The 41,782-nt window shown below is 72.1% G+C and carries 39 protein-coding genes; 31 read left to right on the top strand and 8 right to left on the bottom strand.

All coding sequences use genetic code 11. The annotated features are described in order from the left end of the window. Positions 1 to 32: 32 nt before the first annotated feature. Positions 33 to 944 carry a PAC2 family protein gene (locus AMK19_RS05660; protein WP_073808649.1) on the bottom strand — a complete coding sequence of 304 codons (912 nt, stop codon included), beginning with the start codon at positions 942 to 944 and terminating at the stop codon, positions 33 to 35. 112 nt (positions 945 to 1,056) lie between these two features. Continuing rightward, positions 1,057 to 1,797 carry a hypothetical protein gene (locus AMK19_RS05655; protein WP_073808648.1) on the bottom strand — a complete coding sequence of 247 codons (741 nt, stop codon included), beginning with the start codon at positions 1,795 to 1,797 and terminating at the stop codon, positions 1,057 to 1,059. A 236-nt stretch (positions 1,798 to 2,033) separates the two neighbouring features. Between AMK19_RS05655 and adhP the strand changes: the two genes are divergently transcribed. Next, entirely contained in the window at positions 2,034 to 3,047 is a 1,014-nt protein-coding gene (gene adhP, locus AMK19_RS05650) for an alcohol dehydrogenase AdhP (RefSeq protein ID WP_073808646.1), read from the top strand. Positions 3,048 to 3,095: 48 nt separating this feature from the next. Here the strand turns inward: adhP and AMK19_RS05645 are convergent, their stop codons facing one another. Together AMK19_RS05645 and AMK19_RS05640 are read right to left on the bottom strand one after the other, a co-directional pair. Continuing rightward, the gene (locus AMK19_RS05645; protein WP_073808645.1) at positions 3,096 to 4,622 is read right to left on the bottom strand and encodes an FMN-binding glutamate synthase family protein; all 1,527 of its coding nucleotides are present in this window, start codon (positions 4,620 to 4,622) and stop codon (positions 3,096 to 3,098) included. 112 nt (positions 4,623 to 4,734) lie between these two features. Further along, entirely contained in the window at positions 4,735 to 5,793 is a 1,059-nt protein-coding gene (locus tag AMK19_RS05640; protein WP_241844260.1) for a hypothetical protein, read from the bottom strand. 202 nt (positions 5,794 to 5,995) lie between these two features. Between AMK19_RS05640 and metH the strand changes: the two genes are divergently transcribed. The 3 genes from metH to AMK19_RS05625 all read left to right on the top strand — a co-directional run bounded on the left by metH (position 5,996) and on the right by AMK19_RS05625 (position 12,358). Further along, positions 5,996 to 9,499: a methionine synthase gene (gene metH / locus AMK19_RS05635; RefSeq protein WP_073808643.1), complete on the top strand. Its 3,504-nt coding sequence runs from the start codon at positions 5,996 to 5,998 to the stop codon at positions 9,497 to 9,499. A 205-nt stretch (positions 9,500 to 9,704) separates the two neighbouring features. Next, the gene (locus AMK19_RS05630; protein WP_073808642.1) at positions 9,705 to 10,409 is read left to right on the top strand and encodes an HAD family hydrolase; all 705 of its coding nucleotides are present in this window, start codon (positions 9,705 to 9,707) and stop codon (positions 10,407 to 10,409) included. Positions 10,410 to 10,759: 350 nt separating this feature from the next. Beyond that, positions 10,760 to 12,358, top strand: a complete 1,599-nt coding sequence (locus AMK19_RS05625) for an ABC transporter substrate-binding protein (protein ID WP_073808640.1) — start codon at positions 10,760 to 10,762, stop codon at positions 12,356 to 12,358. Between the two features lie 69 nt (positions 12,359 to 12,427). Here AMK19_RS05625 and AMK19_RS05620 read toward each other — a convergent pair whose 3' ends face one another. Together AMK19_RS05620 and AMK19_RS05615 are read right to left on the bottom strand one after the other, a co-directional pair. Next, positions 12,428 to 13,099 carry a response regulator gene (locus AMK19_RS05620; RefSeq protein ID WP_073808639.1) on the bottom strand — a complete coding sequence of 224 codons (672 nt, stop codon included), beginning with the start codon at positions 13,097 to 13,099 and terminating at the stop codon, positions 12,428 to 12,430. Then, positions 13,100 to 13,966 carry a RecB family exonuclease gene (locus tag AMK19_RS05615; RefSeq protein WP_073808637.1) on the bottom strand — a complete coding sequence of 289 codons (867 nt, stop codon included), beginning with the start codon at positions 13,964 to 13,966 and terminating at the stop codon, positions 13,100 to 13,102. It abuts the gene before it with no gap. A gap of 135 nt (positions 13,967 to 14,101) precedes the next feature. On the opposite strand from AMK19_RS05615, the gene AMK19_RS05610 reads away from it, so the two are divergent. From AMK19_RS05610 to AMK19_RS37940, 3 genes are all read left to right on the top strand, one after another. Then, positions 14,102 to 15,313 (top strand): site-2 protease family protein, encoded by a 1,212-nt coding sequence (locus AMK19_RS05610; RefSeq protein ID WP_073808636.1) that lies wholly within the window; start codon positions 14,102 to 14,104, stop codon positions 15,311 to 15,313. A 49-nt stretch (positions 15,314 to 15,362) separates the two neighbouring features. Continuing rightward, a complete protein-coding gene (locus tag AMK19_RS05605) occupies positions 15,363 to 16,325 on the top strand; it encodes a tRNA (adenine-N1)-methyltransferase (RefSeq protein WP_073808634.1) in 963 nt (320 codons plus the stop codon). Positions 16,326 to 16,535: 210 nt separating this feature from the next. Further along, positions 16,536 to 17,063: a hypothetical protein gene (locus tag AMK19_RS37940; protein ID WP_143200065.1), complete on the top strand. Its 528-nt coding sequence runs from the start codon at positions 16,536 to 16,538 to the stop codon at positions 17,061 to 17,063. A gap of 7 nt (positions 17,064 to 17,070) precedes the next feature. Here the strand turns inward: AMK19_RS37940 and AMK19_RS05595 are convergent, their stop codons facing one another. Beyond that, the gene (locus AMK19_RS05595) at positions 17,071 to 17,358 is read right to left on the bottom strand and encodes a ferredoxin (protein ID WP_073808631.1); all 288 of its coding nucleotides are present in this window, start codon (positions 17,356 to 17,358) and stop codon (positions 17,071 to 17,073) included. Positions 17,359 to 17,584: 226 nt separating this feature from the next. Here AMK19_RS05595 and arc point away from each other — a divergent pair, with 226 nt between their 5' ends. From arc to AMK19_RS05480, 24 genes are all read left to right on the top strand, one after another. Continuing rightward, positions 17,585 to 19,351, top strand: coding sequence for a proteasome ATPase (gene arc / locus AMK19_RS05590; protein WP_073808629.1), 1,767 nt, complete (start codon positions 17,585 to 17,587; stop codon positions 19,349 to 19,351). A 96-nt stretch (positions 19,352 to 19,447) separates the two neighbouring features. Then, positions 19,448 to 20,959: a depupylase/deamidase Dop gene (gene dop / locus AMK19_RS05585; RefSeq protein ID WP_073808628.1), complete on the top strand. Its 1,512-nt coding sequence runs from the start codon at positions 19,448 to 19,450 to the stop codon at positions 20,957 to 20,959. A 96-nt stretch (positions 20,960 to 21,055) separates the two neighbouring features. Then, positions 21,056 to 21,274 carry a ubiquitin-like protein Pup gene (locus AMK19_RS05580; protein WP_035868822.1) on the top strand — a complete coding sequence of 73 codons (219 nt, stop codon included), beginning with the start codon at positions 21,056 to 21,058 and terminating at the stop codon, positions 21,272 to 21,274. 179 nt (positions 21,275 to 21,453) lie between these two features. After that, positions 21,454 to 22,299, top strand: coding sequence for a proteasome subunit beta (gene prcB, locus AMK19_RS05575; protein ID WP_073808626.1), 846 nt, complete (start codon positions 21,454 to 21,456; stop codon positions 22,297 to 22,299). A 32-nt stretch (positions 22,300 to 22,331) separates the two neighbouring features. Then, positions 22,332 to 23,078 (top strand): proteasome subunit alpha, encoded by a 747-nt coding sequence (gene prcA, locus AMK19_RS05570; protein ID WP_073808625.1) that lies wholly within the window; start codon positions 22,332 to 22,334, stop codon positions 23,076 to 23,078. Positions 23,079 to 23,175: 97 nt separating this feature from the next. Further along, on the top strand, positions 23,176 to 24,537 hold the full coding sequence (gene pafA / locus AMK19_RS05565) for a Pup--protein ligase (RefSeq protein ID WP_043911520.1): 1,362 nt from the start codon (positions 23,176 to 23,178) through the stop codon (positions 24,535 to 24,537). A 78-nt stretch (positions 24,538 to 24,615) separates the two neighbouring features. Then, complete coding sequence (locus AMK19_RS05560) at positions 24,616 to 25,602, top strand: FKBP-type peptidyl-prolyl cis-trans isomerase (protein ID WP_073808623.1); 987 nt, start codon at positions 24,616 to 24,618, stop codon at positions 25,600 to 25,602. Positions 25,603 to 25,716: 114 nt separating this feature from the next. Next, the gene (locus tag AMK19_RS05555) at positions 25,717 to 26,994 is read left to right on the top strand and encodes an FKBP-type peptidyl-prolyl cis-trans isomerase (RefSeq protein ID WP_083646517.1); all 1,278 of its coding nucleotides are present in this window, start codon (positions 25,717 to 25,719) and stop codon (positions 26,992 to 26,994) included. Positions 26,995 to 27,054: 60 nt separating this feature from the next. After that, positions 27,055 to 27,426 (top strand): FKBP-type peptidyl-prolyl cis-trans isomerase, encoded by a 372-nt coding sequence (locus AMK19_RS05550; protein ID WP_030913967.1) that lies wholly within the window; start codon positions 27,055 to 27,057, stop codon positions 27,424 to 27,426. A 118-nt stretch (positions 27,427 to 27,544) separates the two neighbouring features. Beyond that, positions 27,545 to 28,519 (top strand): helix-turn-helix transcriptional regulator, encoded by a 975-nt coding sequence (locus AMK19_RS05545; RefSeq protein ID WP_073808622.1) that lies wholly within the window; start codon positions 27,545 to 27,547, stop codon positions 28,517 to 28,519. A 26-nt stretch (positions 28,520 to 28,545) separates the two neighbouring features. Further along, a complete protein-coding gene (locus tag AMK19_RS05540) occupies positions 28,546 to 29,481 on the top strand; it encodes a helix-turn-helix transcriptional regulator (RefSeq protein ID WP_073809511.1) in 936 nt (311 codons plus the stop codon). After that, the gene (locus AMK19_RS05535; protein WP_073808620.1) at positions 29,478 to 29,708 is read left to right on the top strand and encodes a hypothetical protein; all 231 of its coding nucleotides are present in this window, start codon (positions 29,478 to 29,480) and stop codon (positions 29,706 to 29,708) included. The genes AMK19_RS05540 and AMK19_RS05535 overlap by 4 nt, the downstream gene beginning before the upstream one ends. Positions 29,709 to 29,722: 14 nt before the next feature. Beyond that, positions 29,723 to 29,878: a hypothetical protein gene (locus tag AMK19_RS35855; protein WP_158071869.1), complete on the top strand. Its 156-nt coding sequence runs from the start codon at positions 29,723 to 29,725 to the stop codon at positions 29,876 to 29,878. 146 nt (positions 29,879 to 30,024) lie between these two features. Beyond that, a complete protein-coding gene (locus AMK19_RS05530) occupies positions 30,025 to 30,285 on the top strand; it encodes a twin-arginine translocase TatA/TatE family subunit (RefSeq protein WP_073808619.1) in 261 nt (86 codons plus the stop codon). Positions 30,286 to 30,386: 101 nt separating this feature from the next. Further along, complete coding sequence (tatC, locus tag AMK19_RS05525; RefSeq protein WP_073808617.1) at positions 30,387 to 31,253, top strand: twin-arginine translocase subunit TatC; 867 nt, start codon at positions 30,387 to 30,389, stop codon at positions 31,251 to 31,253. A 140-nt stretch (positions 31,254 to 31,393) separates the two neighbouring features. Beyond that, on the top strand, positions 31,394 to 32,575 hold the full coding sequence (locus AMK19_RS05520) for an NAD(P)/FAD-dependent oxidoreductase (RefSeq protein ID WP_073808616.1): 1,182 nt from the start codon (positions 31,394 to 31,396) through the stop codon (positions 32,573 to 32,575). Between the two features lie 145 nt (positions 32,576 to 32,720). Beyond that, positions 32,721 to 33,029 (top strand): (2Fe-2S)-binding protein, encoded by a 309-nt coding sequence (locus tag AMK19_RS05515; protein ID WP_380475377.1) that lies wholly within the window; start codon positions 32,721 to 32,723, stop codon positions 33,027 to 33,029. Continuing rightward, the gene (locus tag AMK19_RS05510) at positions 33,010 to 34,416 is read left to right on the top strand and encodes an FAD/NAD(P)-dependent oxidoreductase (protein ID WP_073808613.1); all 1,407 of its coding nucleotides are present in this window, start codon (positions 33,010 to 33,012) and stop codon (positions 34,414 to 34,416) included. Before AMK19_RS05515 ends, AMK19_RS05510 begins: the two co-directional genes overlap by 20 nt. A gap of 42 nt (positions 34,417 to 34,458) precedes the next feature. Beyond that, a complete protein-coding gene (locus AMK19_RS05505) occupies positions 34,459 to 35,397 on the top strand; it encodes a dihydrodipicolinate synthase family protein (protein WP_073808611.1) in 939 nt (312 codons plus the stop codon). 253 nt (positions 35,398 to 35,650) lie between these two features. Continuing rightward, a complete protein-coding gene (locus AMK19_RS05500; protein ID WP_073808610.1) occupies positions 35,651 to 36,658 on the top strand; it encodes a proline racemase family protein in 1,008 nt (335 codons plus the stop codon). A 188-nt stretch (positions 36,659 to 36,846) separates the two neighbouring features. Continuing rightward, complete coding sequence (locus AMK19_RS05495) at positions 36,847 to 38,229, top strand: aldehyde dehydrogenase family protein (protein ID WP_073808608.1); 1,383 nt, start codon at positions 36,847 to 36,849, stop codon at positions 38,227 to 38,229. 140 nt (positions 38,230 to 38,369) lie between these two features. Then, entirely contained in the window at positions 38,370 to 39,377 is a 1,008-nt protein-coding gene (locus AMK19_RS05490) for a proline racemase family protein (RefSeq protein ID WP_073808607.1), read from the top strand. Further along, entirely contained in the window at positions 39,374 to 40,276 is a 903-nt protein-coding gene (locus tag AMK19_RS05485; RefSeq protein ID WP_073808605.1) for an ornithine cyclodeaminase family protein, read from the top strand. The genes AMK19_RS05490 and AMK19_RS05485 overlap by 4 nt, the downstream gene beginning before the upstream one ends. Positions 40,277 to 40,389: 113 nt before the next feature. Then, positions 40,390 to 41,073 carry a GntR family transcriptional regulator gene (locus AMK19_RS05480; protein WP_073808604.1) on the top strand — a complete coding sequence of 228 codons (684 nt, stop codon included), beginning with the start codon at positions 40,390 to 40,392 and terminating at the stop codon, positions 41,071 to 41,073. A gap of 65 nt (positions 41,074 to 41,138) precedes the next feature. Here AMK19_RS05480 and AMK19_RS05475 read toward each other — a convergent pair whose 3' ends face one another. Then, on the bottom strand, positions 41,139 to 41,717 hold the full coding sequence (locus AMK19_RS05475) for a flavin reductase family protein (RefSeq protein ID WP_073809508.1): 579 nt from the start codon (positions 41,715 to 41,717) through the stop codon (positions 41,139 to 41,141). Positions 41,718 to 41,782: the final 65 nt, after the last annotated feature.

The following is a 41,782-nucleotide window of genomic DNA, read 5'->3' as shown; positions in this document are numbered from 1 at the left end:
GTCCTCGGGCCGATCCGGCTGTCGTGCCGGCTCTACTCGTCGTCCTCGTCCTTGGGACGTTCCGTCGCGTGCCCCGTGATGGGCTTCTCGCCCTTCGGGCCCTGGTTCTCGCGGCGCCGCAGGTAGCGCTCGAATTCGCGGGCGATCGCGTCCCCGGAGGCCTCCGGCAGTTCCGCGGTGTCCTGCGCTTCCTCCAACTGCTGGACGTACTCGGCGACTTCGGAGTCCTCCGCGGCGAGCTGGTCGACGCCGAGCTGCCAGGCGCGGGCGTCGTCGGCGAGTTCGCCCGGCGGGATGCGCAGGTCGAGGAGGTCTTCCAGCTTGTTGATCAGGGCCAGGGTGGCCTTGGGGTTGGGCGGCTGGGAGACGTAGTGCGGGACGGCGGCCCAGAAGGTGACGGCGGGGACGCCGGCGTGGGCGCAGGCCTCCTGGAGGACGCCGACGATGCCGGTGGGGCCCTCGTAGCGGCTCTCCTCCAGGTCGAGGCTGCGCGCCACCGTCGCGTCCGAGGTGACGCCGGAGACCGGGACCGGCCGGGTGTGCGGGGTGTCGCCCAGCAGTGCGCCCAGGACGACGACCAGTTCGACGCCCAACTCGTGGGCGAAGCCGAGCAGTTCGTTGCAGTAGGAGCGCCAGCGCATGCTGGGTTCGATGCCGCGGACGAGGACCAGGTCGCGCGGCTTGGGCTCGGTGACGCGGACCACCGAGAGCCGGGTGGTGGGCCAGGTGATCCGGCGGACGCCGCCGTCGAGCCAGATGGTGGGCCGGTTGACCTGGAAGTCGTAGTAGTCCTCGGCGTCGAGTGCGGCGAACACCTTGCCGCCCCAGGTCTCGTCGAGGTGTCCGAGTGCGGCCGAGGCCGCGTCGCCGGCGTCGTTCCAGCCCTCGAAGGCGCAGATCATCACCGGGTCGATCAACTCGGGCACGTCTTCCAGCTCGATCACCCGGCATCTCCCTCCGTCCATGGCGGGGGCGCTGCCGCCCCCAGGTCCCTACCTGCCCAGCCTACGGGCTTTGAATGCCACCCGTGGCCGGGCAAGGGATCCAGCCTATCCGTCAGTCGACGGGCTCTGCGCAGGCGACGGTCGGGTTCATCGCGAGGGTGCCGGGCGGCGCGGGGACGGTGAAGCTGACGGTGGCTTCGTCGGGGCAGGTCGCCTCGGTGCCGCCCTTGAGGTGCACGGTCTGCTTCACGTACTCCTTGTCGACCTTGTACTCGGGCTTGTGGTCGCCCTTCCCGTCACAGCGGGTCTCGGCGACGGTGTCGGAGCCGCTCGCGCTCTTGGTGGCGTAGACGCAGTCGCCGACGACGATGCCGACGCCGCCGCCACCGCCCGGGTCGCCGGGGTGCGGGTCGCGGAGGTTGCGCAGGCAGGCCCAGGCGGAGCGGTTGCCGGCGACGTCGGTCAGCGCGTTCTGGGTGAGGTCGAGGGCGACGTCGGTGCCGTCGGGGCAGTCCGCGCCGTGCGGGAGGGCGGCGGCGACGCCGGTCAGGGTGCCGCTGCGCTTGGTGACCTTGGCCTCGGCGCCCGGGCTGTCGCAGGGCACCATCTCGTAGTGGGCACCGGTCCCGCTGCCGCCCGGGTCGAGCGCGCGGGCGCAGCTGCCCTCGGCGAAGTAGGAGTCGTCGAGCCGGGCGGTCGTGGGGGAGGCCGCCGGGGAGGTGGTGGCGGTGGGGGAGGGGCTGGGCGGCGGCGCGGGCTTGGCGTGCTTGGCGGGCCGGCAGCCGACCAGGAGCAGGCAGGCGGTGAACAGGGCCAGTCCGGTCCCGGCGCCGCGCAGGAGTGTGCGGGTCATGTCGGTCCTCCGTACCCGTGGTGCGTGGGGATGGGCACAGGAAATGCCCAACTCGCCTGGAAATAGCGGTCTTTGGTCCACGTTACCGTGACGCGCCGCCGGCCCCGTCCGACGGCCGGGACGTGATCTTCGTCGCGGTCGGCGCGCCCGTTCGCGGTTCCCGGGCGGCCCCGGCAGGCTGTGCGCAGAGACACCCCTTTTGTCAGATTTACTCTGCGCTGCGAGGAGAGAAGGCCATGAAGGCAGCTGTGGTCCGGGAGTTCACCGAGCCGCTGGAGATCGAGGAACGCGAGGTGCCGACCCCGGCGCCGCACCAGGTGCTGGTGCGGATCGAGTGCTCCGGCCTGTGCCACACCGACATCCACGCCGCCCACGGCGACTGGCCGGTCAAGCCGTCCCCGCCGTTCGTCCCCGGCCACGAGGGCGTCGGCATCGTCGAGGCGGCCGGTTCGAACGTCCGGCACGTCGAGGTCGGACAGCGGGTCGCCATCCCGTGGCTGGCCGACGCCTGCGGCCGCTGCGACTACTGCGTCACCGGCTGGGAGACGCTCTGCCCGGCCCAGCACAACTCGGGCTACTCGGTGGACGGCGCGTACGCCGAGTACGCCCTCGCGCACGGCGACTACGTGGTGCCCGTCCCGGACGGCGTGGACCCGATGGACGCCGCCCCGCTGTCCTGTGCGGGCGTCACCACGTACAAGGCCGTCAAGCTGTCCGGCGCCCGGCCCGGCACCCGGGTGCTGATCTCCGGCATCGGCGGCCTCGGCCACCTCGCGCTGCAGTACGCGAAGATCTTCGGCGCCGAGACCGTCGCGGTCGACATCACCGACGACAAGCTGAAGCTCGCCAAGGAACTCGGCGCCGACCACGTGATCGACGCCCGGATCCAGGACGTCGCCCACGAGGTGCAGAAGCTCGGCGGCGCCGACGCCGCCGTCTCGCTGGCCGTCTCCAACGCGTCCTTCCGCGCCGCCTACGACTCGCTGCGCCGCGGCGGCACCCTCGTCCTGGTCGCGCTGCCCGCCGAGGGCGAGCTGACCCTGCCGGTGTTCGACACGGTGCTGAACGGCACCAAGGTGATCGGCTCCATCGTCGGCACCCGGCAGGACCTCGCCGAGGTGTTCCGCCTGCACCAGCTCGGCCGGACCCGCGTCATCCGGGAGACCCGCAGGCTGGAGGACGTCAACGCCTGCATCGAGGACGTGCTGGCCGGCAAGGTCTCCGCCCGCCTGGTGTTCGACCTGCGCTGACCCGCGACGGAGGGGGCCCGGAACGCGCGTCCGGGCCCCCTCGGCAGGTCAGCGCGACGAGGAGCCGGTCATCAGCGCGGTGATCTCCGCGGCCGGCTCCGGGCCGAGCCGGCCCCAGTCCTCCTTGTAGCCGTACACGCCGGCCAGCGTGCGGGCCTCGTAGTCGCCGTTCAGCACCTCGATGTCGTCGGGCGTGATCAGCGACGGGTGGGCGACGCCGAGCGCCGACGACACCTTCGCCAACTCCCGGCGCAGGGTGCGCAGATAGACCGCCGCCCGGGTCGACTTCGACGCCGGGTCCACGCCGCGGGCCAGCCACGGGTTCTGGGTGGCGATGCCGGTCGGGCACTTGTCGGTGTGGCACTTCTGGGCCTGGATGCAGCCGATCGACAGCATCGCCTCGCGCGCCACGTTGATCATGTCGGCGCCCAGCGCGAACGCCACCGCCGCGTTCTCCGGCAGGCCGAGCTTGCCGGAGCCGATGAACGTCAGCTCGTCGGTCAGCCCCAGCTCGGCGAAGGTGCCGTAGACCCGGGAGAAGCCCATCCGGAACGGCAGCGACACAGAGTCCGCGAAGATCCGCGGCGCCGCGCCGGTGCCGCCCTCGCCGCCGTCCACCGTCACGAAGTCGACGCCCCGGTCGCCGCGCGCCATCAGCGCCGCCAGCTCCTGCCAGAAGTCCTGCTCGCCGACCGCGCTCTTGATGCCGACCGGCACACCGGTCTCGGCCGCCAGCAGCTCGACGAAGTCCAGCATCGAGTCCACGTCGCCGAACGCCGAGTGCCGCGACGGCGAGGCGCAGTCCTTGCCGACCGGGATGCCGCGGATCGCCGCGATCTCCGGCGTCACCTTCGCCCCCGGCAGCATGCCGCCCAGGCCCGGCTTGGCGCCCTGCGACAGCTTGATCTCGATCGCCCGGACCGGCGCGCCCGCGACCACGTCCTTGAGCCTGCCGAGGTCGAAGCTGCCGTCCTCGTTGCGGCAGCCGAAGTACGAGGTGCCGAGCTGCAGCACCAGGTCCGCGCCGCTGCGGTGGTACGGCGACAGGCCGCCCTCGCCGGTGTTGTGCATCGCGCCGGCCTGCGCCGCGCCCTTGTTGAGCGCGGTGATGGCCGCCCCCGAGAGCGAGCCGAAGCTCATCGCGGAGATGTTGACGACGCTGCCCGGCCGGAACGCCTTCGCCCGGCCGCGCGGCCCGCCCAGCACCTTCGCCGACGGCAGCGGGGCCTGCGGGTCGTGCCCGTCCGGCAGCGGCCCGGCGAAGGTGCGCTGCTTCAGGTAGGCACGGCCCTGCGCCCCCGCGACGTCGACCTCGGTGCCGAAGCCGAAGTAGTTGTTCTCCTCCTTGGCGGAGGCGTAGATCCAGCTCCGCTGGTCGCGGCTGAACGGCCGCTCCTCCTCGTTGGAGGTCACGATGTACTGCCGCAGCTCCGGCCCGACCGTCTCCAACAGGTACCGGGCGTGCCCGAGCACCGGGAAGTTCCTCAGCAGGGCGTGCTTCTTCTGGACCAGGTCGCGGGCGGCGAGGACCGCCACCGCGGCGGCCGCGGCCGCGCCGATCTTGCGGGCTTGCATGGATGTTCCCCCTCGGGTGCCGGCCCCATCCCCACACGGCGGAGCCGAACCGATGCTAAGAGGCCCCCCGAACCGGCTCGCGACCAGGGGGCCCCGAAGACGACACGCGAGGTCAGATGCACCAGCCGTCGCGGTACGCCGCCCAGTGGTCGGGCGTGGCGGCGAAGTCCACGTACAGCGCCAGGCCGAAGTTCTCCCGGGCGCCCGCGCCGAGCCCGAGACGGGCCCCGCGGACGGCGGCCCGGACCGTCTCGGCGTCCCCCCGGTGCGACGGCGTGTCGGCCCAGTACGCGGGCAGGCCCATCAGCAGGTCGACGCCCGGCGGGGTGTTCGCCAGCGCCAGCGAGGTCTGCCGGGCGACGTAGCCGCCGTACAGCGACTCCACCGGCATCGAGGTGTCGTACGACATCACCGCGACCTGGTCGACCCGCTGCGCGGCCTGCGCGAAGTACCCGGCGCTCCACCACTTGCCGTGGTCGGTCAGCGCGAAGCTCACCGTCCCGACCAGCGGAACCGGCTCGATCTGCGGCGCCGCGATCGACAGCGGCGCGGCGCGGGCGGCGGTCAGCGCGTGCACCTGGTCGAGCAGCGCGAGGAACCCGGGCGAGCCGTCGTGCACCGGCTCCAGGTCGAAGTGGACGCCGTCGAAGCCCAGGTCGAGGACCTGCTTCGCGGACGCGGTGATCCGCTCCCGCACGTCCGGGCGGTCCAGGTGCAGGCCCTCCTTCTCGGGCGCGACCACATCGCCCAGCCAGGACTGGATCCGCACCCCCGGCATCGCCGCCCGGGCCCGGCCGAGGAAGTCCGCCACCCCCGGCGCCAGCTTCGGGTCGAGCGAACCGTCGTGCTCCAGCGGGCCGGTGTGCACGTACAGGTCGTGGATGCCGGTGCCGCGCACCCGCGCCGCCAGCACCGACAGGTCGGCGTCGGTGCGCCGCCCGTCCACCCAGGCGTGGCCCAGCCAGATGGCGTCCCGCCCGCGGGTACGGGCGTCGGCCGCCGGATCGCCCGTGTACGACCAGCGCAGCGCGAGCGCCGCGCCCAGCACCGGCAGCACCAGCAGCGCGGCCAGCGCCGCGCAGGCGGTCAGCGCACGGCGGCGCCGGGTCCAGCGGGTGCGCAGGCTCCAACGGCGACGCGCCCGGACCGGGCCTGTCCGCCATGCGGACACGGCCAGGGCACGGAGACGGTGACGCGACCTGCTCGGACGCGGTGAAGCGGGCATGCTCGGGCTCCCTTCCGGTGGACAGGGACGCCCAGATGGCGAAATGGGTTCCATCGCACCGCCGTCGGGCGGATACCCTGGCGGGGTGCGTCCCCGGGACAGGTGGGTTCGCATAGCCGACAGCCGTCGCACTCAGGGAGCAAGCCACATGGCCACCGTTGTACCCACGTCCGCCCAGCAGGACCGCGCCGACGCCTTGCGCGAGGCCCTCGCCACCCGGGTGGTGGTCGCCGACGGAGCCATGGGCACGATGCTCCAGGCCCAGGAACCGACGCTGGAGGACTTCCAGCAGCTGGAGGGCTGCAACGAGGTCCTCAACGTGACCCGCCCGGACATCGTCCGCTCGGTGCACGACGCGTACTTCGCGGTCGGCGTGGACTGCGTGGAGACCAACACCTTCGGCGCCAACCACTCGGCGCTCGGCGAGTACGACATCTCCGACCGGATCTTCGAACTGTCCGAGGCCGGCGCCCGGATCGCCCGCGAGACCGCCGACGAGTACACCGCCGAGGACGGCCGCACCCGCTGGGTGCTCGGCTCGATCGGCCCCGGCACCAAGCTGCCGACGCTCGGTCACACCACCTTCGAGACCGTCCGCGAGGGCTTCCGGCTGAACGCGGCCGGCCTGATCGCGGGCGGCGCCGACGCCCTGCTGGTGGAGACCAGCCAGGACCTGCTGCAGACCAAGGCCTCCGTGCTCGGCTGCAAGGACGCCCTCGCCGAGGCCGGCCTGAACCTGCCGGTGCTGGCGCAGGTCACCGTCGAGACCACCGGCACCATGCTGCTGGGCTCCGAGATCGGCGCGGCGCTGACGGCGCTGGAGCCGCTCGGCATCGACTTCATCGGCATGAACTGCGCCACCGGCCCCGCCGAGATGAGCGAGCACCTGCGCTACCTGGCGAAGAACGCCAAGATCGGCCTGTCCTGCATGCCGAACGCGGGCCTGCCGGTGCTCACCAAGGACGGCGCGCACTACCCGCTCAGCCCCGAGGAACTCGCCGACGCCCACGAGGGGTTCGTCCGGGACTACGGCCTCTCGCTGGTCGGCGGCTGCTGCGGCACCACCCCCGAGCACCTGCGCCAGGTCGTCGAGCGGGTGCAGGGCCGCCCGCTGGCCGCGCGTGAGCCGAAGCCCGAGCCGGCCGCCGCCTCGCTGTACCAGGCGGTCCCGTTCCGGCAGGACACGTCCTACCTGGCGATCGGCGAGCGCACCAACGCCAACGGCTCGAAGAAGTTCCGCGAGGCGATGCTCGCCGCGGACTGGCAGACCTGCGTGGAGATCGCCCGCGACCAGATCCGCGAGGGCGCCCACCTGCTCGACCTGTGCGTCGACTACGTGGGCCGCGACGGCGTCGCCGACATGAAGGAGGTCGCCGGCCGCCTCGCCACCGCCTCCACCCTGCCCATCGTGCTGGACTCCACCGAGCCGCCCGTGCTGCGGGCCGGCCTGGAGATGCTCGGCGGCCGCGCGGTCCTCAACTCCGTCAACTACGAGGACGGCGACGGCCCCGACACCCGGTTCGGGCGGATCGCCGGCCTGGCCCGCGAGCACGGCGCCGGCCTGATCGCCCTCACCATCGACGAGGAGGGCCAGGCCCGCACCGCCGACAAGAAGGTCGCCATCGCCGAGCGGCTGATCGAGCAGCTGGGCCGCGAGTACGGCATCCACGAGAGCTCGGTCCTGGTCGACTGCCTGGCCTTCACCCTGGCCACCGGCCAGGAGGAGTCCCGCCGCGACGGCATCGAGACCATCGAGGCGATCCGCGAGCTCAAGCGCCGCCACCCGGACGTGCAGACCACCCTCGGCCTGTCCAACATCTCCTTCGGCCTCAACCCGGCCGCCCGACAGGTCGTCAACTCGGTCTTCCTGCACGAGTGCGTCGAGGCCGGCCTCGACTCGGCGATCGTGCACGCCGCCAAGATCCTCCCGATGAACCGGATCCCCGACGACCGCCGGCAGGCCGCCCTCGACCTGGTCTACGACCGCCGCAGCGAGGGCTACGACCCGCTGCAGAAGCTGCTCCAGCTGTTCGAGGGCGTCTCCGCCGCGTCCAGCGCAGCCTCCAAGGCCGAGGAGCTCGCCGCCCTCCCGCTGGAGGAGCGCCTGCAGCGCCGCATCATCGACGGCGAGCGCAACGGCCTGGAGGCCGACCTCGACGCCGCGCTGACCGAGCGCCCCGCGCTGGAGATCATCAACGACACCCTGCTGTCCGGCATGAAGGTGGTCGGCGAGCTGTTCGGCTCCGGCGAGATGCAGCTGCCGTTCGTGCTGCAGTCCGCCGAGGTGATGAAGGCCGCCGTCGCGCACCTCGAACCGCACATGGAGAAGGCCGACAGCGAGGGCAAGGGCACCATCGTGCTCGCCACCGTCAAGGGCGACGTCCACGACATCGGCAAGAACCTGGTCGACATCATCCTGTCGAACAACGGCTACAACGTGGTCAACCTGGGCATCAAGCAGCCCGTCTCGGCGATCGTCGAGGCCGCCCAGGAGCACAAGGCCGACGTGATCGGCATGTCCGGCCTGCTGGTCAAGTCCACGGTGATCATGAAGGAGAACCTGCAGGAGCTCAACCAGCGCGGCCTGGCCGCCGACTACCCGGTGATCCTCGGCGGCGCCGCCCTCACCCGCGCCTACGTCGAGCAGGACCTGCACGAGATCTACGACGGCGAGGTCCGCTACGCCCGCGACGCCTTCGAGGGCCTGCGCCTGATGGACGCCCTGATCGGCGTCAAGCGCGGCGTCCCCGGCGTGGTGCTGCCCGAGCTGCGCCAGCGCCGGCACGCCCGGGTCGAGATCGACGAGCCGGAGGAGGTCAACCTCGGCCAGATCCGCTCCGACGTCGCGATCGACAACAAGGTGCCCACCCCGCCGTTCTGGGGCGACCGCATCATCAAGGGCATCCCGTTCCAGGACTACGCCTCCTGGCTCGACGAGGACGCCCTCTTCAAGGGCCAGTGGGGCCTCAAGGGCGGCCGCTCCGGCGGCCCGTCCTACGAGGAGCTGGTGGAGACCGAGGGCCGGCCCCGGCTGCGCGGCTGGCTCGACCGCCTGCAGACCGAGGGCTGGCTGGAGCCCGCCGTCGTCCACGGCTACTACCGGGCCAACTCCAAGGGCGACGACCTGATCGTCTACGGCGAGGACGACGCCGAGCTCACCCGCTTCACCTTCCCCCGCCAGCGCCGCGGCCGCCGCCTGTGCCTCGCCGACTTCTTCCGCCCCGAGGAGAGCGGCGAGCGCGACGTGGTCGGCCTGCAGGTCGTCACCATGGGCAACCGGATCTCCGAGGCCGCCAACGAGCTGTTCGCCGGCAACTCCTACCGCGACTACCTCGAACTGCACGGCCTGTCCGTGCAACTCGCCGAGGCGCTCGCCGAGTTCTGGCACGCCCGGGTCCGCTACGAACTCGGCTTCGGCGACGAGGACCCGCAGGACGTCAAGGACATGTTCGCCCTCAAGTACCGCGGCGCCCGCTTCTCGCTCGGCTACGGCGCCTGCCCCAACCTGGAGGACCGCGCCAAGATCGCCGAACTGCTCAAGCCCGAGCGGGTCGGCGTGATCCTCTCCGAGGAGTACCAGCTGCACCCCGAGCAGTCCACGGACGCCATCGTGCTGCACCACCCGGAGGCCAAGTACTTCAACGCACGCTAGGGCCTGTCCGGACAGGCCCTGGGCCCCGGGCGCGGGGAGAACTTCAACCGGGGATCATCCGTTCGCCTCGCCGCCGCCCGGTGCAATCCGCTCCGGCGGGCGTATTCTTGATGATCCTGAACGGGCCGGTCCGCTCACCAGCGGGCCGGCCTGTGCCATCCCCGGACGCAGTGCGCTCCGGACGACCCCCGGAAGGACGGCGCGCATGACGACGGTCTCGACCCCGGTCCGAGTCGGCGGAGACGGCGAGGGCAGCGGCCTGCAGGCCGTGCTGCTCGACATGGACGGCACTCTGGTCGACACCGAGGACTTCTGGTGGCAGGCCGAGGTCGACCTGTTCGCCGAACTCGGCCACCGCCTCACCGCCGAAGACCGCACCCACGTGGTCGGCGGCCCGATGACCCGCGTCATCGACTACCTCCTCACCCGCACCGGCGCGGCGATCCGCCCCGCCGACCTCGGCGCCCAGATCAACCGGCGCTTCGTCGACCTGCTGGCCGGCGGCGTCCCGCTGATGCCCGGCGCCGAACGGCTGCTCAACACCCTCGCCGCGCACAGCATCCCCGCCGCCCTGGTGTCCGCCTCGCACCGGCACATCATCGACATCGTGCTGCGCAGCCTGGGCGCGCAGAACTTCGCCTTCACGGTGGCCGGCGACGAGGTGCCGCGCACCAAGCCGTTCCCCGACCCCTACCTGACCGCCGCCGCCCGCCTGGGCGCCGACCCGGCGCGCTGCGTGGTCGTCGAGGACACCCCCACCGGCGTGGCCGCCGCCGAAGCGGCCGGCTGCCCCGTCATCGCCGTCCCCTCCATCGCCGCCATCGAACCCGGCCCCGGCCGGCTGGTGCTGCCCTCCCTCGAACACGTCGACCTCGACCTGCTGCGCACCCTGGCCGGCACCCGAGTGTGACCTTCGTCTCGTTCCCGCGGATTTCCGGTTCCCCTCCGCGTCCGTGGGTACGCGGACCGTATCCGGCAGCAGGTGTGAAAACGGGCAATGGCAGACAACTCGTCGGCCCGGGCACCACGCTCCGTCGCCTGCCGTCCACCCCAGGTTCGAACAGACGGTGACCAGCCGGATCCGATGTGGCACGCTACAACGGATCAGACGCCCTCCCGTGCCGCCGCCCACCGCCGTCAGACATCGGCAGGCGGGCACCCGCGCGGTCGTACCGGCCTGCGCCCTGCCGCCCCACCCCGGCGGCCGGACGCGGGCCTCCGGGGCGAGCCGGCCGCACGCAGTAAGGAAGACCACCCCGCATGACTACGCCCAACCGCCTGGCCGTGCTCAGCTGCGCCGCGCTCGTCGCCACCACGGCGGCCGGCTGCGCGTCCGTGGAGAAGGTCGCCAACGGCGGCGACAACGGCGCCGCCATCACGCTGGGCACCACCAACGGGACCACCGTCCTGGACCCGGCCGGCGCGTACGAGATCGGCTCCTGGCTGGTCCTCAACAACTCCTTCCAGTCGCTGCTGTCCTTCCCGCCCGGCGCGACCGTGCCGCAGCCGGACGCCGCCGAGTCCTGCCAGTTCACCGGCAGCGACACGATGACGTACAAGTGCACGCTGAAGTCCGGGCTGAAGTTCACCAACGGGCACCCGGTGACCGCCGAGGACGTCAAGTTCTCGATCGACCGCACCAAGAAGATCAACGACCCGACCGGTCCGACCCCGCTGCTGTCCACCATCAAGTCGGTGGAGACCAACGGCGACTCCGAGGTGATCTTCCACCTGGAGACCCCCGACGCGGTGCTCCCGGCCAAGCTCGCCTCGCCGGCCGGCGCGATCGTCGACCACCAGGTCTTCCCGGCCGACAAGCTGCTCGCCAACGACAAGCTGGTCGGCTCCGGGCCGTACCGGATCGACGCGATCGAGAACAAGGGCCCGAGCCCCGCCAAGATCACGCTCTCGCCGAACGCGACCTACCAGGGCGCCGCCGGCAAGCCGGAGAACAGCAAGTTCACCGTCCGCTTCTACGAGAAGGCGGAAGACCTCAAGGCAGGCCTCGACAAGGGCGAGATCGACATCGCGGCCAACGGTCTGGACCCGGCGACCGCCGCCCAGATCAAGACCGACGACCAGTCCGGCAAGGGCAACCTGCGGGTCGCCGAGGGCGACAGCGCCGAGACCTTCTACCTGGTCTTCAACACCAAGGACGAGGTCGGCGGCAAGCAGGCGGTCCGCCAGGCCATGGCCCAGCTGCTCGACCGCAAGGCGCTGGCCCACGACGTGTACGCGGGCACCGTGCTGCCGCTGTACTCGGTCGTCCCGGCCGGCGTGGTCGGCCACAACACCGCCTTCTTCGACAAGTACGGCGAGCCGGACGTCGCCAAGGCCAAGAAGCTCCTGACCGACGCGCACATCACCACCCCGGTCAAGATCAACCTGACCTGGTCCCGCTCCCGGGCCGGCGCCGCCGAGCTGGAGAACGTCAAGAAGCAGCTGGACGCCAGCGGCCTGTTCCAGGTGACGGTCCAGCAGGAGGCGGACTGGAACACCTTCCTGGCGAACTGGTCGAACAACAGCTACCAGGCCTACCTGATCGGCTGGACCCCCGACTACGTCGACGCGGACGACTACATCTCCCCGCTGGTGGTCGAGGGCGGCGCGTTCCACAACAACTGGGACAACCCGCAGATCAGCAACAAGCTGGTACCGGACTCGATCAAGCTCACCGACCGCACCGGCGCCGGCGCGTACGCCCAGATCCAGAACATCCTGGCCGACTCCGTGCCGATGCTCCCGCTCTACCAGAACAAGTCGTTCTACGTGTACAAGAACGGCGTCACCGGCGTCGACACCACCGTCGACAACACCAGCCGCTTCCGGTTCTGGCTGATCGGCCGCAACAAGAAGTAACGATTCGCCAAGCAGCACAACGGCCCGCCACCCCCTCGGGGGTGACGGGCCGTCGGCCGTTCCGGCGGACTACAGGGCGCCCGGGCGCACCAGGCCGCTCTCGTACGCGTACACCGCCGCCTGCACCCGGTCGCGCAGCTGGAGCTTGGTCAGCACATGGCCGACGTGGGTCTTCACCGTCGTCTCGGAGACGAACAGCTCGGCCGCGATCTCCGCGTTCGACAGACCCCGCGCCACCAGCCGCAGCACCTCCACCTCGCGCTCCGTCAGCACCGTCAGCGCCTGCGGCGGCGCCTCGTCGCCCGACGGCAGCTTGGTGGCGTACATGTCCAGCAGACGGCGGGTCACCGACGGGGCGAGCATCGCCGCGCCGTCCGCCACCACCCGGATCGCCTGCACCAGCTCCTCGGCCGGCACGTCCTTCAGCAGGAAGCCGCTGGCGCCCGCGCGCAGCGCCTCCACCACGTACTCGTCCAGATCGAAGGTGGTCAGCACCAGCACCTTCGCCGGGCCGCTGCGGTCCGGGCCGGCGATCCGGCGGGTCGCCTCCACGCCGTCCATCCGCGGCATCCGGATGTCCATCAGCACCACGTCCGGCTGCAGCGCGCGGACCTGGTCCAGCGCCTGCTGCCCGTCGCCCGCCTCGCCGACCACCACCAGATCGGACTCCGCCTCCAGGATCATGCGGAAACCGGTACGGAGCAGCGGCTGGTCGTCCACCAGCAGCACACGGATCGTCACCTACGACTCCTTGCGGGGATTGGTCAGAGTGGCCAGCGGCAGCGGGTACGGCGGGGGAGTGCCGCCGAACTCCGGACAGCTGGCCTTGTGGTCGCACCAGTCGCACAGCCGGTTGCGGGTCGCCGGGAACTCACCGGAGGCCACCGCCGCCGAGATCGCCTCCCACAGCGCCTCCAGCTTCCGTTCCACCGCCAGCAGGTCGGCCTCGTCCGGGTCGTACGTCACCACGTCGCCGCCGCCGCCGAGATACACCAGCTGCAGCCGCTTGGGGAGCACGCCCTTCCACCGCCAGACCACCAGCGCGTAGAACTTCATCTGGAACATCGCCTTGCCCTCGAAGTCCCGCGAGGGCGCCCGGCCGGTCTTGTAGTCCACCAGCCGCACCTCGCCGCTGGGCGCGACGTCGACCCGGTCGATGTAGCCGCGCAGCAGCAGGCCTGAGGCCAGCGCGGTCTGCACGTACAGCTCGCGCTCCACCGGGTGCAGCCGGGTCGGGTCCTCCAGCCGGAACCACTTCTCCACCAGCTGCTCGGCGTCGCCCAGCCAGCCGGCCAGTTTCGCCGGCTCGTCCGGGAACAGTTCGGCCAGCTCCGGCCGTTCCCCGAGCAGCCGCTCCCACTGCGGGGCCAGCAGGCCCCGGGCCCGCTCGGGGGTGCGGTCGGCCGGCGGATGGTCGAACAGCCGCTCCAGCACCGCGTGCACCAGCGTCCCCCGGGTCGCCGCCGCACTCGGCGGCTCCGGCAGCCGGTCGATCACCCGCAGCCGGTACAGCAGCGGGCAGGTCATGAAGTCACCCGCCCGGGACGGCGACAGCCCGGTCGGCGCGGCCGCCGGGCGGGCAGTGGGCGTGGGGTCGGTCTGCTGCATGCCCCGACCCTATTGCACCGGACCGACAGCTCGGTCGAAGAGGTGGGTATGCCAAAGGAGAGCGGGGTGCGCCGCCGCTGCCGCCCGGAGATCACGTAGCGTACGAGGAACCACAGGGTTCGCGGAGGGAGCACGGTGAACGACACCAAGGGGCGGGCACCCGGGACACCGGAACCGCCGGACGGGGGCGAACCGCCCCGCGGCGGCATCCTGATGGGCCGCCCGTTCGGCGTGCCCGTCTACGTCACCCCGTCCTGGTTCCTGGTCGCCGCACTGATCACCTGGCTCTTCGGCAGCCGGCTCGCCGACGTCCTGCCCGAACTCGGCGCCGCCCGCTACCTGCTCGCCTTCTCCTTCGCCGTCGCCTTCTACGGCTCGGTCCTGGTCCACGAACTCGCGCACACCCTCGTCGGCCTGCGCTACAAGCTCGGCGTGCGCCGCATCCAGCTCCAGTTCCTCGGCGGCGTCTCCGAGATCGAGAAGGAGGCCGACCGGCCCTGGCGCGAGTTCTGGCTCGCCCTGGTCGGCCCGCTGCTCTCCCTGGTGCTGGCCGGCGCCTTCTGGGCCGGCTTCAAGGCCGTCGAACCCGCCACCGTCCCCGGCGTGCTGCTGGCCGGCCTGATGATCTCCAACCTGGTGGTCGCCGCCTTCAACCTGCTGCCCGGCCTCCCGCTGGACGGCGGACGGATGCTGCGCGCCGTCGTCTGGGCCGCCACCGGCGACCCCATGAAGGGCACCGTCGCCGCCGTCTGGACCGGCCGCGCCCTCGCCGTCGCCGTCGTCCTCGGCCTGCCGATCATCGGCGCCGCCCAGAACGCCGAACGCTCCACCGGCGAAGCCATGCTCGACGGCGTACTCGCCGCCATCCTCGGCTTCATCATCTGGCAGGGCGCCGGCAACTCGCTGCGCAACGCCCGCCTCAAGCAGATCCTCCCCGGCCTCAAGGTCCGCGACCTGGCCCGCCGCAGCGTCGAGGTCACCGCCGACACCCCCCTCGGCGAAGCCCTCCGCCGCGCCCACGAGGCCCAGGCCGGCGCCGTCGTCGTGGTCGACGGCCGCGGCGAACCCACCGCGCTCGTCAAGGAGTCCGCGGTCGCCAACGTCCCCGAGCACCGCCGCCCCTGGGTCGCCGTCTCCGCCGTCGCCCGCGACCTCGAACCCGGCCACACCATCCCCGTCGACCTGGCCGGCGAACAGATCCTGGACACCCTGCGCCGCGCCCCCGCCTCCGAGTACCTGGTCGTCCGCGGCGACGGCAGTGTCTACGGCGTGCTCTCCCTCGCCGACCTCGAACGCCGCCTCACCGCCGCCCTCCTCGGGCGCGCGCCCGGCCGACCGACCGGCTGAACCGATCATGTGGTCGGGGGAGCCCTCCGGAGCCCGTAGGATGGCCCCCATGTCCGAACCGACCGGTGCCGCCCGCCGACGCGGGCCCTTCCAGGTCGGGGACCAGGTCCAGCTGACCGACCCCAAGGGCCGCCACTACACGTTCACGCTCCAGGCCGGGAACCAATTCCACACCCACAAGGGTGCGTTCCCGCACGACGAGCTGATCGGCGCTCCCGAGGGCACGGTCGTCCGCACGACGGGCAACGTCCCGTACCTCGCGCTGCGCCCCCTGCTCCCCGACTACGTCCTCTCCATGCCGCGCGGCGCGGCCGTGATCTACCCCAAGGACGCGGGGCAGATCCTGGCCATGGCCGACATCTTCGCCGGCGCGAGGGTGGTGGAAGCGGGCGTCGGCTCCGGCGCCCTCTCCACCTACCTGCTGCGCGCCGTCGGCGACACCGGCATGCTCGCCTCCTACGAGCGGCGTGAGGACTTCGCGGACATCGCCCGCAGCAACGTCGAGCGCTACTTCGGCGGCCCGCACCCCGCGTGGAAGCTGACCGTCGGCGACCTCCAGGACAACCTGGTCGAGACCGACGTCGACCGCGTCATCCTCGACATGCTCGCCCCCTGGGAGTGCCTGGACGTCGCCTCCGAGGCGCTCGTCCCCGGCGGCCTCATCTGCTGCTACGTGGCCACCACCACGCAGATGTCCCGGACCGTCGAGGCGCTGCGCGAGCACGGCACCTTCACCGAGCCGCAGGCCTGGGAGACCATGGTCCGCACCTGGCACCTCGAAGGCCTCGCCGTCCGCCCCGACCACCGCATGATCGGCCACACCGGCTTCCTCCTCACCGCCCGCCGTCTCGCCGACGGCGTCGAGCCCCCGCTGCGCCGCCGCCGCCCGGCGAAGGGCGCCTACGGCGAGGACTACGACGCCACGGAGCCGGAGCTCACGCTCGCGGAGCGGGCCGCGGTCCGCAAGGCGCAGCGGGAAGCCGCGGCGCACGACGGTCGGGACCTGAGCTAGCGGGTTCACCAGCAGGGGCGCGGGGAACTGCGCGAGCGAGAAGCGCACGTCAGCGAGGTCGCGATCAACGGCAAGTCATTGCCCGCGACGCGACCTTGCGGATGGATGCCTTCCGATTCGCGCAGTTCCCCGCGCCCCTGTCCGTGTCCCACCTGCCTTTCGGGGCCCGTTCCCCGGTGTGCGAAAATGCGGGCACCGGAAGGGGAGTTCGTGGTGCATGCGCAGTCGGGGTTGAAGCACTGGGCGCTGGTCGCGGCGGGGTGTCTCGCCGTGGTGGGCGGGGCGTTGGGGGCGACCTCGGCGACCGGGGCGGTGGTGACGGCGCATCAGGCGGAGGCCGCGGTGGTGCCGGAGGTGGACCTGTCGAAGGTCCAACTGCCCATGGAGTGCGGGCCGTTCCCCGTCGCGGTGAGCCTGAAGGCGTCGGCGGTGGTGGACGGGAAGGCGCTGGGGGTGCTCGCGGCGCACTGTCAGGCGGACATGGGGACGCCGCCGGACCAGGTGTTCGTGGTGGAAGGGACGGGCCGGCCGGTCGAGTTGCTCTCGGACCGGGACGGCTACACGCTGACCGAGCTGGCGATCCGCAGCGACGGTTCGATCCGGGGTGCGGCCCGCGGCTACTCCTCGGACGACGTGCCGCGCTTCTCGCCGGACATGAAGGTCGAGTTGGCGTGGAAGCGCAGTGCTTCCGGCGGGTGGGCGAAGACCGAGAACCGGAGCCCCGCCCACGCCGCGTGACGGACCGTCAGTCCGCGTCCGGGCCGTACACTTCGACGCCGTCGGCGGCCCGGCGGACGTGGATGCAGTCGCCGGGGCAGTCCTTCACGGAGTCGACGACGTCCTGAAGGAGCGTCAGCGGGACGGGCGCGCTCTCGCCGGGCTGCTGGCGCAACTCGTCGTCCTCGCCCTTCACATAGGCGAGTCCGTCGATGTCGAGTTCGAAGACCTCGGGCGCGTACTGCGCGCAGATCCCGTCCCCGGTGCACAGATCCTGGTCGATCCAGACTTCGAGTGCCTCGCCCGTCCCCGCCATTGCCCCTGCCGTTTCTGCTCTGGTCGCCCCGCATTCGGGGACATTCCTGTCACGATACATCCGCGCTGCTTTGAACCGTTGAGGGGTGGGCATCTCCTTGTCAGAGGGGAAGCGCGCAGGGCGAACATCGGACACGCCCGATCCATCTTTCTGATCTAGGGGTTTACATGACCCTGGTCCCAGGTAGGTTTGGGTCGTCCAGCTCCCCCAGGAGGAGGTGAGGACCGTGGCAGCCAACGATGACGACTACGACCGCAGCGCCGGCAGGCCCGCACGGGGGTCCGACGAGGCCGCGCAGGTCTCCTACCTCGAGCAGGAGATCGCCGTCCTTCGGCGCCGGCTCGCCGATTCTCCGCGCAGCTCAAGGGTGCTTGAGGAGCGGATCGTCGAGCTGCAGACCAACCTGGCCGGTGTGACCGCCCAGAACGAGAGGCTCGTCGCCACCCTGCGCGAGGCCCGCGACCAGATCGTGGCCCTCAAGGAGGAAGTGGACCGGCTCGCCCAGCCGCCCGCCGGGTTCGGCGTCTTCCTCGAGAAGAACGAGGACGGCACGGCCGACATCTTCACCGGCGGCCGCAAGCTCCGGGTCAACGTCAGCCCCGGCGTGGAGCTGGACGAGCTGCGCCGCGGCCAGGAGGTGATGCTCAACGAGGCGCTGAACGTCGTCGAGGCGATGGAGTTCGAGCGGATCGGCGAGATCGTCACCCTCAAGGAGGTGCTGGAGGGCGGCGACCGGGCGCTGGTGGTCGGGCACACCGACGAGGAGCGGGTGGTGCGGCTCGCCGAGCCGCTGCGCGCGCTGACCCTGCGGGCGGGCGACGCACTGCTGCTGGAGCCGCGCTCCGGGTACGTGTACGAGGTGGTGCCGAAGTCCGAGGTCGAGGAACTGGTCCTCGAGGAGGTCCCGGACATCGACTACCGGCAGATCGGCGGCCTGGCGAACCAGATCGAGCAGATCCGGGACGCGGTGGAACTGCCGTACCTGCACGCCGACCTGTTCAAGGAGTTCGAACTGCGGCCGCCCAAGGGCGTGCTGCTGTACGGCCCGCCCGGTTGCGGCAAGACGCTGATCGCCAAGGCGGTCGCCAACTCGCTGGCCAAGAAGGTCGCCGAGGTGACGGGCCGGCCGCAGGGCAAGAGCTACTTCCTCAACATCAAGGGCCCCGAGCTGCTCAACAAGTACGTGGGCGAGACCGAGCGGCAGATCCGCCTGGTCTTCCAGCGGGCCCGGGAGAAGGCCGGCGAGGGCACGCCGGTCATCGTGTTCTTCGACGAGATGGAGTCGCTGTTCCGCACCCGCGGCTCCGGCGTCAGCTCGGACGTGGAGAACACCATCGTCCCGCAGCTGCTGGCGGAGATCGACGGCGTGGAGGGCCTGGAGAACGTCATCGTCATCGGCGCCTCCAACCGCGAGGACATGATCGACCCGGCGATCCTGCGGCCCGGCCGCCTGGACGTCAAGATCAAGATCGAGCGGCCGGACGCCGAGGCGGCCAAGGACATCTTCTCCAAGTACCTGAAGGACTCGCTGCCGTTCCACCCCGACGACGTCAAGGAGCACGACGGCTCGGTGCCCGCCACCGTCGCCGCCATGATCCAGTCGGTGGTCGAGCGGATGTACTCGGAGACCGAGGAGAACCGCTTCCTGGAGGTCACCTACGCCAACGGCGACAAGGAAGTGCTGTTCTTCAAGGACTTCAACTCCGGCGCGATGATCCAGAACATCGTCGACCGGGCGAAGAAGATGGCCATCAAGGACTTCCTCGACCACGGGCAGCGCGGTCTGCGGGTCTCCCACCTGCTCGCCGCGTGCGTGGACGAGTTCAAGGAGAACGAGGACCTGCCCAACACCACCAACCCGGACGACTGGGCCCGCATCTCCGGCAAGAAGGGCGAGCGGATCGTGTTCATCCGCACCCTGGTCACCGGCAAGCAGGGCGCCGAGTCCGGTCGCTCCATCGACACCGTCTCCAACACGGGGCAGTACCTGTAGGACGCGCATCACACCGTCCGGTTGCGGCGCCAGGCAAGGCTCCGCAACCGGACGGCGCGTCTGCACCGGCAGTACCCACAGGGTCAGGAGGGCCGCATGACCGTACGGCGCGTGATGGGGATCGAGACCGAGTACGGCATCTCCGTGCCCGGGCACCCCAACGCCAACGCCATGCTCACCTCGTCCCAGATCGTCAACGCGTACGCGGCGGCGATGCACCGGGCGCGGCGCGCCCGCTGGGACTTCGAGGAGGAGAATCCGCTGCGCGACGCCCGGGGCTTCGACCTGGCCCGGGACGTGGCGGACGCCAGTCAGCTCACCGACGAGGACATCGGCCTGGCCAACGTCATCCTCACCAACGGCGCCCGGTTCTACGTCGACCACGCGCACCCCGAGTACTCGTCGCCGGAGGTCACCAACCCGCGCGACGCGGTGCTCTGGGACAAGGCCGGCGAGCGGATCATGGCCGCGGCCGCCGCCCGCGCGCTGGAACTGCCCAACGGGCAGCGGATCCTGCTCTACAAGAACAACACCGACAACAAGGGCGCCTCCTACGGCACCCACGAGAACTACCTGATGCAGCGGGCCACCCCGTTCGCCGACATCGTCCGCCACCTCACGCCGTTCTTCGTCTCCCGCCAGGTGGTGTGCGGGGCCGGCCGGGTCGGGCTGGGGCAGGAGGGCGGCGGGCACGGCTTCCAGATCAGCCAGCGCGCCGACTACTTCGAGGTCGAGGTCGGCCTGGAGACCACCCTCAAGCGCCCGATCATCAACACCCGGGACGAGCCGCACGCGGACGCCGAGAAGTACCGCCGCCTGCACGTGATCATCGGCGACGCCAACCTCTCCGAGATCTCCACCTACCTCAAGCTCGGCACCACCGCGCTGGTCCTGTCGATGATCGAGGACGGCTTCATCGCCGTCGACCTCGCCGTCGACCAGCCCGTGCGCACCCTGCACCGGATCTCCCGCGACCCCGACCTCAAGCACCTGGTGTCGCTGCGCTCCGGGCGCAAGCTCACCGCCGTGCAGTTGCAGATGGAGTACTGCGAACTGGCCCGCAAGTACGTCGAGGACCGCTTCGGGCAGGACGCCGACGACCAGACCATGGACGTGCTGGCCCGCTGGGAGGACGTGCTGGGCCGGCTGGAACGCGACCCGATGAGCCTGTCCCGGCAGCTCGACTGGGTCGCCAAGAAGGAGATCCTGGAGGGCTACCGCCAGCGCGACGCCCTGACCTGGGAGAGCCCGCGCCTCCAGCTGGTCGACCTCCAGTACAGCGACGTACGCCCCGACAAGGGCCTGTACAACCGCCTGGAGGCCCGCGGCCGGATGGAGCGCCTGCTCACCGAGGACGAGGTGCTCCGCGCCGTCTCCCAGCCGCCCGACGACACCCGCGCCTACTTCCGCGGCCGCTGCCTGGAGCAGTACGCCGACGATGTGGCCGCCGCGTCCTGGGACTCCGTGATCTTCGACCTGCCCGGGCACGACAGCCTGCAGCGGGTGCCCACCATGGAGCCGCTGCGCGGCACCAAGGCGCACGTCAAGGAACTGCTCGACCGGTGCCGCACCGCCGAAGACCTGGTGCGGGTCCTCTCCGGTGGGTAACTTTTCGATCACCACGGGTGAACATTCCCGGACGGGGAATCATTCAGGTGAGCAACGAGCGTTGAACGAGAACACCGAGCGAGCGGGGTGAGGAAAATGGCGGAGAAGGACACCGGCGGCGGCCAGCAGCGGGCCAGCCGCTCCTCCGAGGAGGTCGAGGAGCAGGCCGCGGAAACCCAGGCCTCGGACGACCTCAAGGAGCGTCAGGAAAAGCTCAGCGACGACGTCGACGCCGTCCTGGACGAAATCGACGAAGTGCTGGAATCCAACGCCGAGGATTTCGTGCGCGGATTCGTGCAGAAGGGCGGCGAGTGAGAGGGGGAAACCCCCTTTCCATCGGAAAAGAGCACGGCGAGCGCCGCAGGTGTGCCCTGAGCGCGCCTGCGGCCTCGCCTTCTCTGCGGCCCGTCACCGAAAACGTGGATCCGGACCCCGGAGCGGGTAGGGTCCGGGGCACAACTCCAACTTTGGATCTTCGATCTGGAAGGACACGTGTGGAAGCCAACCTCAGTGGCACCGGGCGTCTACCGGCTGCCTTCCTCACCCCCGGCTCCTCCTCGTTCATCGACTTCCTCGACAGCCACGCGCCGCAGCTGCTCCCGGGGCGGCGGCAGCTGCCCGAGGGCCTGACGATCGAGGCGCCGCACGGCACCACCATCGTGTCCGCGGTGTTCGACGGCGGCGTGGTGCTCGCCGGCGACCGTCGGGCCACCATGGGCAACGTCATCGCCCAGCGCGACATGGAGAAGGTCTTCCCGGCCGACGAGTACAGCGCGGTCGGCATCGCCGGCACCGCCGGCCTGGCAATCGAGATGGTGCGCCTGTTCCAGCTGGAGCTGGAGCACTACGAGAAGATCGAGGGCACCGTGCTCTCCTTCGAGGGCAAGGCCAACCGGCTCACCACCATGATCCGGTCCAATCTGGCGATGGCCATGCAGGGCCTCGCGGTCGTCCCGGTCTTCGCGGGCTACGACCTCGACCTCGGCCGCGGCCGGATCTTCACCTACGACGTCACCGGCGGCCGTTCCGAGGAGCGCGCGGGCTTCGCCGCCACCGGCTCCGGCTCGGTGTTCGCCCGCGGCGCGATGAAGAAGCTCTACCGGGACGGGATGACCGCCGAGCAGGCCGCCACCCTCACCGTCCAGGCGCTGTACGACGCCGCCGACGACGACTCGGCGACCGGCGGCCCGGACCTCGCCCGCAAGATCTTCCCGATCGTCACGCTGATCACCGAGGACGGCTTCCGGCGGCTCAGCGAGGAAGAGGTCACCGAGATCGCGGTGTCCATCACCGAGCAGCGGCGCGAGCACCCCAACGGCCCGCAGGCCCCGCTGCTCTGAATCCGCCTCAACCACCCGAAGGGAGACCGGCGGTGTCCACGCCGTTCTACGTCTCGCCCCAGCAGGCCATGGCGGACCGCGCGGAGTACGCCCGCAAGGGCATCGCCCGCGGACGCAGCGTGGTCGTGCTCACCTACGCCGACGGCATCGTCTTCGTCGCGGAGAACACTTCCCGCGCCCTGCACAAGGTCTCCGAGATCTACGACAAGATCGCGTTCGCCGCGGTCGGCCGCTACAACGAGTTCGAGAACCTGCGGATCGGCGGCGTGCGCTACGCCGACCTGCGCGGCTACTCCTACGACCGGGCCGACGTCACCGCCCGCGGCCTGGCCAACGTGTACGCCCAGACCCTGGGCACCATCTTCTCCTCGGTCGGGGAGAAGCCCTACGAGGTCGAGCTGATCGTCGCCGAGGTCGGCCGTACCGACGCCGACGACCAGATCTACCGGCTCACCCCGGACGGCTCGGTGGTGGACGAGAAGAACGCCGTCGTGGTCGGCGGCAACGCCGACTCCATCGGCAACTACCTCGGCCAGCGCCACCGGGCCGGCCTGAGCCTCACCGAGGCGCTCAAGCTCGCCGTCGACGGCCTCGCCCGCGACCCCAACGGCGGCAGCCCGCGCGCCCTGACGCCCGAGCAGCTGGAGGTCGCAGTCCTCGACCGCCAGCGGGTCCAGCAGCGCAAGTTCAAGCGCATCCTGGGCAGCCAGCTGTCCCGGCTGCTCAGCGGCGACGAGAGCGCCGCCACCGAAGAGGACGACGGCACCACCGCCGAATGACCGAGTCGGCGGCCCGCCACCTGCCGGGCGGGCCGCCCGACGATCCATCACCGCACCGAAGGGTTTCACGGAGCTTCCCACAGAGAAGAGTCGCCATATGGACCGCCGAATTTTCGGGATCGAGAACGAGTACGGCGTCACCTGCACCTTCCGCGGCCAGCGCCGCCTGTCGCCGGACGAAGTCGCCCGCTACCTCTTCCGCCGTGTCGTCTCCTGGGGCCGCAGCAGCAACGTCTTCCTGAAGAACGGCGCCCGCCTCTACCTCGACGTCGGCTCCCACCCCGAGTACGCCACCCCCGAGTGCGACGACGTGGTCGAGCTGGTCACCCACGACAAGTCCGGCGAGCGGATCCTCGAGGGGCTGCTGGTGGACGCCGAGCGGCGGCTGCACGAGGAAGGCATCGCCGGCGACGTCTACCTGTTCAAGAACAACACCGACTCCGCCGGCAACTCCTACGGCTGCCACGAGAACTACCTGGTCGCCCGGCACGGCGAGTTCTCCCGGCTGGCGGACGTGCTGATCCCGTTCCTGGTGACGCGTCAACTGATCTGCGGCGCGGGCAAGGTGTTGCAGACCCCGCGCGGCGCCGTCTACTGCGTCAGCCAGCGCGCCGAGCACATCTGGGAGGGCGTCAGCTCCGCCACCACCCGCTCCCGGCCGATCATCAACACCCGCGACGAGCCGCACGCCGACGCCGAGCGCTACCGCCGGCTGCACGTCATCGTCGGCGACTCCAACATGTCGGAGACCACCACGCTGCTCAAGGTCGGCGCCACCGACCTGGTGCTGCGGCTGATCGAGGCCGGCGTGGTGATGCGCGACCTGACGCTGGAGAACCCGATCCGGGCGATCCGCGAGGTCAGCCACGACCTGACGGGCACCCACCAGGTCCGGCTCGCCAACGGGCGGGAGGCCAGCGCGCTGGAGATCCAGGAGGAGTACTACACCAAGGCGCTGGAGTTCGCCGACCGCAAGGGCCTCAACGAGGGCACCGTGGCGCGCGTCCTCGACCTGTGGGGCCGCACGCTGGAGGCGGTGCGCACCGAGGATCTCGGCAAGGTCGGCACCGAGATCGACTGGATCATGAAGTACCAGCTGATCGAGAAGTACCGCGCCAAGCACCAGATGACCATGTCCAACCCGCGGGTCGCGCAGATCGACCTCGCGTACCACGACATCCACCGCCGCCGCGGCCTGTTCTACCTGCTGCAGAAGAACGGCCAGGCGCAGCGCGTCACCAACGACCTGCTGACCTTCCAGGGCAAGTCGGTGCCCCCGCAGACCACCCGGGCCCGGCTGCGCGGCGACTTCATCCGGCGCGCCCAGGAGCAGCGCCGCGACTTCACCGTCGACTGGGTGCACCTGAAGCTGAACGACCAGGCGCAGCGCACCGTGCTGTGCAAGGACCCGTTCCGGTCGGTGGACGAGCGGGTGGAGAAGCTGATCGCCGGAATGTGATCAAGTCGTCGACGGTCCGTCGGAGGCACGCCCGAGTGCCTCCGACGGACCGGACGAATCCGGCCATACGCTGGCCCCATGCGTCGAATCGCCTACCTGCTCTCCGTTCCCCTCGCCGCCGTGCTGCTGACCGCGTGCAGCGGCAGTTCCGGCAAGTCCGCCGGGTCGACGCCCTCGACGACGGCCTCCCCGGTGGAGGTGCCGAGCCCGGTCGCGTCCGCCTCGCCGATGCCCACGATCAGCGGGGAGTTCGGCTCGAAAGCGACGATCACGCTGCCGGGCGGCCCGCCCAGCGGACAGTTCGTGGTGAACACCGAGACCGAGGGCACCGGCGCGACGGTCAACAAGAACGACTGGGTGACCGTCAACTACACCGCCAAGGACTGGACCAGCGGCAAGGACCTGACCAGCTCCTACGACTCCGGCGGCAAGCCGCAGCTGTACCAGGCGGGCACCGGGCAGCTGGTGCCGGCGTTCGACGTCAGCGTCGAGGGGAAGAAGGTCGGCAGCCGGCTGGTGGTGGTGGCGCCGCCGGCCGCCGGGTTCGGCGCCCAGGGGTCGACGGCGCTCGGCGTCGGCAAGGACGACACGGTGGTGTTCGTGCTCGACATCATGCAGTCGGTGCCGCAGGACTCCACCGCCTCCGGGCAGGTCACCGAACCGCCCGCGAACGCCCCGCAGGTCAAGGACAACGGCAAGGCCGCGCCCACCATCACCATCCCCTCCGGCGAGCAGCCGCCCGCGGACCTGCAGCAGTACGTGCTGATCAAGGGCGACGGCCCGGAGGTGAAGTCCGGGCAGACCCTGGTGGTCCAGTACACCGGCGTGACCTGGGCCGACGGCAAGCAGTTCGACTCCTCGTGGAGCCACGGCGGCGCGCAGGCGCTGCAGGTCGGCACCGGAAGTCTGATCAAGGGCTGGGACCAGGGCCTCGTCGGCAAGACCGTCGGCAGCCGCGTCATGCTGGTCGTCCCGCCGTCGCTGGGCTACGGCGACAAGGCCAGCGGCTCGATCCCGGCGAACTCCACGCTGGTGTTCGTGATCGACATCCTGGAAGCTGTCTGATCGACGCCCGGCAGCGGGGCCGGGGCCGGACCGACCGGCTCTCATGCCGACCTGCCATACTGCTGCCCCGCACCAGTGGTACACGCGTCGTCGGGCGAGATGAATTGGGGAGTCATGTCTGAGAAGCCGTCGAGCCCGGACGAGGCCGACAACAACGGGCAGCGCCGGCCGGGAGGAGACCGCGAGTCGATCGTCGTCCCCGCCGAGATGCTGACCCAGGCCGGCTGGGACCCGCAGTCGGCCCCGGCGCCCGGCGCCGGGGACAAGGGCGAGGAGGCGCCGCAGGTCTTCGCCTCCACCCAGCGCAAGGCCGATACCTCCGAGGCCGGATACAACGAGGACCCGGGCAGCTCCGGCCGCCTCGGCGCGATCCTCGGCACCGTGCTCGCGGTCCTGCTGATCGGTTCCGCGATCACCATGTACCAGGTCAACAAGGGCGACGACAAGCCCGCCGCGAAGTCCGACGCGGCGAAGCCCGCCGCCACCGACTCGCCGAGCCAGGAGCCCGTCCCGCCGATCAAGGACAGCGCCAAGGCGCTGCCGACGGTCACCGGCGACTTCGGCACCAAGGCCAACATCACCGTGCCGCAGGACAAGCCGGACGGCACCTTCGTCGTCAAGGAGCTCTCCGCGGGCAGCGGCCCGAAGGTCGAGAAGGGCAACTGGGTCTCCATCGACTACACCGCCCTGGACTGGAACACCGGCAAGGAGATCCCCGGCTCGTACGGGGACAAGGGCGGCAAGCCGCAGCTCTTCCAGGCCGAGGCCGGGAAGCTGATCCCCGCGCTGGACAAGGCCGTCAGCGGCCACAAGGCCGGCAGCCGGGTGCTGGTCGTCGCCCCGCCGGCCGCCGCGTTCGGCGCCCAGGGCAACACCCAGCTCGGCATCGGCGCCACCGACAGCCTGGTCTTCGTCCTCGACATCCGGCAGGCCACCGCGCCCGACGCGGTGCTCAGCGGCGAGATGACCGCGCCGCCGGCCGACATGCCGCAGGTCAAGGACAACGGCAAGAAGCCGTTCGACATCATCCCGGTGCCCGGCGCCGCCGACCCGACCGAGCTGAAGTCGCACGTCCTGATCCAGGGCAAGGGCCGCAAGATCGAGTCCGGCGAGAAGGTCGTCGTCCAGTACACCGGCGCGCTGTACAAGGACGGCAAGAAGTTCGACTCCTCGCTCGACCGCAACCAGGCGTACAGCTTCGCCACCGGTGCGGGCAGCGTCATCGAGGGCTGGGACAAGGGCATCGTCGGCCAGAACATCGGCAGCCGCATCGAGCTGGTCATCCCCGCCTCGCTGGCCTACAAGGACCAGGCCAGCAACGGCATTCCGGCGAACTCCACGCTGGTGTTCGTGATCGACATTCTGGACGCCGGCGTCGGCGGCGAGGACTGACCGGCCGCCGCTTCTGTTTAGGATGAGCAGCGTTCACGCAACCGAACGAGAAGAGCAACAGTGAGCCTGACCAAGCCGGAGATCGACTTCCCGGGCGGCGACGCCCCGACCGAGCTCCAGATCCGCGACATCGTGGTCGGCGACGGCGCCGAGGCCAAGGCCGGCGCGGTCGTCGAGGTCCACTACGTCGGTGTCACCTTCGCCTCCGGCGAGGAGTTCGACGCCTCCTGGAACCGCGGCCAGACCTTCCGCTTCCCGCTGGGCGGGGGCCGGGTCATCAAGGGCTGGGACCAGGGCGTCGAGGGCATGCGCGTCGGCGGCCGCCGCGAGCTGGTCATCCCGCCGCATCTGGCGTACGGCAACCAGTCCCCGAGCCCGCTGATCCCGGCCGGCTCCACCCTGATCTTCGTGGTGGACCTGCTGGGCGTCTGACCTCGGACGCACCATCGAACCCCCGGCTGCGCACGCAGCCGGGGGTTCGGCTTTCGCCGAGCGTGTCCGGACCGGTACGGTCAGGCGGGTCACCCCCCGATCGGAGGAAAGGTCAGCGATGGCGATCGCCAAGGCAGAGCGGCTGATGAACCTCGCCCTGTGCCTGATGAACACCCGGCGTCCGCTCTCCAAGAAAGAGCTGCGCGAATCCGTCGAGGCGTACAGAGAGGCCTGGCAACAGGGCTCCGAGGACGCCTTCAACCGGATGTTCGAGCGCGACAAGGACGACCTGCGCGAACTCGGCCTGGTCATCGACGTGGACGAGAACGCGTTGGACGGCGAGGTGGGCTACCTCGCCCGCCGCGACCGCAACCGCCTCCCCGAGATCGCCCTGGACGCCGAGGAGGCCGCCGCGCTCACCCTCGCCGCCCGGGTGTGGCAGCAGGCCAAGATGTCCGGCGCGGCCAGCGGCGCCCTGCAGAAGCTGCGGGCCGCCGGCGTGCCGTTCGCCGAGGAGCGCGAGCACGGTGCGCTGGAGCCGCGGATCCCCGGCCGGGAGGCCGCGTTCGAGCCGCTGCTCACCGCCGCCCGCGACCGGCGGCCCGTCACGTTCGAGTACCGCAAGGCCGGCGCCGCCGGCGCCGAGCCGCGCTCGGTCGAGCCGTGGGCGCTGGAGTGCTGGCGCGGCCACTGGTACCTGGCCGGCTTCGACCGCGACCGCGGCTCCGCCCGGGTGTTCCGGCTGTCCCGGATCACCGGCAAGGTCCGCTCCCGGGCCGGCGCGTTCACCGGCGACGTCCCCGAGCACGTCGACGTGCGCGCCGTGGTCGCCCGGTTCGCGGGCGAGGGCGCCACGGCCGTGGCGATGGTGCGGATCCGGCGGGGCGCCGCGTACCCGCTGCGGCAGCGGGCGCTGGACACCCGGCCGGTGGACGCCGACTGGGACCAGCTGGACATCCCGTACGGCAACGGCCTGGGCGCCGACCTCGCCGAGTACGGCCCCGACGTCATCGTGATCGGCCCCGAGGACCTGCGGGCCGACGTCATCGACCGGCTGCGCGCCGTCGCCGGTCTCGCGGAGGTTGCACAGTGAGTAACGCGATCGACCAGACGCGGCGGATGCTGTCGCTGGTCACCTACCTGCGCGAGCGGCCCGGGGCCGAGGTGGCCGAGGTGGCGCGGGCGTTCGGGATCACCGAGCGCGAACTGATCGGCGACCTCAACGTGCTGCCGATGTGCGGCACCTCCTTCCGCGGCGGCGACCTGCTCGACATCGACACCGACGGCGAGCGGATCTGGTGGCACAACGTCGACGACGTCGCGCAGCCGCTGCGGCTGGCCGCCGACGAGGCCACCGCGCTGCTGGTCGCCGCCCGGGCCGTCGCCGGGCTCCCCGGCCTGCGCGAGCGGGACCGGCAGGCGCTCACCCGGGCCGTCGCCAAGATCGAGGACGCGGCCGGCGAAAGCGCCGAGTCGGCCGCCCGGATCGGCGTCACCTTCGAGGCCGAGGGCACCGTCTTCGCCGACATCGACCGGGCGCTCAGCGAGGGCCGGCTGATCTGGCTGCGCTACTGGTCGCACGGCCGCGGCGAGCTCACCGAGCGCGAGGTCGACCCGATCCGGCTGGTCACCGAGGGCCACACCTACCTGGAAGGCTGGTGCCGCACCTCCGAGGACCGGCGCACCTTCCGGCTCGACCGGATCGCCGAGATCAAGGTCCTCGACGAGCCCGCCAACCCGCCCCGGCTGCAGCCCCGCGACCTGTCCGCCGGCCTGGTCGCGCCCGCGGCCGACGACCCGCAGGTCGTGGTCGAGGTCGGACCCGGCGGCCGCTGGGTCGCCGAGTACTACACCCACGACAGCGCCGAGGAGCTCCCCGACGGCGGCCTGCGGATCACCCTGCGCTCCGCCGAACCGTCCGGGCTGCGCACGCTCGCCCTGCGGCTCGGGCGGGACGGCCGGATCACCGCCCCGCCGCAGCTCGCCGAACAGGCCCGCACCGCCGCGCTGGCCGCGCTGGAGCACTACCGGGACGGACAGGTCCGAACCACGTGACCGAGGGCACCAGATTCAAGGTGTACTGCTCGCAGTGCCGGGAGAAGGTCGAACTCCCGGCCGAGGAGTTCCGGCTGGCGCTCGGCGCCAGCCGGGAGCGCACCTTCTACAGCTTCACCTGCCCGGCCTGCGGAGCGTCCGTCCGCAAGATCGCCGGGGAGCGGATCGTCGCCGCGCTCACCGCGGCCGGCGTGCACACCATGCGGCTGCTGCCGGTGGACGGATAGGAAAGGCCCCGCACATGAACTGGACCCTGGTCGGCGCCGTCCTGCTGTCCACCGCCGGGCTGCTGGTGCTCGGCGCGCTCGCGGTCCGGCTGTGGCTGGACGCGCGGGCGCTGACCCGTGAGGTGGACGGGGCGGTCGCGGCGTTGCAGCGGGCCGCCGAGAAGGGCTGAGCGCGCGGGGGCCCGGCCGCCGGTGGTGGGGACCGGGTTCCCGGCGCGACACCCCGAGCGGCTACCATCGCCCGCAGAGGGGGAGCTCTGCCTCCCCGGACCTCCTGGATCTCCTGGATCTCCCGGACAAGGAAGGCGGTGCTGCGATGCGGATTCTGACACACCCCGCCTTGTTGCTGATCGTCGTGGTCTTCGCCGTGCTGCTGTTCGGCGGCAAGCGGCTGCCCGACGTGGCGCGGGGGCTCGGGCGGTCCCTGCGGATCCTGAAGAGCGAGGGCAAGGCGCTGCGCGGCGAGTTCACGGCCGGTGCCGCCGGCACGCCCGCCGCTCCACCTGCTCCCGCCGCCGAGCCGGAGCGGGTGGTCAAGACCGCTCCCGGCGCCTCCCGCACCGACCGGGCCGCCTGAACCGCAGGGCTGCCCCGCACCACTCCGACCACTGACGAGCGCACGATTCGAGGACCGGGTTGAGCAAGACGACCAAAGCGCCCAAGGACCCTGAGGGGCGGATGGCGCTGGCCGACCATCTGCGGGAGCTGCGCAACCGGCTGGTCAAGTCGCTGCTGGCGATCATCGTGTTCACGATCGCCGCGGCGTTCTACAGCAGGGAGCTGGTGCACTTCCTGATCGAGCCGCTGCCGGCGTGCGGCCCGGGCGGGGAGCTGCCCGCGGGCATGAAGCACTGTGTGGAGATCTCCACCATCGGCCTGACCACGCCGTTCACCATCGCACTGAAGGTCAGCCTCACGGCCGGCGTGGTGGCCGCCACCCCGGTCTGGCTGTACCAGCTGTGGAAGTTCGTTTCGCCCGGCCTGCACCGGCACGAGAAGCGCTACTCGGTCTCGTTCCTGGCGCTCGGCACCCCGCTGTTCCTGGCGGGCGCGGTGCTCGCGTACGTGATCATGCCGACCACCGCGATGATGCTGATCAGCTTCATCGCGGACGGCGTCAAGGCGATCGTGCCGGTCGAGACCTACCTGGACCTGATCACCCGCATGGTGCTGGTGTTCGGCCTGGGCTTCGAGCTGCCGCTGTTCCTGGTGATGCTGAACCTGATCGGCGTGCTCTCCGGCAAGCGGCTGCTGGGTTGGTGGCGGGCCATGGTGATGGGCATCACCGTGTTCGCGGCGTTCGCCACCCCGTCCGCCGACCCGCTGTCGATGCTGGCGCTGGCCGCGCCGATCTGGATGCTGTACTTCCTGGCGGTCGGCGTCTCGCTGCTCAACGACAAGCGCAAGCTGGCCCGAAACCCCGACGCGCTGCTGAGCGACGAGGAGGCCTCGGAGGTCGACCTGACGGTGGACGCCGTCGAGGACGCGGAGGCGGTGGGCGCCGCGGAGCCGGTGCAGGCGGCGCGGCACGACGACATCACCTGATCCCGCTCCGGCGGATCGCAGTGCGGACGGCCTCGGACCTGACGGTCCGGGGCCGTCCGGCGTTCCCGGGTGCGGCTTTTCGGGCGTGTCGGGAGGGGGTGGGCTTGTCGGTGATTCTGGACATGTGACATATTACTGACGTGTTGAAGCGAACCTCCTACGACGTCGTGGTGATCGGTGCGGGTGTGGTCGGCGCGGCGTGCGCGTATTACGCGGCCCGGGCCGGGCTGCGGGTGGCCGTGGTCGACCGCGGGCCGGTGGCCGGCGGGACCACCGGGGCCGGCGAGGGGAACCTGCTGGTCTCGGACAAGGAACCCGGGCCCGAACTCGACCTGGCGCTGCTCTCCACCGAGCTGTGGCGGGAGCTGGCGGACTCGCTCGGCGAGCAGGTCGAGTACGAGGCCAAGGGCGGTCTGGTGGTCGCCTCCGGGGCGGCCGGGCTGGACGCGCTGAACCGGTTCGCCGTCGAACAGCGGCGGGTCGGGGTGGAGGCCGTCGCGGTGGACGGGGCGGAGCTGCGGGAGCTGGAGCCGCACCTCGCCGAGGGGCTGCCCGGCGGGGTGCTGTACCCCCAGGACGCGCAGGTGCAGCCCGCGCTGGCGGCCGCGCAGCTGCTGCGGGCCTCCGGTGCGGACCGGTACCTCGGGGAGGCCGTGACGGCGCTGCGGCGCGGCGCGGACGGGTCGATCGCGGGGGTCGTCACCGAGCGGCGCGAGCTCGCCGCGCCCGCCGTGGTCAACGCGGCCGGCACCTGGGGCGGCGCGGTGGCCGAGCTGGCCGGGGTGCGGCTGCCGGTGCTGCCGCGGCGAGGGTTCGTGCTGGTCACGGAGCCGCTGCCGCGGGTGGTGCGGCGGAAGGTGTACGCCGCGGACTACGTGGCGGACGTCGCGTCCGGGTCGGCGGACCTGCAGTCCTCGGCGGTGGTCGAGGGGACGCCCGCCGGGCCGGTGCTGATCGGCGCCAGCCGGGAGCGGGTCGGGTTCGACCGGACGCTGCGGGTGGAGGTGCTGCGGCGGCTCGCGGCGCAGGCCGTCGCGCTGTTCCCGGTGCTGGGGACGGTGGCGGTCCAGCGGGCCTACCGGGGGTTCCGGCCGTACCTGCCGGACCACCTGCCGGCGATCGGGCAGGACGTGCGGGTGCCGGGCCTGTACCACGCGTGCGGGCACGAGGGGGCGGGGATCGGGCTGGCGCCGGCGACGGGGCTGCTGATCGGCCGTCAACTGGCGGGCGAGGACGTCGGGTTCGATCTCTCGCCGTTCCGGCCGGAGCGGTTCGAGGGGGCGGACGAGGGTTCCGCCGGCTCGGGTCCGGGAGCGGAGTAGGTGGCGGCGCTGCCGGCGCCGGTCGGCGCGGGCGGGGGACGGGCGTTGCGCGTGGGGTGCGCGGGCGGCCGGGCGCCGGGTGCCGGCGGTGGGTGTGCGGGGGTTGTCGTGTGCGGTGGTTCGGGGCTGTTTGGGAGGTGTGAGCGTGGATCCGCTCGAATTGGTGGGTGCCGAGCCCGGCTCGGCGCGGTCGATTCTGTTCGACGGGCGGGCGGTTGCGGCGCTGCCCGGGCAGACGTTGGCGGCGGCGTTGTGGGCGGACGGCGTGGTGGCCTGGCGGGTGACGCGGGTCGGCGGGCGCCCCAGGGGGGCGTTCTGCGGGATCGGGCAGTGCTTCGACTGTCTGGCGACCGTGAACGGGCGTCCGAACCAGCGGCTGTGCCTGGTGCCGGCCGAGGACGGCGACGTGGTGACCACGCAGGAAGGGCACGGCCATGGTGAACTCGCGGTCTGAGCGGGTGGGTTACGACCTCGCGGTGATCGGCGCGGGGCCTGCGGGCCTGGCGGCGGCGGACGCCGCGGCCGGCCTGGGGCTGCGGGTGGCGCTGGTGGACGCGGGGTCGCGGCTCGGCGGGCAGTACTACCGGCATCCCGCGCCGGAGCTCGGGGCGGCGCGGCCGGATCGGCTGCACCACGGCTGGCGGACCTTCGAGTGGCTGCGCGAGCGGCTGGCGGCGGCCCCGCTGGTGGATTACCTGCCCGGGCACCACGTGTGGGCCGCCGAGCGGGGTGCGGACGGGTGGACGCTGCAGGCGACGCGCGGGCCGGAGGGCGGCGACCGGGTCGCCGTCGAGGCCCGGGCCGTGCTGCTGGCGACCGGTGCGTACGAGCGTCAACTGCCGTTCCCCGGTTGGACGTTGCCCGGCGTGGTGAGCGCCGGCGGGGCGCAGGCGATGCTGAAGTCCGGGCTGGTGCTGCCGGGGCGGCGGATCGTGGTGGCGGGCAGCGGTCCGCTGCTGCTGGCGGCCGCGTCCTCGCTGACGGCCGCCGGGGCGCGGGTTCCGGCGATCGTCGAGGCGACGGGGTACCTCGGGTACGCCCGCGGGCTTCCGGTGCTGGCGGGCAACCCCGGCAAGCTGGCGGAGGGCGCCGACCACGCGCGGCGGCTGCTGCGGCACGGGGTACGGTTGCGGCTCCGGTCCGCGGTCGTCGAGGCGCACGGCAGCGACCGGGTCACCGGCGTCACCGTGGCCCGGCTGGACGCCCGGTGGAAGCCGGTGCCCGGCACCGAGCGGCGGATCGCGTGCGACGCGCTCGCCGTCGGGCACGGACTCGTCCCGCAGATCGACCTGGCCGTCGAACTCGGCGCGGACACCGTCACCACCGCCGACGGCACCGCCGCGCTGCGGGTGGACGCCCAGCAGCGCACCACCGTGCCCGGACTGTGGGCGGCGGGGGAGACCTGCGGCGTCGGCGGGGCCGACCTGGCGCTCGCCGAGGGCGTGCTCGCCGCCTACTCGGTGGCGCAACGACCGGCTCCGGCCAAGGAGTTGGCGGCGCGCCGGCGGCGGCGGGCGTTCGCCGCGCTGATGGCGGCCGCGCACGCGCCCGGGCCGGACTGGACGGGCTGGGTGACCGACGACACCGACGTCTGCCGGTGCGAGGAAGTCCCGGCGCGGGCCGTCCGGGAGGCCGTCACCGAACTCGGCGCGGCCGACGCGCGCACCGTCAAGCTGCTGACCCGGGCCGGCATGGGCTGGTGCCAGGGCCGGATGTGCGGGCCCGCCGTGGCCTGCCTGTCCGGCGGCCCGCTCGGGCGGCCCGACAGCCGACCGCTGTCCTGTCCCGTTCCGCTGGCCCAACTGGCCGAGCAGGACGGGTCGTCGGAACTCTCCGAGTAGAGCGTCGGCGAGGGCCTTGCGTCCTCGTCGAGGATTTGTAAAATGTCACACATCATATCGAGGGAGACCCCCGTGACTCGCACCGCCCACGACCCCGCCCGCCCCTGGCGCGGAATCATGGTCGCCACCACCCTGCCGTTCCGCGCGGACGGCGGCGTGGACTACGACGCCTACGCCGAGCACGTCAGCTGGCTGATCGACAACGGCTGCGACGGCGTCGTCCCCAACGGCTCGCTCGGCGAGTACCAGACCCTCACCGCCGAGGAGCGCGCCAAGGTCGTCACCACCGCCGTCGAGGCGGCCGGCGACGGCTCGCGCGTGATGCCCGGCGTCGCCGCCTACGGCAGCGCCGAATCCCGCCGCTGGGCCGAGCAGGCCGGCGAGGCCGGGGCCGGCTCCGTGCTGCTGCTCCCGCCGAACGCGTACCGCGCCGACCACGACGCCGTCCGCGCCCACTACGCCGAGGTCGCCGCCGCCGGCGTGCCGATCGTCGCCTACAACAACCCGATCGACACCAAGGTCGACCTGGTCCCCGCGCTGCTCGCCGACCTGCACGCGGCCGGGCACATCGTCGCCGTCAAGGAGTTCACCGGCGACGTCCGCCGCGCCTACGAGATCGCCGAGCTCGCCCCCGAGCTCGACCTGCTGATCGGCGCCGACGACGTCCTGCTGGAGCTCGCCGTCGCCGGCGCGGTCGGCTGGATCGCCGGCTACCCCAACGCGCTGCCCGCCACCTGCTCCGAGCTGTACCACGCCGCCGTCGCCGGCGACCTGGCCACCGCGCTGCCGCTCTACAAGTCGCTGCACTCGCTGCTGCGCTGGGACTCCAAGACCGAGTTCGTCCAGGCCATCAAGCTCTCCATGGACCTGGCCGGCCGCAACGGCGGACCCACCCGCGCCCCGCGGCTGCCGCTGCGCCCCGAGATCGAGGGCGCCGTGCGCGCCGCGACCGAGAAGGCGCTCGCCGAGGGCCACAAGTAGGCCCTCTCTTCCGGATCTTGCCGGGCGCGCGACGCCGGATCATCCCGCCTGAACGCACCGGCAAACCATCCAAGTACACCCAGTACGAGGACGGTTCGCCGCCACGCCCAGCCGGGCGCCCGACGCCGCGCGCCTGTCCGACAAGATCCAAAAGAGAGGGCCTGGGCCCGTCGTCCAAGCACCGGTCCGGACCGGCGACCTCGGGGGCGCACGGTCCGGGCCGGACCACCAGCCGTCAGGAGAGAACACCGCGATGCGGACCCGCCACGTCTTCCACGCCGTCGACTCGCACACCGAAGGCATGCCCACCCGCGTCATCACCGGCGGCTTCGGCACCATTCCGGGCGCCACGATGGCCGAGCGGCGCACCCACTTCCAGCAGCACCTGGACCACTTCCGCACGCTGCTGATGTACGAACCGCGCGGCCACTCCGCGATGAGCGGCGCGATCCTGCAGCCGCCGACCCGGCCGGATGCCGACTTCGGAGTGCTGTACATCGAGGTCTCCGGCCTGCTGCCGATGTGCGGGCACGGCACGATCGGGGTCGCGACCGTGCTGGTCGAGACCGGGATGGTGCCGGTGGTCGAGCCGGTCACCACGGTGCGGCTGGACACCCCCGCGGGCCTGGTGGTCGCGGAGGTCGCGGTGCGGGACGGGGCCGCGGTGGGCGTCACCATCCGCAACGTGCCGTCGTTCTCCGCCGCGCTGGAGCGCAAGATCGACGTGCCCGGGTACGGGACGGTGACGTACGACCTCGCGTACGGCGGCAACTACTACGCGATCCTGCCGCTGGAGCAGTTCGGGCTGCCGTTCGAACGGGAGCGGAAGGACGAGATCCTGGCGGCCGGGCTCGCCATGATGGACGCGATCAACGCCTCGCCGGAGCAGCGGCCCGTGCACCCGGAGAACCCGTCGATCCACGGCTGCCACCACGTCCAGCTGCTCGCGCCCGGCTCGGACGCGACGCACTCGCGGCACGCGATGGCGATCCACCCCGGGTGGTTCGACCGTTCGCCGTGCGGGACGGGGACCTCGGCGCGGATGGCGCAGCTGCACGCGCGGGGCGAGTTGGCGATCGGGGCGGACTTCCGCAACGACTCCTTCCTGGGGACGACGTTCATCGGGCGGCTGGTGGAGGAGACCACGGTGGCGGGCCTGCCTGCCGTCGTTCCGACCGTCACCGGGCGGGCCTGGGTGACGGGGACGGCGCAGTACTTCCTCGACCCGACGGACCCCTTCCCGGCGGGGTTCCTGCTGTAGCGCACGCGTGGGGTAGTGGGGGAATGGGGGAGTGAGCAGGCGGGTGGGACCGGGGTACGGGCGGCGGCGCGGGTTCGTGGCGTGCGGCTCGGCGGAGTCGGGCGTGGCGTCCGTCCTCCGTGCCCCGATTCGACCCGCCTGCTCGTTCGGCTGTACCGGCGGTTCTTCTAGTGAGAGGTTTTCTGATCGTGAGCACCATCGACTCGTACAACCCGGCTTCGCCCGAGGATCTCGTCGTCTCGGCAACAGCCGTGGGGGCCAAGGGAGTTGAGGAGGCGATCGCGCGGGCGCGGGTCGCACAGCGGGAGTGGTGGGCGCTCGGCGCGGCCGGGCGGTCGGCTGCGCTCGGGCGGGCCGCGGCGGCCGTGGAGGCGGCGGCCGAGGAGCTCGTCGCGCTGACGGTGCGCGAGGTCGGCAAGCCGCTCGCGGAGGCGCGCGGCGAGGTGGCGCGGACGGTCGCGATCTGGCGGTACTACGCGCAGGCGCCGTTCGCCGCGTCGGGCGAGGTGCACGAGCCGGCCGCCGGGCAGGGCCTGCTGCTGACGCGTCGCCGGCCGTACGGCGTCGCCGGCCTGGTGACGCCGTGGAACTTCCCGCTGGCGATCCCGACCTGGAAGGCCGCGCCCGCGCTGGCCGTCGGCAACACCGTGGTGCTCAAGCCCGCCCCCGAGGCGACGGCGTGCGCGCTGCGGCTCGCCGAGCTGGCCGGGCTGCCGGACGGGGTGCTGACGGTCGTCCCGGGCGGCGGCGAGGAAGGGGCCGCGCTGGTCGGCGGCGTCGACGTCGTCTCGTTCACCGGCTCGACGGCCGTCGGCCGGCTGGTGGTCGCGGCGGCGGCCGAGCGGGGCATTCCCGTGCAGGCGGAGATGGGCGGGCTGAACGCGGCCCTGGTGCTGCCGGACGCCGACATCGCGCAGGCGGCCGCGCACCTGGCGTCGGCGATCGCCGGATACGCGGGGCAGAAGTGCACGGCGACCAGCCGGGTGATCGCCGTGGGCGACGCCTACGAACCGCTGGCGGAGGCGCTGGCGAAGGCCCTCGGACAGATCCGGGCGGTCGACCCGGCGGGCGCGGGCGCGGTGTGCGGGCCGGTGATCAACCGGCAGGCGCTGGAGCGGCTGACCGACGCCGTCGACAGCGCGAAGGCCGCCGGCGCGACCGTGCTGGCGGGCGGGACGCGGGCCGACGACCTCGCGGGCTGGTACCTGGAGCCGACGCTGCTGGAAGGCGTGCCGGGCGAACACCCGCTGGCGAGCGAGGAGTTCTTCGGGCCGGTGGCGGTGCTGATCGGCGCGGCCGACCTGGACGAGGCGATCGCGCTGGCCAACGGGACGCGGCACAGCCTGTCGACGTCCGTGCACTCGCGGAGCCTGGACGTCGCGCTGGCGGCGGCGGACCGGCTGGACGCGGGCATGATCCGGATCAACGCGCCGAGCAGCGGCGTGGACTTCCACCTGCCGTTCGGCGGGGCGAAGGCCGCGTCGTACGGGGCGCGGGAGCAGGGACAGGCGGTGCTGGACTTCTACACGGCCTCGCGGACGGTGAGCGTGCTGCCGGCCGAGGAGTACTGACAGCCGCGCCGTCGGCCGGGGCGCGGGTCCGTCGCCCGCGCCCCGGTGCGGGCCCGTCGCCCGCGCCCCCGACGGCGCCCGTTCCTTGTCCAGTTCCGTTGTCACGTCTTGTCACGCCTTGTCACGTCAGGGAGTTGCCGATGAACATCACCACCACCGACTACCACACCGCCGGTGAGCCGTTCCGGATCGTCACCGGGGGGCTGCCGCCCGTGCCCGGCGACTCGGTCGCCGAGCGGCGGGCGATCGTCATCGGGGCGGGCGGCGAGGCGACGGCGCCGCGGCGCAGCGCGCTGGACGACGTGCGGCGCCTGCTGACCCGGGAGCCGCGCGGGCACGCCGGGATGTACGGCGGGTTCGTCGTCCCGGCGGACGACAGCGAGGCGCACTTCGGGGTGCTGTTCTGGCACAAGGACGGGTACTCGACGGCGTGCGGGCACGGGACGATGGCGCTCGGCGCGTGGGCCGTGGACACCGGGCGGGTGCCGGCCCCGGAGGACGGGACGGCGCTGGTGCGGATCGACGTGCCGTCGGGCCGGGTGAGCGCGACGGTGCACCGGCGGGAGGGCCGGACGACCGCGGTGACGTTCCGCAACGTGCCGACCCGGGTGCTGGCGCGGAAGGTCGAACTGGCCGTCTCCGGAACGACGGTGGCGGTCGACCTCGCGGACTCCGGCGCGGTCTACGCCTCGCTGCCGGCCGCCGCGCTGGGCCTGGCCGTCGTCCCCGACCAGTTGACCGCGCTGACCGCCGCCGGGCGGGAGATCCGGGCCGCGCTGGAGGGCCACCCCGTGCTGGCGGAGCACCGGGACGGCGTCTACGGCGTCATCCTGTACGACGAGCTGCCCGACACGCCGTCGGGGCCGTACCAGCGCAATGTGACGGTCTTCGCGGACGGGCAGATCGACCGCTCGCCGTGCGGGTCCGGCACCTCCGCGCGGCTGGCGCTGCTCGCCGACGAGGGGGCGCTGTGGCCGGAGCAGATCCTGCGGCACGACTCGATCATCGGGACGGTGTTCACCGGCCGGGTCCGCGGCCAGGAGGCGGGCGGCGTGGTCACCGAGGTCACGGGCACCGCGCACCGCACCGGCGAGCACCAGTTCGTGCTGGACGGCGACGACTCGCTGGGAGCGGGGTTCCTGCTGTGAGGCCGACGCTGGAGTTGACGATCGACCACCCGGCGGCCGTCGAGGCCCTGGAGCGGGTGCTGCTGGCCGGGCTCGACGTGGAGAGCTGCCCGCAGCGGTCGGTGGTGCCGGTGCCCGCCGGGGAACTGCTGCTGATGCCCGCCGCGGCGGGCGGGTTCGCGGGCGTGAAGATCGCCGGGGTGGCGCCCGCCAACCCGGCGGCCGGGCTGCCCCGGATCACCGGCAGCTACCTGCTGCTGGACGGCCCGACCCTGCAGCCGCTGGCCCTGCTGGACGGCGCGGCGCTCACCGCGCTGCGCACGCCCGCCGTCACGGCGCTGGCGCTGCGCGCGCTGGCGCGCCCGGACGCCGCGCACCTGGTGGTGTTCGGCGCGGGACCGCAGGCGTTCGGACACGTGGACGCGCTGCGTGCGGTGCTGCCGCTGGAACGGGTGACGGTGGTGGCGCGCCGGGCCGACGCGGCCGAGGAACTGGTGCTCTACGCCCGCGAGTCGGGCCTGGAGGCGGTGGCCGGCGGGCCGGAGGCGGTGGCGGAGGCGGACGTGGTGGTGTGCTGCACCACGGCGCGCACCCCGCTGTTCGACGGCCGACTGGTGCCGGACGGCGCGGTGGTCGCGGCGGTCGGCTCGCACGAGCCGGACGCGCGCGAGGTGGACGCCGAACTGGTGGGCCGCGCGGACCTGTTCGTGGAGGCGCGGGCGGTGGCCCGGCGGGAGGCCGGGGACCTTCTGATGGCCGGGGCGGCCGAGGAGCGGATGAATAATCTGTCAGAACTGGTGACCGGAACGGCCGTTGTCCGTCATGATCGGCCGAGGTTCTTCAAGAGCGTCGGCATGGCCTGGCAGGATCTGGCGGTGGCGGCGGCGCAGTACGACCGCGCGGGGTCCGACGGAAGCTGATCCGACGGAGACGGGTTCGGCGGAAGCCGATCCGACGGAAACGGATCAAGGCGTTCACTCTCCGCAACGTGACATTGTACAATGGGGATCTGTTGAAACCCCGGAGGAACGCCATGTCCGACCTGAAGCCCCGCAACCTCATCTCCGTCCAGGAGCGGCTGCGCGACCAGGTCGCCCACGCCCTGCGCGCCGCACTGATCTCCGGCGAGCTGCGCCCGGGCGTGGTGTACTCCGCGCCCGCGCTGGCCGCCGACTTCGGGGTCTCCGCCACCCCCGTCCGGGAGGCGATGCTCGACCTGGCCCGCGAGGGCCTGGTCGAGGCCGTCCGCAACAAGGGCTTCCGGGTCACCGAGCTCAGCGAGCGCGACCTCGACGAGTACACCGAGATCCGCGCGCTGATCGAGGTCCCGACGGTCGGCCGGGTCGCCGGCGTCGCCACCGCCGAACAGCTGGAGGCGCTGCGCCCGCAGGCCCAGGCGATCGTCGCGGCCGCCCGCAAGCACGACCTGATCGGCTACCTGGAGGCCGACCGGCAGTTCCACCTCGACCTGCTGGCCCTGGCCGGCAACACCCGCCTGGTCGAGACCGTCGGCGACCTGCGCAAGCGCTCCCGCCTGTACGGCCTCAACCGGCTCGACCAGCGAGGCGAGCTGGTCTCCTCGGCGGAGGAACACCTCGAACTGCTGGACGTGCTGCTCACCGGCGACGCCAAGGCCGCCGAGGAGTGCATGACCCGGCACCTCGGCCACGTCCGCCACCTGTGGGCGCAGGGCGAGCAGGGCTCGGTCGGGCGCTGACGGTCGGGCGGTTTGGCGGTTGGGTGCTGACGGTCGGGCGGTTGGGTGCTGACGGTCGCGGGCGGTCAGGTGGTGGGGCGGCGGGGCGTGCGGCTGCGGGAGGAGTGGCCGAGCTCCGGGCCCAGGCCGAAGTAGTGGCGGAAGTTGTAGACCAGCGGGCTCCACGCCGCCGGTTCGACGTAGTCGGTGCCGGCGACGGTGATCGACTCGGCCGCGTGCACCCGCAGGACGTGCGCCTCGGCGACGAGGAACTCGCCGGTGGCGTCGGCGCGCAGATCCGCGACCCGGGCCTCCAACTGGAGCGGGCACTCGGCAACCCGGGGCGGCGCGACCAGCTCGGCGGGCTGCGCCGTCAGGCCCGCGTGGGCGAACTTGTCGCGGACGAAGTGCGCCGCGTCCGGCCGACCGGTGGTGTCGCCGAGCCGCTCCACCTGTCGCCACAGCTGCGGGCCGGGGACGTTGATCACCAGCTCGGGGCGGGCGGCGAGGTTGTGGGAGGTCCGGCCGTCCGGGCCGAGACCCAGGACGACGGTGCGGTCCAGCGCCCAGGCGGAGGAGATCGGCGCGAGGTTGACCGCGCCGGCGGCGTCGACCGTGCTCAGCAGGACGACCGGCGTGCCGAAGTAGAGGATGTGCGGCTCTATCGCGCGGTGCGGAGCGGCGGTGTGGTGCGGCGAGGCGGTGTGGTGCGGAGCGGCGGTGTGGTGCG

This window comes from Kitasatospora sp. CB01950, assembly GCF_001905465.1.
In the GTDB taxonomy this organism is placed as follows: Bacteria; Actinomycetota; Actinomycetes; order Streptomycetales; family Streptomycetaceae; genus Kitasatospora.
The sequence above is the reverse complement of the archived record's forward strand: the minus strand, read 5'-3'. Positions and strand labels throughout refer to the sequence as shown.

Excerpts from the sequence above, each read along its gene's own strand:
- AMK19_RS05630 (WP_073808642.1), top strand. The coding sequence starts at position 9,705 with ATGACGACGGTCTCGACCCCGGTCCGAGTCGGCGGAGACGGCGAGGGC.
- AMK19_RS05500 (WP_073808610.1), top strand. The coding sequence starts at position 35,651 with ATGCGGACCCGCCACGTCTTCCACGCCGTCGACTCGCACACCGAAGGC.
- AMK19_RS05505 (WP_073808611.1), top strand. The coding sequence starts at position 34,459 with ATGTCACACATCATATCGAGGGAGACCCCCGTGACTCGCACCGCCCAC.
- AMK19_RS05605 (WP_073808634.1), top strand. The coding sequence starts at position 15,363 with ATGTCCGAACCGACCGGTGCCGCCCGCCGACGCGGGCCCTTCCAGGTC.
- AMK19_RS05480 (WP_073808604.1), top strand. The coding sequence starts at position 40,390 with ATGTCCGACCTGAAGCCCCGCAACCTCATCTCCGTCCAGGAGCGGCTG.
- pafA (WP_043911520.1), top strand. The coding sequence starts at position 23,176 with ATGGACCGCCGAATTTTCGGGATCGAGAACGAGTACGGCGTCACCTGC.
- AMK19_RS05595 (WP_073808631.1), bottom strand. The coding sequence starts at position 17,358 with ATGGCGGGGACGGGCGAGGCACTCGAAGTCTGGATCGACCAGGATCTG.
- AMK19_RS05580 (WP_035868822.1), top strand. The coding sequence starts at position 21,056 with ATGGCGGAGAAGGACACCGGCGGCGGCCAGCAGCGGGCCAGCCGCTCC.
- dop (WP_073808628.1), top strand. The coding sequence starts at position 19,448 with ATGACCGTACGGCGCGTGATGGGGATCGAGACCGAGTACGGCATCTCC.
- AMK19_RS05625 (WP_073808640.1), top strand. The coding sequence starts at position 10,760 with ATGACTACGCCCAACCGCCTGGCCGTGCTCAGCTGCGCCGCGCTCGTC.
- AMK19_RS05655 (WP_073808648.1), bottom strand. The coding sequence starts at position 1,797 with ATGACCCGCACACTCCTGCGCGGCGCCGGGACCGGACTGGCCCTGTTC.
- AMK19_RS05545 (WP_073808622.1), top strand. The coding sequence starts at position 27,545 with ATGGCGATCGCCAAGGCAGAGCGGCTGATGAACCTCGCCCTGTGCCTG.
- AMK19_RS05555 (WP_083646517.1), top strand. The coding sequence starts at position 25,717 with ATGTCTGAGAAGCCGTCGAGCCCGGACGAGGCCGACAACAACGGGCAG.
- AMK19_RS05615 (WP_073808637.1), bottom strand. The coding sequence starts at position 13,966 with ATGCAGCAGACCGACCCCACGCCCACTGCCCGCCCGGCGGCCGCGCCG.
- tatC (WP_073808617.1), top strand. The coding sequence starts at position 30,387 with ATGGCGCTGGCCGACCATCTGCGGGAGCTGCGCAACCGGCTGGTCAAG.
- AMK19_RS05530 (WP_073808619.1), top strand. The coding sequence starts at position 30,025 with ATGCGGATTCTGACACACCCCGCCTTGTTGCTGATCGTCGTGGTCTTC.
- AMK19_RS05490 (WP_073808607.1), top strand. The coding sequence starts at position 38,370 with ATGAACATCACCACCACCGACTACCACACCGCCGGTGAGCCGTTCCGG.
- AMK19_RS05510 (WP_073808613.1), top strand. The coding sequence starts at position 33,010 with ATGGTGAACTCGCGGTCTGAGCGGGTGGGTTACGACCTCGCGGTGATC.
- AMK19_RS35855 (WP_158071869.1), top strand. The coding sequence starts at position 29,723 with ATGAACTGGACCCTGGTCGGCGCCGTCCTGCTGTCCACCGCCGGGCTG.
- adhP (WP_073808646.1), top strand. The coding sequence starts at position 2,034 with ATGAAGGCAGCTGTGGTCCGGGAGTTCACCGAGCCGCTGGAGATCGAG.
- metH (WP_073808643.1), top strand. The coding sequence starts at position 5,996 with ATGGCCACCGTTGTACCCACGTCCGCCCAGCAGGACCGCGCCGACGCC.
- AMK19_RS05560 (WP_073808623.1), top strand. The coding sequence starts at position 24,616 with ATGCGTCGAATCGCCTACCTGCTCTCCGTTCCCCTCGCCGCCGTGCTG.
- AMK19_RS05645 (WP_073808645.1), bottom strand. The coding sequence starts at position 4,622 with ATGCAAGCCCGCAAGATCGGCGCGGCCGCGGCCGCCGCGGTGGCGGTC.
- AMK19_RS05540 (WP_073809511.1), top strand. The coding sequence starts at position 28,546 with ATGCTGTCGCTGGTCACCTACCTGCGCGAGCGGCCCGGGGCCGAGGTG.